49 protein-coding genes and 3 pseudogenes (1 of these 52 running past the window's edge) are annotated in these 57,671 nt (G+C 60.3%); 30 read left to right on the forward strand and 22 right to left on the reverse strand.

Annotated features, from left to right (window positions below; translation table 11 throughout):
• Nucleotides 1–1,824, reverse strand: a pseudogene (locus KDX37_RS21775) (hypothetical protein); the annotation flags it as partial.
• Nucleotides 1,825–2,450: 626 nt separating this feature from the next.
• Nucleotides 2,451–3,278: an HDOD domain-containing protein gene (locus tag KDX37_RS21780; RefSeq protein WP_231655095.1), complete on the reverse strand. Its 828-nt coding sequence runs from the start codon at nt 3,276–3,278 to the stop codon at nt 2,451–2,453.
• A 530-nt stretch (nt 3,279–3,808) separates the two neighbouring features.
• Here KDX37_RS21780 and KDX37_RS21785 point away from each other — a divergent pair.
• The 15 genes from KDX37_RS21785 (at nt 3,809) to KDX37_RS21855 (ending at nt 19,105) form a co-directional block, all read left to right on the forward strand.
• On the forward strand, nt 3,809–5,698 hold the full coding sequence (locus KDX37_RS21785; protein ID WP_319941712.1) for a methyl-accepting chemotaxis protein: 1,890 nt from the start codon (nt 3,809–3,811) through the stop codon (nt 5,696–5,698).
• A gap of 237 nt (nt 5,699–5,935) precedes the next feature.
• Nucleotides 5,936–6,769: a phosphonate ABC transporter ATP-binding protein gene (gene phnC / locus KDX37_RS21790; RefSeq protein ID WP_231655097.1), complete on the forward strand. Its 834-nt coding sequence runs from the start codon at nt 5,936–5,938 to the stop codon at nt 6,767–6,769.
• Nucleotides 6,770–6,852: 83 nt separating this feature from the next.
• Entirely contained in the window at nt 6,853–7,860 is a 1,008-nt protein-coding gene (phnD, locus tag KDX37_RS21795) for a phosphonate ABC transporter substrate-binding protein (RefSeq protein WP_231655098.1), read from the forward strand.
• 70 nt (nt 7,861–7,930) lie between these two features.
• Entirely contained in the window at nt 7,931–8,719 is a 789-nt protein-coding gene (gene phnE / locus KDX37_RS21800; RefSeq protein ID WP_231655099.1) for a phosphonate ABC transporter, permease protein PhnE, read from the forward strand.
• A gap of 37 nt (nt 8,720–8,756) precedes the next feature.
• The gene (gene phnF, locus KDX37_RS21805) at nt 8,757–9,461 is read left to right on the forward strand and encodes a phosphonate metabolism transcriptional regulator PhnF (protein ID WP_231655100.1); all 705 of its coding nucleotides are present in this window, start codon (nt 8,757–8,759) and stop codon (nt 9,459–9,461) included.
• A 14-nt stretch (nt 9,462–9,475) separates the two neighbouring features.
• Entirely contained in the window at nt 9,476–9,940 is a 465-nt protein-coding gene (gene phnG / locus KDX37_RS21810) for a phosphonate C-P lyase system protein PhnG (RefSeq protein WP_231655101.1), read from the forward strand.
• The gene (gene phnH / locus KDX37_RS21815; RefSeq protein WP_231655102.1) at nt 9,940–10,536 is read left to right on the forward strand and encodes a phosphonate C-P lyase system protein PhnH; all 597 of its coding nucleotides are present in this window, start codon (nt 9,940–9,942) and stop codon (nt 10,534–10,536) included. Before phnG ends, phnH begins: the two co-directional genes overlap by 1 nt.
• Nucleotides 10,536–11,615: a carbon-phosphorus lyase complex subunit PhnI gene (locus KDX37_RS21820; RefSeq protein ID WP_231655103.1), complete on the forward strand. Its 1,080-nt coding sequence runs from the start codon at nt 10,536–10,538 to the stop codon at nt 11,613–11,615. The genes phnH and KDX37_RS21820 overlap by 1 nt, the downstream gene beginning before the upstream one ends.
• A complete protein-coding gene (locus KDX37_RS21825) occupies nt 11,612–12,484 on the forward strand; it encodes an alpha-D-ribose 1-methylphosphonate 5-phosphate C-P-lyase PhnJ (protein ID WP_231655104.1) in 873 nt (290 codons plus the stop codon). The genes KDX37_RS21820 and KDX37_RS21825 overlap by 4 nt, the downstream gene beginning before the upstream one ends.
• A complete protein-coding gene (gene phnK / locus KDX37_RS21830; protein ID WP_264759343.1) occupies nt 12,481–13,302 on the forward strand; it encodes a phosphonate C-P lyase system protein PhnK in 822 nt (273 codons plus the stop codon). Before KDX37_RS21825 ends, phnK begins: the two co-directional genes overlap by 4 nt.
• 20 nt (nt 13,303–13,322) lie before the next feature.
• On the forward strand, nt 13,323–14,039 hold the full coding sequence (phnL, locus tag KDX37_RS21835) for a phosphonate C-P lyase system protein PhnL (RefSeq protein ID WP_231655150.1): 717 nt from the start codon (nt 13,323–13,325) through the stop codon (nt 14,037–14,039).
• Nucleotides 14,033–15,178: an alpha-D-ribose 1-methylphosphonate 5-triphosphate diphosphatase gene (locus KDX37_RS21840; protein ID WP_231655105.1), complete on the forward strand. Its 1,146-nt coding sequence runs from the start codon at nt 14,033–14,035 to the stop codon at nt 15,176–15,178. The genes phnL and KDX37_RS21840 overlap by 7 nt, the downstream gene beginning before the upstream one ends.
• Nucleotides 15,178–15,744 (forward strand): phosphonate metabolism protein/1,5-bisphosphokinase (PRPP-forming) PhnN, encoded by a 567-nt coding sequence (gene phnN / locus KDX37_RS21845; protein WP_231655106.1) that lies wholly within the window; start codon nt 15,178–15,180, stop codon nt 15,742–15,744. The genes KDX37_RS21840 and phnN overlap by 1 nt, the downstream gene beginning before the upstream one ends.
• Nucleotides 15,735–16,484, forward strand: a complete 750-nt coding sequence (phnP, locus tag KDX37_RS21850) for a phosphonate metabolism protein PhnP (protein WP_231655107.1) — start codon at nt 15,735–15,737, stop codon at nt 16,482–16,484. The genes phnN and phnP overlap by 10 nt, the downstream gene beginning before the upstream one ends.
• A 254-nt stretch (nt 16,485–16,738) precedes the next feature.
• The gene (locus KDX37_RS21855; protein WP_231655108.1) at nt 16,739–19,105 is read left to right on the forward strand and encodes a glucose/quinate/shikimate family membrane-bound PQQ-dependent dehydrogenase; all 2,367 of its coding nucleotides are present in this window, start codon (nt 16,739–16,741) and stop codon (nt 19,103–19,105) included.
• 103 nt (nt 19,106–19,208) lie between these two features.
• Here KDX37_RS21855 and KDX37_RS21860 read toward each other — a convergent pair whose 3' ends face one another.
• The 9 genes from KDX37_RS21860 to KDX37_RS21900 all read right to left on the reverse strand — a co-directional run bounded on the left by KDX37_RS21860 (nt 19,209) and on the right by KDX37_RS21900 (nt 29,904).
• Nucleotides 19,209–20,117 carry an AEC family transporter gene (locus tag KDX37_RS21860; protein WP_231655109.1) on the reverse strand — a complete coding sequence of 303 codons (909 nt, stop codon included), beginning with the start codon at nt 20,115–20,117 and terminating at the stop codon, nt 19,209–19,211.
• Between the two features lie 100 nt (nt 20,118–20,217).
• Nucleotides 20,218–21,741 (reverse strand): amidase, encoded by a 1,524-nt coding sequence (locus tag KDX37_RS21865; protein ID WP_231655110.1) that lies wholly within the window; start codon nt 21,739–21,741, stop codon nt 20,218–20,220.
• A gap of 93 nt (nt 21,742–21,834) precedes the next feature.
• Nucleotides 21,835–22,992: a M20 family metallopeptidase gene (locus tag KDX37_RS21870; protein ID WP_231655111.1), complete on the reverse strand. Its 1,158-nt coding sequence runs from the start codon at nt 22,990–22,992 to the stop codon at nt 21,835–21,837.
• The gene (locus KDX37_RS21875; protein WP_231655112.1) at nt 22,989–24,416 is read right to left on the reverse strand and encodes a M20 family metallopeptidase; all 1,428 of its coding nucleotides are present in this window, start codon (nt 24,414–24,416) and stop codon (nt 22,989–22,991) included. The genes KDX37_RS21870 and KDX37_RS21875 overlap by 4 nt, the downstream gene beginning before the upstream one ends.
• Nucleotides 24,413–25,426: an ABC transporter ATP-binding protein gene (locus KDX37_RS21880; RefSeq protein WP_231655113.1), complete on the reverse strand. Its 1,014-nt coding sequence runs from the start codon at nt 25,424–25,426 to the stop codon at nt 24,413–24,415. Before KDX37_RS21880 ends, KDX37_RS21875 begins: the two co-directional genes overlap by 4 nt.
• On the reverse strand, nt 25,423–26,436 hold the full coding sequence (locus tag KDX37_RS21885; RefSeq protein WP_231655114.1) for an ABC transporter ATP-binding protein: 1,014 nt from the start codon (nt 26,434–26,436) through the stop codon (nt 25,423–25,425). Before KDX37_RS21885 ends, KDX37_RS21880 begins: the two co-directional genes overlap by 4 nt.
• Nucleotides 26,437–26,452: 16 nt before the next feature.
• Nucleotides 26,453–27,361 carry an ABC transporter permease gene (locus tag KDX37_RS21890; protein WP_231655115.1) on the reverse strand — a complete coding sequence of 303 codons (909 nt, stop codon included), beginning with the start codon at nt 27,359–27,361 and terminating at the stop codon, nt 26,453–26,455.
• Nucleotides 27,362–27,369: 8 nt separating this feature from the next.
• Nucleotides 27,370–28,287, reverse strand: a complete 918-nt coding sequence (locus KDX37_RS21895) for an ABC transporter permease (RefSeq protein WP_231655116.1) — start codon at nt 28,285–28,287, stop codon at nt 27,370–27,372.
• Between the two features lie 96 nt (nt 28,288–28,383).
• Nucleotides 28,384–29,904, reverse strand: coding sequence for an ABC transporter substrate-binding protein (locus KDX37_RS21900; protein ID WP_231655117.1), 1,521 nt, complete (start codon nt 29,902–29,904; stop codon nt 28,384–28,386).
• A 194-nt stretch (nt 29,905–30,098) separates the two neighbouring features.
• Between KDX37_RS21900 and KDX37_RS21905 the strand changes: the two genes are divergently transcribed.
• The 4 genes from KDX37_RS21905 to KDX37_RS21920 all read left to right on the forward strand — a co-directional run bounded on the left by KDX37_RS21905 (nt 30,099) and on the right by KDX37_RS21920 (nt 33,837).
• Nucleotides 30,099–31,007 (forward strand): LysR substrate-binding domain-containing protein, encoded by a 909-nt coding sequence (locus tag KDX37_RS21905; RefSeq protein WP_231655118.1) that lies wholly within the window; start codon nt 30,099–30,101, stop codon nt 31,005–31,007.
• 156 nt (nt 31,008–31,163) lie between these two features.
• The gene (gene folE2, locus KDX37_RS21910) at nt 31,164–32,069 is read left to right on the forward strand and encodes a GTP cyclohydrolase FolE2 (RefSeq protein WP_231655119.1); all 906 of its coding nucleotides are present in this window, start codon (nt 31,164–31,166) and stop codon (nt 32,067–32,069) included.
• Nucleotides 32,070–32,079: 10 nt separating this feature from the next.
• The gene (locus KDX37_RS21915) at nt 32,080–32,640 is read left to right on the forward strand and encodes a gamma carbonic anhydrase family protein (protein ID WP_083184171.1); all 561 of its coding nucleotides are present in this window, start codon (nt 32,080–32,082) and stop codon (nt 32,638–32,640) included.
• Between the two features lie 30 nt (nt 32,641–32,670).
• Entirely contained in the window at nt 32,671–33,837 is a 1,167-nt protein-coding gene (locus KDX37_RS21920; protein ID WP_231655120.1) for a DUF1624 domain-containing protein, read from the forward strand.
• Nucleotides 33,838–33,926: 89 nt separating this feature from the next.
• Here KDX37_RS21920 and KDX37_RS21925 read toward each other — a convergent pair whose 3' ends face one another.
• The 4 genes from KDX37_RS21925 to KDX37_RS21940 all read right to left on the reverse strand — a co-directional run bounded on the left by KDX37_RS21925 (nt 33,927) and on the right by KDX37_RS21940 (nt 38,865).
• Nucleotides 33,927–34,655, reverse strand: coding sequence for a DUF4198 domain-containing protein (locus tag KDX37_RS21925; RefSeq protein ID WP_231655121.1), 729 nt, complete (start codon nt 34,653–34,655; stop codon nt 33,927–33,929).
• A gap of 45 nt (nt 34,656–34,700) precedes the next feature.
• Nucleotides 34,701–36,812, reverse strand: coding sequence for a TonB-dependent siderophore receptor (locus KDX37_RS21930; RefSeq protein ID WP_231655122.1), 2,112 nt, complete (start codon nt 36,810–36,812; stop codon nt 34,701–34,703).
• A 221-nt stretch (nt 36,813–37,033) separates the two neighbouring features.
• On the reverse strand, nt 37,034–37,453 hold the full coding sequence (locus tag KDX37_RS21935; RefSeq protein ID WP_231655123.1) for a hypothetical protein: 420 nt from the start codon (nt 37,451–37,453) through the stop codon (nt 37,034–37,036).
• 110 nt (nt 37,454–37,563) lie between these two features.
• Nucleotides 37,564–38,865 (reverse strand): Nramp family divalent metal transporter, encoded by a 1,302-nt coding sequence (locus KDX37_RS21940; RefSeq protein WP_231655124.1) that lies wholly within the window; start codon nt 38,863–38,865, stop codon nt 37,564–37,566.
• Between the two features lie 238 nt (nt 38,866–39,103).
• Between KDX37_RS21940 and KDX37_RS21945 the strand changes: the two genes are divergently transcribed.
• Complete coding sequence (locus tag KDX37_RS21945; RefSeq protein WP_231655125.1) at nt 39,104–39,874, forward strand: carbon-nitrogen hydrolase family protein; 771 nt, start codon at nt 39,104–39,106, stop codon at nt 39,872–39,874.
• A 6-nt stretch (nt 39,875–39,880) separates the two neighbouring features.
• Here KDX37_RS21945 and KDX37_RS21950 read toward each other — a convergent pair whose 3' ends face one another.
• The 3 genes from KDX37_RS21950 to KDX37_RS21960 form a co-directional block, all read right to left on the reverse strand.
• Nucleotides 39,881–41,131, reverse strand: a complete 1,251-nt coding sequence (locus KDX37_RS21950) for an MFS transporter (protein WP_231655126.1) — start codon at nt 41,129–41,131, stop codon at nt 39,881–39,883.
• Nucleotides 41,132–41,239: 108 nt separating this feature from the next.
• The gene (locus KDX37_RS21955) at nt 41,240–41,422 is read right to left on the reverse strand and encodes a DUF1289 domain-containing protein (RefSeq protein ID WP_004886489.1); all 183 of its coding nucleotides are present in this window, start codon (nt 41,420–41,422) and stop codon (nt 41,240–41,242) included.
• A gap of 3 nt (nt 41,423–41,425) precedes the next feature.
• Nucleotides 41,426–41,797 (reverse strand): hypothetical protein, encoded by a 372-nt coding sequence (locus KDX37_RS21960; RefSeq protein WP_231655127.1) that lies wholly within the window; start codon nt 41,795–41,797, stop codon nt 41,426–41,428.
• Nucleotides 41,798–41,990: 193 nt separating this feature from the next.
• Between KDX37_RS21960 and KDX37_RS21965 the strand changes: the two genes are divergently transcribed.
• The 10 genes and pseudogenes from KDX37_RS21965 to surE all read left to right on the forward strand — a co-directional run bounded on the left by KDX37_RS21965 (nt 41,991) and on the right by surE (nt 52,357).
• Nucleotides 41,991–43,082 carry an SMP-30/gluconolactonase/LRE family protein gene (locus tag KDX37_RS21965; protein ID WP_231655128.1) on the forward strand — a complete coding sequence of 364 codons (1,092 nt, stop codon included), beginning with the start codon at nt 41,991–41,993 and terminating at the stop codon, nt 43,080–43,082.
• Between the two features lie 112 nt (nt 43,083–43,194).
• Nucleotides 43,195–44,028, forward strand: coding sequence for a DUF1206 domain-containing protein (locus tag KDX37_RS21970; protein WP_231655129.1), 834 nt, complete (start codon nt 43,195–43,197; stop codon nt 44,026–44,028).
• Nucleotides 44,029–44,925: 897 nt separating this feature from the next.
• Nucleotides 44,926–45,348, forward strand: a pseudogene (locus KDX37_RS29835) (HAMP domain-containing protein); the annotation flags it as partial.
• Between the two features lie 99 nt (nt 45,349–45,447).
• Complete coding sequence (locus KDX37_RS29840) at nt 45,448–46,203, forward strand: methyl-accepting chemotaxis protein (RefSeq protein ID WP_406643085.1); 756 nt, start codon at nt 45,448–45,450, stop codon at nt 46,201–46,203.
• Nucleotides 46,204–46,220: 17 nt separating this feature from the next.
• Nucleotides 46,221–47,141, forward strand: coding sequence for a substrate-binding domain-containing protein (locus KDX37_RS21980; RefSeq protein ID WP_231655131.1), 921 nt, complete (start codon nt 46,221–46,223; stop codon nt 47,139–47,141).
• 185 nt (nt 47,142–47,326) lie between these two features.
• Nucleotides 47,327–48,082 (forward strand): annotated as a pseudogene (locus tag KDX37_RS29845) (HAMP domain-containing protein); the annotation flags it as partial.
• Nucleotides 48,083–48,214: 132 nt separating this feature from the next.
• Entirely contained in the window at nt 48,215–48,940 is a 726-nt protein-coding gene (locus tag KDX37_RS29850) for a methyl-accepting chemotaxis protein (protein ID WP_406643087.1), read from the forward strand.
• Between the two features lie 195 nt (nt 48,941–49,135).
• A complete protein-coding gene (locus KDX37_RS21990; protein ID WP_231655133.1) occupies nt 49,136–50,932 on the forward strand; it encodes a methyl-accepting chemotaxis protein in 1,797 nt (598 codons plus the stop codon).
• Nucleotides 50,933–51,066: 134 nt separating this feature from the next.
• Nucleotides 51,067–51,378 carry a DUF6482 family protein gene (locus tag KDX37_RS21995; protein WP_231655134.1) on the forward strand — a complete coding sequence of 104 codons (312 nt, stop codon included), beginning with the start codon at nt 51,067–51,069 and terminating at the stop codon, nt 51,376–51,378.
• A 196-nt stretch (nt 51,379–51,574) separates the two neighbouring features.
• On the forward strand, nt 51,575–52,357 hold the full coding sequence (gene surE, locus KDX37_RS22000) for a 5'/3'-nucleotidase SurE (protein ID WP_231655135.1): 783 nt from the start codon (nt 51,575–51,577) through the stop codon (nt 52,355–52,357).
• Between the two features lie 20 nt (nt 52,358–52,377).
• Here surE and KDX37_RS22005 read toward each other — a convergent pair whose 3' ends face one another.
• The 4 genes from KDX37_RS22005 to nirB all read right to left on the reverse strand — a co-directional run.
• Nucleotides 52,378–52,785 carry a RidA family protein gene (locus tag KDX37_RS22005; protein WP_231655136.1) on the reverse strand — a complete coding sequence of 136 codons (408 nt, stop codon included), beginning with the start codon at nt 52,783–52,785 and terminating at the stop codon, nt 52,378–52,380.
• 69 nt (nt 52,786–52,854) lie between these two features.
• On the reverse strand, nt 52,855–54,828 hold the full coding sequence (locus KDX37_RS22010) for a DNA topoisomerase III (RefSeq protein WP_231655137.1): 1,974 nt from the start codon (nt 54,826–54,828) through the stop codon (nt 52,855–52,857).
• Between the two features lie 163 nt (nt 54,829–54,991).
• Entirely contained in the window at nt 54,992–55,378 is a 387-nt protein-coding gene (nirD, locus tag KDX37_RS22015; protein WP_231655138.1) for a nitrite reductase small subunit NirD, read from the reverse strand.
• On the reverse strand, nt 55,378–57,671 hold the 3' portion of the coding sequence (gene nirB, locus KDX37_RS22020) for a nitrite reductase large subunit NirB (protein WP_231655139.1). 268 nt of this gene lie beyond the right edge of the window; only the last 2,294 of its 2,562 coding nucleotides appear in the window; the start codon falls outside the window, past its right edge — the gene reads right to left on this strand; the stop codon is at nt 55,378–55,380. The genes nirD and nirB overlap by 1 nt, the downstream gene beginning before the upstream one ends.

Here is a 57,671-nt window from a genome sequence, read left to right on the forward strand (position 1 = left end):
GTCGCCGAGATTCCTGTCTTGCGTGTCCGGCTGTTTGTAAGGCGCTTCTACCGCTGCCGGCTCGGTCGGGGGCCATAGCATGGCGTGCAGCGCTGACTGTGTATCATCGGCAATACGCGCCAGAAATTTCTGACCCTGGCTGACTGTCGATTCCCACTGGCTCACTTCGGTGACGGCGTCTACGATGTCGCCGCTGGCCGCGAGCGGGTCGACGCCGGATGGCTTGAGGACGATGGCGGCCAGCGTCCGGCTCAGGTCGAACATCGCGGCCACGTACTCAAAGCCTTCCAGGCTCAGATGATCAGCCAGAGTCTGGACCGTTCGGTTCTGTTCCAGCGTTTCAACCAAGGCGTTCTGTGCGCTGAGCATGTGCTGCCAGACCGTGATGCGTTCCACGGCGGCGGTGCAGCGGTTGATGGTTTGCCGGCCTTCCAGCTTGAGCTTTTCAGCAGCCTTGTGCAGTGGGTTCTCGCTGCCGCGAATGGCGCGAGGTATCACCAGTTGCTGGACGAGCAGCGCGCTGGCGTGGTGCGGGTGTTGAATCGCAAGACGGGCGCACAGGCCCAGCAGTTGCTGGTGGGTTTCGAGACGTTGACGCAGGTGACGGATGCGATAGCAGGCATCGTCCAGCAGGACGCCGTACACCTGCCGATGCCGGGCCTTGCTCAACACATCGACGACACTGGGCTGGGCGTTCCACAACGCGGTCGTATCGTTGGGGGGCTGCGGTTCCTGTTCGGTGTCTGACGGCAAGGTGGCGAGCAGCGCGTCGGACACGGCCGTCAGTTCAAGTGCCAGGGTGTTCGGCGGAGCCGTTCCTTCATCTGCCTGGGCAAGGAAGGCCTTCGCCTGTTCCAGTGCAGTGACTGGATACTGGCCCGACAGGTCGCACAGATAAAGCGCCGGATGATCCAGCAAGCGCTCGTAACCGGGTTGTCTGGTGCGCTGAGGGGCGGCCAGTGCGACGGGGAAGGCGTGCAGAACCAGGCTCAGTTTTACCGCGCTGACCGGTGCCAGCAGTATCTGCGCCACCGGGTCCTTGCCATCAAAGCGGGAAAACGCCTTGAGCATGGCGTCGCCTTCCGGCTTGCCTTTGTAGAGGTCGTTGAGGCGTTCGTTCGAGCAGATCAGGTCAGGATTCTGGCAGCGTTGGGCTCGCAAGGTAGCATCCTTTTCCAGGCGCTCAAGGCGCGGCGCGCTGAGCTGTATCTCGGAAAAGCACAACTGCAGGTCCTGCAGGCGGTTGTTGTCCCATCGTGCAGGCAGCCAGATGTCATCAAGTGCGACTCCGCGCGCAGGGCGCTCGTCGTTTGAAAAGCCGTCCTCACTGCGATGCGCGGCCACGTCAATGTCGTGGTAGGTGGTACCGGTCTCGGTGACTCTCACTTCAAGCTCGCGCCAGAGTGTCTGGCGATAAAACACATACACGTAACCGGCGCGGGCCAGCACGGGCGTGCCGAGGTCGTAGACGGTCTTTGAACCGGGCAGTGACACGAACGGCAGCACCGGCACCAGCTGATTGAACTGCGCGCCGATCTGGCGAGGCGTCACGCGCGTGTCGCTCAATAGGGGCAGCCTAAGCGTCGCGCCGTCGACCGTCGCAATGTCCAGATGCAGCTGCGCACCGGCCACGTGGTCCCAGACTTCCAGCAGACAACTGAACCGTTCGTGCTCCAGCGTCTCGGGTTCGGAACGGTAAACAGTTGAGCCATCCGGGCTGGTCAGGATGAGTTTCTGGCTGTCGTCATGATCCTTGCCGACGACCTGAACGATGAACTTGTCGATTTCGCAGCATGGCCCGGCGCTCAGGCTTCCGATTCTCATTGGGTGGACTCGGCGCGGCGATGGTGTCTGCGTGGCGTGAGGTAGCGATCTGTCAGTGATGAGTCGTTGACAAGGCTATGGCTCAGAATGAAATGAACATGATTGATGGCTGCGAACATCCCGATTCCCTTTCGTCTTGACGAGCAATCGCGCTCGTTGAAAGGGAGGGCATAACAAGAACGGTGCCATGTTGTTTTTAACCATTTGAATCAGGGGGTTGTGGTTTTTTAAAGCGTTGGAATGGGGGCTTTTCTAAAAGCGTCTGTCAGCATTGCGCAGCGTTTTGCGCAGTTCGACGAAAGCTTGCGCAGTGTGCTGAAAGTATCGTGGGGCCGCCTGGATGAGCTGCCGGTGGAATGCAGACGGGTAGGTAGGGTGCGCGTTTTCTGCGCACCCACGTACAGGTCTGGAAAGCTCTTTGCCAAGGTCAATCAGCGGCTGATATATCGAGGAGACTCATCGGCGTCTTCGTCAGCACGCTGACCCCAGAGGCTCTATGGAAGTCAGCTTGCTGACGAAAACTTCCGCGCAACCGCGAAATGCCTGGCGGATCTAGCAGCCCTTGCTAAAGCAACAGGAACGCCCCGACAGACTCCTGCATGGAGAGCCCGTCGGCAGGCCAGGACTCAACCCAGCAGTTCTGAAAACGCCTTGTCTGCTTCCAGCACCGCTGGCAGTCCGGCGAACAGCGTGTTCAGGTCGATCCCTTCCATCAGCGGGCCATCGGAAGCCTTCTGGGCTTCAGGGGTTGCGCCACCGTGGGCTTCCAGTGCATCGGAAATCACGATGGCCTGCGCAACAATGCGTGGCAAGGGTGGAGCGTCCGGAGCTTGCATAGGGTTGGCCTGGTAGGCAATCGCCTGCTGAATCACATTTGGCAGGTGCCAGCGGCGCGCCAGTTCGGCGCCGACTTCCGGGTAGCCGAAGCCGAGTTGCAGTGTTTCGCTGGCCACGCGCCCAGGGGTCCCGGCTTTCGCCGCACTGTTCAAGCGTTCGGCCACTTCGGGCGCGCCGGTCTGGATCAGCAATTCACCGATGTTGTGCATCACCCCGCAGGTAAACGCGATTTCCGGATCGGTGCCGGTCTGCTTGGCCAGCATTCTGCAAATGCCCGCGACCTGAAAACTCTTCAGCCAGAAGCCCTTGAGGTCGAAGCTCGGGCCAGCCTTGAAGGCGCCAGTTACCGCTGAGGCCATCACCAGTGTGCGCAGGGTGTTGAAACCCAGACGCATGGCAGCATCTTCGATACTCGATGAATCACGAGAGCCGCGAAACCGCGCCGAGTTGGCCAGACGCAGCACCTTGGCGGCGATTACCGGGTCCTTTTCGATATTTCGGGCAATGCCTTCAACGTTGGAGGAGGGGTTATCGAACTGCAGCATGAGATCCTGAGCGACTTTGGGGATGCTCGGAAGACTGTGCAAATCGTCAAACAGCTTTTCAATGCTCATCATGATGGGGACCATCCTCTACACGGCGGGATGAATTGACCATAGCCAGTTTTTTCCACTCTGCACGCCCGATGATCAATTGTGGGAGATGCCTCTCATCGGGACGAAAAAAAATAATAAAAGGCTGTCGGTTTCTGGCCGATATAGCGTTTTGAGGACATTCGAAAGTAACGGTGCCGGTTTAAAAAGGGCCTGAATAACCGTATCGGATTGGTGGATATTATGGATCCCATCGTTAAACAATACCGGGATTAAAAAGGACAAAGGGTATTCGTTGATTTACTTGTACGGTTCCCACAAGCGATTGATAAATACCGTTGATCATTCCTTTACGAACTTCGTGTACTCCTACTGGATGATAGCTTTATGATATCTGGTCTGTAAGGCTCGCCCTAGAGGGCTGCAGCGGCACGGAAGTGGGTGTTGTGTGCGTTTTATGTTCTGTTCCGTACAAAACGGTACAACCTTTTGAAGTGTGTCTGTCGGTCCTGGGATCGTCCCTGTGCGTTTTTACCGTGGAAGTATGATTGATGATGAAAAACCTGGGTTTCAGCAAAAAAATTCTTTTGGCCGCTGCCCTGATCGTAGTGGTCGCTTTCAGTGTGTTTATTGTCATAAACGACTATCGACAACGTCAGTCATTGAAATCCAGTGTGTTGTCCGAGTTGCAACAACTCGGTAGCCTGACCACGCAAAATATTCAGACCTGGCTCGAAAGCCGCATTCAGTTGCTGCAGTCCATGTCCCAGCAGGTTGCGCTGGATGGCAAGGAGCTGCCGCAGTTGCAGCGCGCCATCGGTCTGGCGACTTACGCCGATAACTTCCAGCTCAGCTATTTCGGTAGCACCGAAGGCGTGATGTTCTCGGTCCCTGCAGGTAACCGCGCGGCTGACTATGACCCTCGAGCGCGTGGCTGGTACAAGGCTGCGCAGAATGCGCCGGGCACCATCGTGACCGAACCCTACATCGCCGCATCTTCCGGCAAGCTGGTGATGACGCTGGCGACGCCGGTCAAGATCCAGAACCAGTTTGCCGGTGTCGCCGGTGCGGATATCTCGCTGGACAGCGTCACCAAAATCATCAACTCGCTGAATTTCGGTGGTCATGGCTACGCGTTTCTGGTGAGCGCCGAAGGCAAGATTCTGGTGCACCCGGACAGCAAGCTGGTGTTGAAGAACATTAGCGAAGCCTATCCGACCAATACGCCGAAAATCGCCACCGGGGTGACTGAAATCGATTCCGGCAACAAGCCGGAAATCATCTCGTTCACTCCCGTGCAGGGCGTATCGACCGCCAACTGGTACGTGGCACTGGTGCTTGAGCAGGACGCCGCGTATTCGATGCTCAGCGAGTTCCGCGCTTCGGCCATCACGGCGATGGTCGTTGTGGTCGTGGTGATCATTCTGCTGTTGGGCTTGTTGATCCGAGTGCTGATGCAGCCGCTGCACCAGATGGGCCGAGCCATGCGCGACATCGCAGACGGTGAAGGTGATCTGACCAAGCGTCTGGCGATTACCTCTCAGGACGAATTCGGCGCCTTGGCCGAGTCCTTCAACCATTTTGTCGAGCGGATTCACACCTCGATTCGCGAAGTAGCATCGACCGCTGCACAACTGGGTGAAGTGGCGACCCGTGTGGTCAAGGTGTCGAACGCGTCAATGAGCAACTCGGATCAGCAGGCCAACCGCACCGAAAGCGTGGCGGCGGCGATCAACGAATTGGGCGCTGCGGCGCAGGAAATCGCCCAGAACGCGGCGCGCACCTCGCAACAGTCCAGTGACGCCAGCGAGCTGGCCGGTGACGGTCAGAGCGTGGTGCAGCAGACCATCAAGGCGATGAACGAGCTGTCGGGCAAGATCAGTGAGTCGTGCGTGAACATCGAGAGCCTGAATGGCAAGACTGCCAACATCGGACAGATCCTTGAAGTGATCACCAGCATTTCTCAGCAGACCAACCTGCTGGCGCTCAACGCTGCGATTGAGGCTGCGCGTGCAGGTGAAGCAGGGCGCGGATTTGCAGTAGTAGCCGATGAAGTACGTAACCTGGCGCACCGGACTCAGGATTCGGCGCAGCAAGTGCAGACCATGATCGAAGAGCTGCAGGTCGGTGCTCGCGAGGCGGTGATCAACATGACCGAAAGCCAGCGCCAGAGTGAGGACAGCGTGGGCATTGCCAACCGTGCAGGCGAGCGTCTGGGCAGCGTGACGCGTCGTATCGACGAGATCAACGGCATGAACCAGTCTGTGGCAGCAGCTACCGAAGAGCAGACGTCGGTGGTGGAATCGATCAACGTCGACATCACCCACATCAACACCCTCAACCAGTTGGGTGTCGATAATCTGCGCCAGACCCTGGAAGCCTGCAATTCACTGGAAGAACAGGCTGCACGTTTGCAACAACTGGTGGGCAGCTTCCGTATCTGATGTAACGAGGCAGCACCACGGCCCCTGCCAGTCAACGCTGGCAGGGGCCGTTGCGTTTCTAAGATCCTGTTGTTTGCCCCTTGCGGTTTTCAGCTGCGTTGCGCCATTGCAACAGTCTCTGCGAAAAACTGTTATGGCTTCGTCATGACCGCTTCATGCGTCTGCAACAACACCGGTCCAGTCTGGCTGACAACCGAATACGACCTGCACCGGGTTGTGTAAAGACCGAGAACGTCCATGAACGCAGCGATTCATGTTGAGGGGTTGAACAAGACCTTTTCGCGCAAAAGCGCTTTGGTTGACCTCGCGTTGTCTATACAACCCGGCGAAATGGTCGCACTGATCGGCGCGTCAGGCTCTGGCAAGTCAACCCTGCTGCGGCATCTGGCCGGCTTGGCCTGTTGCGACCGCAGCAATGGCGGTCAAGTGCGAGTGCTGGGTCGTGAGGTTCAGGCATCGGGCCGTCTCAATGGTCAGGTTCGCCGATTGCGTGCTGACATTGGCTATATATTTCAGCAGTTCAATCTGGTCAATCGGCTGAGTGTTCTGGACAACGTGCTGTTGGGTTGCCTGGGGCGCATGCCGCGCTGGCGCGGCAATCTGGCGTTGTTCAATCGTGAAGAAAAGCAGCGCGCAATGGCCTCGCTGGATCGTGTTGGACTGGCCGATCTTGCCGCTCAGCGCGCGTCGACGCTCTCCGGTGGTCAGCAGCAACGGGTGGCGATTGCCAGGGCACTGACCCAGCGCGCCGAAGTGATTCTTGCGGACGAGCCCATTGCTTCGCTGGACCCGGAGTCCGCGCGCCGGGTGATGGAAATCCTCGCTGACATTCATCGCCGTGATGGCAAGACCGTGGTCGTGACCCTGCATCAGGTCGACTACGCGATGCGCTATTGCCCGCGTGCCGTGGCCCTCAAGGACGGACGGATTCACTTTGACGGGGCGGCGAAACACCTCACGCCTTCGTTCCTCAATGACCTGTATGGCGCGGATCAGGACATGGGGCTGGTCAGCGTCGACAAGGCGCTGCCTGTTGCGAAGGTCTCGCGACTGGTGCTGGCCAAGGCATGACGCCTGTTTTGTCAGCCCGCTGCTATTGATACCCAAAAAAACACACACAGCCATCGCATGAACCTCACCTCAGGAGTGCTTGCATGTTCAACCGTATCGGTCGCGTCCTCGCGTCTGCCGCTTTGCTGACCGCCTGTGCGCTGGGCTCTGTCCACGCAGAAGAGAAAGTCATCAATTTCGGCATCATGTCCACCGAGTCGTCGCAGAACCTCAAAAGCATCTGGCAGCCGTTTCTCGACGACATGAGCAAGAAAACCGGCCTCAAGGTCAACGCCACGTTTGCGTCCGACTACGCAGGCCTCATCCAGGGCATGCGCTTCAACAAGGTCGATGTGGCATGGCTGGGCAACAAGGCGGCCATGGAAGCGGTGGATCGCTCCAACGGCGAAATCTTCGCCCAGACCTCGGCTGCCAACGGCGCTGCCGGTTACTGGAGCCTGCTGATCGTGCGCAAGGACAGCCCGATCAATTCAGTCGAAGACATGCTCAAGAATGCCAAGAGCCTGACTTTCGGCAACGGCGACCCGAATTCGACATCCGGCTATCTGGTGCCGGGCTATTACGTTTTCGCCAAGAACAACGTCGATGCGTCCACTGCGTTCAAACGCACGCTGAACTCCAGTCATGAGGTCAATGCACTGAGCGTGGCCAAAGGACAACTGGACGTGGCGACCTTCAATACCGAAAGCTGGGACCGTCTGGCCGTGACTCAGCCGGACAAGGTCGAGCTGCTCAAGGTGATCTGGAAGTCGCCATTGATCCCGGCCGATCCCATGGTCTGGAGCAAAGCGCTGTCGGAGGAGAACAAAGCCAAAATCCGTGAATTCTTCGCTTCTTATGGCAATACCGATGAAGAAAAGACCGTGCTCAAGAACATGCAACTGGGCAAGTTCCTGACCTCCAGCGACGACCAACTGTTGCCGATTCGCCAGCTTGAACTGTTCAAGCAGCGCACCGAAGTGGTGGCCAGCACGACCCTGGATGCTCAGGAGAAAGCGGCGCGTCTGAAAACCATCGACGCCAGCCTCAGCAAGCTGCAGGACCGCATCACCGAGCTGAACCAGAAGACGGCTAGCAGTACCGCCGGCTGATACCTGAGCCCGATCGTCCCGGGCGCGATCAGTTCGGTCGCGCCCGCCCAGCCGCTATCAGGACACTGTCATGAACACTCACGTTGCATACGTCGACCCCATCGGCAAGCGCACCTGGCCTCAATACCTGGGCTGGGGGCTGTTTCTGGCGGCACTGGCCTGGGCCTGGCAGGGCGCCGAAATGAACCCGATGACGCTGTTCCGCGACTCGGCCAACATGGCGACCTTCGCGTCCGACTTCTTCCCGCCGGACTTCCGCGAATGGCGCAGCTACCTCAAGGAAATGCTGGTCACGATCCAGATCGCCCTGTGGGGCACGGTGCTGGCGATCGTCTGTTCGGTGCCGCTGGGCATCCTCTGCGCCGAAAACATCACGCCCTGGTGGATTCACTTGCCGCTGCGTCGCTGCATGGACGCCTTTCGCTCCATCAACGAAATGGTGTTCGCCATGCTGTTTGTGGTCGCGGTCGGTCTTGGGCCATTCGCCGGGGTGCTGGCGTTGTGGATCAGTACCACCGGGGTGCTGGCCAAACTCTTCGCCGAGGCTGTCGAGGCCATTGAACCGGGACCCGTCGAAGGCGTACGTGCCACCGGTGCCAGCGCCTTGCAGGAAGTGATCTACGGCGTGATTCCGCAGGTGATGCCGCTGTGGATCTCCTACGCTCTCTATCGGTTCGAGTCCAACGTGCGCTCGGCAACGGTGGTGGGGATGGTCGGTGCTGGGGGGATCGGCGTGATCCTCTGGGAAAACATCCGCGCTTTTGCCTTCGTCCAGACCAGCGCGGTGTTGCTGGTAATCATCGTCGTCGTCAGCGTGATCGACATTGTCTCGCAGCGCTTGCGCAAGCAATTCATCTGACCGGAGAGGGGTGTCCCGCAGGGCACTTTTTTTAGCCATGCAGTTGTCTAGACAAATCGAACCGATGTACCGCGAGCTGGCGCACACACTGCGCGCAGAGCTGGCGGCCTATCAACCGGGTGATTACCTGCCCGCCGAGTTTCAGCTTGCCGAGCGCTTCAGCGTCAACCGTCACACCTTGCGCCGCGCCGTGGACGAACTGGTCCGCGAAGGCAGTGTTTTACGCCGCCAGGGTAAGGGCACGCAGGTGCTGGAGCGTCCGCTGATCTATCCGATGCAGGCGGACAGCGCTTACAGCCAGTCGCTGTCGGCGCAGGGCATTGGCGTCGACGCCATCCTGTTGCTGCGTCGCGAAAGCCTGGCGGGCGCTGAGGACATCGAGCATCTCGGCCTGACCGAGCGTATGTCAGTGGTCGAGCTACAGACCTTGCGCAAGCTCGACGGCCAGCCGGTCAGCCTGATTCGCCATCGCTACAGCGACCATTACCGCGCGCTGTTGGCCGATTACCACGGCGGTTCGTTGCGCCAGTACCTCGCCGAGCGTGACCTGCCATTGACGCGCAAACAAAGCCTGATCGGTGCACGGCTGCCGAACCGGGAAGAGGCGGGGCTGTTGCTGATGCCCCGGCATATGCCCGCGCTGACCGTGCTGACGGTTTCGTGTGACCGGTCCGGGCACCCGGTGGAGCTTTCCTGGTCCACCAGCCGCAGCGACCGATTCCAGTACCAAGTGACCATCTGATGCAGAGGTTATCCATGCAAATAAATCCTGAAACACTGGCGCGACAGCGCTGGATGGGCGTGCTCGCCCGCGCTCATGTCGATGAGCCGAGCCGCGAGCGGTTGAGTCGTCACGAAGCCGCCCTGCGCGACATCGACTCGCAGATGATCCGCGCCCCGGAAATCGGCATGAGCCTGGTGCGCGGCCGCATGGGCGGTACCGGTGCTGCGTTCAACCTGGGTGAAATGACCGTGACGCGGTGCGTGGTGCGTCTGGCCGACGGGCGCACCGGTTACAGCTACCTGGCCGGGCGCGACAAACGACACGCCGAACTGGCAGCTCTTGCCGACGCCCATCTGCAAGGCACGCAGCAAGCCTGGTGGCTGGCCGAGCTGATCGAGCCGCTGGCCGAGGCTCAAGCGCTGCGCCAAGCGCGCAAGGACGCTGAAACCGCTGCCACCAAAGTTGAGTTCTTTACCCTGGTTCGAGGAGAAGACTGATGAATGCTGCCCTGTTACAACCTGCCTTCGCTGACCCTGTCCTAGATGCCCAGCGCAGTTTTCGGACGGCCCTGAAAGCACTGGCCGGGCCCGGCGTCGTCCAGGTGCTGCAGACCGCACACCAGCCGCCCGCGTTGGCGGGGCTGGACAGTGCGACCCATGCCCTGTGCCTGGCGTTGCTGGATCTGGACACGCCAGTCTGGCTGGCTCCTGCGTTCGATACGGCGGCGATCCGCGCCAACCTGTCGTTCCATTGCGGTTGCCCGATAGTCGGCGACCGACACAAGGCCCGCTTTGCGCTGCTTGATGCCTCGGTGGCGCAAGACCTGGACGGCTTCGACCTGGGCAATGACCGTTACCCGGATCAGTCGTGCACATTGTTGATTCAGCTGTCTGGGCTGGTGGGCGGCCCGGCGTTCACGTGGAGCGGGCCCGGCATTGAACATCAGCACCGGGTCGCCTTGCCGCTGGGTGCCGGTTTCTGGGCCGAGCGTGAGGCGCGCAACGATTTTCCGCGCGGTCTGGACGTGTTTTTCCTGGCCGGCAGCCAGCTACTGGGCCTGCCGCGCAGCACTCGCGTGCAGGAGTGTGCCTGATGTACGTCGCGGTCAAGGGTGGCGAACAGGCCATCGACAATGCACACCGCCTGCTGGCGCGCAAACGCCGTGGCGACACAGCGGTTGCCGAACTGGACGTTGAACAGATCCGCCAGCAGTTGCCGCTGGCCGTCGCACGGGTCATGACCGAGGGTTCGCTCTACGACGAACAACTCGCCGCGCTGGCGATCAAGCAGTCGGCCGGGGATTTGGTAGAGGCGATCTTTCTGCTGCGTGCCTACCGCACGACCCTCACGCGTTTCTGCGCCAGTCAGCCGATCGAGACGTCTGATATGCACCTCAGTCGCCGCCTGTCTGCCACATTCAAGGATGTTCCGGGCGGTCAGTTGCTGGGGCCAACGTTCGACTACACCCATCGCCTGCTGGACTTTGCCTTGCTGGCTGAAGGCGAGCATTCAGGACCGCCCGTGAACCCGGCCGCGACACTGGAGCCATGCCCGCGAGTGCTCGGCCTGCTGGCCAAGGAAGGGCTGATCAAGCCCGAAGTCGATGACGGCGAACCTGTCGCCGACATTACTCGTGAACCCCTGGAGTACCCGGCCAGCCGTGCTCAGCGCTTGCAGGCGCTGGCGCGCGGCGATGAGGGGTTTCTGCTGGCGCTGGGCTATTCGACCCAGCGCGGTTACGGCCGCAACCATCCGTTCGCTGGCGAGATTCGCATCGGCGACGTCGAGGTCTGGATCGAGCCAGAAGAACTGGGCTTCCCCATCTTGATCGGCGACATCGAAATCACCGAGTGCGAGATGATCAATCAGTTTGTCGGCTCGGCCACTGAGCCGCCGCAATTCACTCGCGGCTACGGTCTGGCGTTCGGCAACGCAGAACGCAAGGCCATGGGCATGGCGTTGGTTGACCGGTCGTTGCGCGCTGAAGAATTCAACGAGGAAATCCAGTCGCCTGCACAACAGGAAGAGTTCGTGCTGGCGCACTGCGACAACGTTGAAGCCGCCGGTTTTGTCTCGCACCTCAAGCTGCCGCACTACGTGGATTTCCAGTCCGAACTGGGACTGATCCGCACGCTGCGCAAGCCTTCAGCGCCCCCGGAGAATACGCAATGAACGCCCCAGAACAGCCGCTTGCGCGGGACACTGCCTACAACTTCGCTTACCTGGATGAACAGACCAAACGCATGATCCGCCGCGGCCTGCTCAAGGCTGTGGCAATCCCCGGTTATCAGGTGCCGTTCGGCGGGCGGGAAATGCCGCTGCCTTATGGCTGGGGCACTGGCGGCATGCAGCTGACCGCAGCGATTCTTGGCGCTGATGATGTGCTCAAGGTCATCGATCAGGGCGCTGATGACACCACCAATGCGGTCTCGATCCGACGCTTCTTTGCGCGCACGGCGGGCATCGCCACCACCGAACGCACGCCCGAGGCGACTGTGATCCAGACCCGCCACCGCATCCCGGAAACGCCGCTGCATGCGGATCAGATTCTTGTGTATCAAGTGCCGATTCCCGAGCCGCTGCGCTTCATCGAACCGTCGGAAACCGAAACCCGCACCATGCATGCGCTGGATGATTACGGCGTCATGCACGTCAAGCTTTACGAAGACATTGCCACCTTCGGCCATATCGCCACCAGTTATGCCTACCCAGTGATGGTCGACGAGCGCTACGTGATGGACCCGTCGCCGATCCCCAAATTCGACAACCCCAAACTGCACATGAGCCCTGCGTTGATGCTGTTCGGCGCGGGACGTGAAAAGCGCCTTTACGCGGTCCCGCCTTTCACCCGCGTGGTGAGCCTGGATTTTGAAGATCACCCATTCGAGGTACAACGCTGGGAGCATTGCTGCGCAATCTGTGGCAGCCATGACTCCTACCTCGATGAGCTGATCCTGGATGATCTCGGCACCCAACGTTTCGTTTGCTCCGACACCGATTACTGCGCCCAACGGGTCAACCAGCAGGAGAACGGCCAATGATCAGCGCGTTGTCAGTCAACCCCGTGCCCGATGCACATGCGCAGCGAGTCGAACCACTGCTCAAGGTTCAGGGCCTGACCCGGCTGTATGGCCCGGAAAAAGGCTGCCAGGACGTCAGCTTCGAGCTGTATCCCGGCGAGGTCCTGGGCATTGTCGGCGAGTCCGGCTCAGGCAAGTCTACGTTGCTTTCACTGCTCAGCGGCCGTTGCCCGCCCGATCGGGGCCGTATCGATTATCGCGGCAAGGACGGTGAATGGTTCGACCTGTACAGCGCCAGCGAAGCCCGGCGGCGTACCCTGTTGCGCACCGAGTGGGGCTTTGTCGAACAGAACCCGCGCGACGGGCTGCGCATGGGCGTGTCGGCAGGGGCCAATATCGGCGAGCGACTGATGGCTCAGGGTGTACGCAATTATCAGCAACTGCGCGGCGCGGCGCTGGACTGGCTGAGTCAGGTGGAGATCGACCCGCTGCGCATAGACGACCTGCCGCGCAGCTTTTCCGGCGGCATGCAACAACGCCTTCAGATTGCCCGCAATCTGGTGTCTGGTCCTCGGCTGGTGTTCATGGATGAGCCCACCGGTGGCCTCGACGTATCGGTGCAGGCGCGATTGCTCGACCTGTTGCGCGGGCTGGTGCGCGAACTTGATCTGGCGGTGGTCATCGTCACCCATGACCTTGCGGTAGCGCGGCTGCTGGCTGACCGCCTGATGGTCATGCGCCGCTCGCACGTGGTAGAGGCGGGCCTGACCGATCAGATTCTCGATGACCCGCAGCATCCATATTCCCAATTGCTGGTGTCCTCGGTATTGCAGCCATGAACCGACCAGAGATGAGCCCGATGACTCCCTTGATCGAGGTCCGTGACCTCTCTAAAACGTTTACGCTGCATCAGCACAGCGGCGTGGTCCTCAACGTGCTGCGCGGTCTGAATTTTTCGGTTCGCAGCGGCGAATGCCTGGTGCTGGCGGGCGCGTCGGGGGCTGGTAAAAGCACGCTGTTGCGCACGCTCTACGGTAATTACCTGCCGGCAGCGGGCAGCATCCGTGTGCAGCACGACGGCGAGTGGACCGAACTGGTTGGTGCCACACCGCGTCAGGTGCTTGAAGTGCGCCGCAGCACGCTGGGTTATGTCAGCCAGTTCCTGCGGGTCATTCCAAGGGTGTCGAGTCTGGACGTGGTGATGGAGCCGGCGCTGGCACGCGGCTGGCCTCGCGATCAGGCGCTGGCACGCGCGCAGTTGCTGCTGACCCGGCTGAACATCGCGCAACGCCTCTGGCCACTGGCGCCGAGTACCTTTTCCGGGGGCGAACAGCAACGCATCAATATCGCGCGGGCGTTCATGGTGCCCTGGCCGGTGTTGCTGTTGGACGAGCCGACCGCTTCGCTGGATGACGCCAACCGTCAGGTCGTGCTGGAACTGATCGACGAGGCCAAGCAGGCCGGTGCCGCCCTGATCGGCATTTTCCATGACCGTGATGCTCGCGAAGCAGTCGGCAGCCGCCAGTTGGACATGACCCCCTCAGACCTGACCGCCAAGGAGTTGCTGCAATGCTGACTGAACAGATATTCACCAACGCCCGCGTGGTCACTGCCGAACAGGTATTTGTGGGCACGGTGGTGGTGCGCGACGGGATGATCGTCGAGGTCAATGCCGGTCGCAGCCTGTTGAGTCAGGCTGAAGATTTGCAGGGCGATTACCTGCTACCGGGGCTGGTCGAACTGCACACCGATAATCTGGAAAAACATTTGTCGCCGCGGCCCGGCGTTGACTGGCCGTCGACGTCTGCGGTCATCAGCCATGATGCGCAGATCGTCGCGGCCGGTATCACCACCGTGTTCGATGCGCTGTCGATTGGCGATGTGAACCCCAAGGGCAAACGCATGCAGCAGTTGCCCGCCATGCTTGAGGCCATTGCCGTCGCCAACGCGGCGGGTCTGACGCGTGCCGAGCATTTACTGCACTTGCGCTGTGAAGTCAGCCACCCTGACACCCTGAGCGTATTTCGTGATCTGATCGAGCAGCCGCTGGTGCAACTGGTGTCGGTAATGGACCACGCGCCCGGCCAGCGGCAGTTCGCGCTGGAGTCCAAGTACCGCGAGTACTACATGGGCAAGTACCATATGAGCCACGCAGAAATGGACCGGTTCATTGTCGAGCAGGTGGCCAACTCAACGGAGTACGCCGACCGTTACCGCCGCGCCATTGTCGAACTGTGCCTGGCACGTGGGCTGTCGATCGCCAGTCACGATGACGCGACCCTGGCACATGTCGAGGAGTCAGCGGGTTATGGCATGAACATCGCCGAGTTTCCGACCACCCTCGAAGCGGCGTCGAGTTGTCGCCGATTGGGGATGAGTGTGTTGATGGGCGCACCAAACATTGTGCGCGGCGGCTCGCACTCCGGTAACGTGGCGGCAGCATCGCTGGCGAAAGAAGGCCTACTGGATATTCTCTCCAGCGACTACTATCCGGCGAGTCTGCTGCAGGCCGCGTTCATGCTGGCCGAGCAGGACAATGAATGTGAACTGCCACAGGCGATGAACATGATCAGCCGCACCCCGGCCCTGGCGGCCGGGCTGGCTGATCGTGGTGAAATCCGTGTCGGCTTGCGCGCTGATCTGATTCAGGCGCGCACTCATGGCAGCCTGCCGGTTATCGATAAAGTCTGGCGACAAGGCAAGAGGGTATTTTGATGGCAGGCAGGTTGATCTATCTCATCGGGCCGTCCGGTTCAGGCAAGGACAGCCTGATGGACGCGGCCCGCGAAACGCTGGCGCAGCGTAATTGTCGCGTGGTGCGGCGGGTTATTACGCGCTCCGCCGAAGCGGTGGGTGAAGCGGCGCAGGCGGTGGACGTCGAGCAGTTCGAGCACATGCGCGAGAACGGCGCCTTTGCCTTGAACTGGGCGGCCAACGGTTTGCATTATGGCATTCCGATTGTCATTGACCAATGGTTGCTTGAAGGCCATGACGTATTGATCAATGGCTCCCGAGCTCATCTGGAAAGGGCGCAACGACGTTATCCAAACCTGATGGCGGTGCTGCTGACTGTCGATCAGGACGTATTGCGTGAGCGGCTGCTGGCCCGAAATCGCGAAAGCCTGCCGGAGATCGAAGCACGACTGGAGCGCAATCAACAGTTTGCCGGCAACCTGCTGGCTACCCATCCCGGAGTCTTCGCACTGGACAACTCCGGGCCGCTGGAGCAGACGGTTGAAGCCCTGGTGCTGTATTTGAAGAAACACCCTGCGTGCGCTTGACCCTGCTGGGGACCGGGGATGCGCGACAGGTTCCGGTCTATGGTTGTCGGTGCCCGGCTTGCCAGGCTGCGTCGACCGATCATGCACTGAGGCGACTGCCATGCAGCGCCTTGATCGAATGCGATGACCAGCGTTGGCTGATCGACAGTGGCCTGATTGACCTTGCCGAGCGCTTCCCGCCACACAGCCTGAGCGGCATTCTGCAAACGCACTATCACGCCGATCACGCGCAGGGCCTGCTGCACTTGCGCTGGGGCCAGGGCCTGATAATACCGGTACATGGCCCTGCGGACCCGGAGGGCCTTGCCGACCTCTACAAGCATCCCGGCATTCTGGACTTCAGCCAGCCTTTTTCAGCCTTCGAAACCCGCAGCCTGGGCTCGCTGCAGGTCACCGCGTTGCCACTCCAGCATTCACGACCTACATTCGGCTATCTGCTGAGCAGCGCAGGGCGGCGCATCGCTTACCTGACCGACACGGTAGGACTGCCTGATGCAACCCGCGAGTTTTTGCAGGGTGATTCGCTGGACGTATTGGTTGTGGACTGCTCCATGCCGCCGCAACCCCAGGCGCCACGCAACCATAACGACCTGCCGCTGGCGCTGGAAACGATCGCACAGCTGCGCCCGTCGAGCGCTGTGCTGACCCACATTGGGCACACGCTGGACGCCTGGCTGTTGGAGCAACCGTGCACGTTGCCGCCAAACGTAGTGATCGGTCGGGAAAACATGGTGCTTTGAGCACCGCCAGTTACCCGCGTTTGCAATGTCTGCCCAGCTGCCTGCTCGGCAAGTTCGTACCTCCTGTTTGAAATTCTGTTCGCTGATCGCCCTGAAACTGCCGAGCCAGACGCTTCGCTGTCTGGACCGTTGGTGAAGTTGCGTTGAACGCTCCTCAAGGTCGCTGCTCCGAGCAGAAACACGGTGCGACAATTTGTCAGAATGAACTGTTTGGTACATTCTGCGCGGCTGAAAAAATCTGACGGGTTCCAGACATGACAAACAGACAATCGATAGGGGCGGGCAGCAGGGTGCTTCTGCTTGGGCTCGGGGTGCTGATCGCGCTGATCGGGCTCGGCCTGGCGGGCGGTGGCGGTTACCTGGTAACGCTGGGCGGCAGCTTTTTCTTCCTGCTGATGGGGCTGGCGATGTTGGTCAGCGGTGTGCTGATCGCTGCACGTAAACCCAAAGGTGCGCTGCTGTATGGCGCGGCATTGATCCTGACCGCGCTTTGGGCGGTGTGGGATGCAGGCCTGCATTACTGGCCATTGGTGTCACGCGTACTGACCTTCGCTGTGATCGGACTGGTCGTCGCGTTGATCTACCCGACGCTGGTCCGCGCTTCTGGCGCTCGGTCCGGGCGTGGCGCGTACGGTCTGGCCGGCTTTCTGGGCGTGGGCGTGGTGGCGACCATCGGCTACATGTTCGTGCCAACCCATGTAGTCAGTGCCAGCAATGTACCGACTATCGTACCGGTGGCGCCAGGCACCGAGCAGAAGGACTGGGCGCACTGGGGCAATACCCCGGCGGGCAACCGGTTTGCCGCGCTCGATCAGATCAACAAGGGCAACATTGACAAACTGCAGGTCGCCTGGACCTTCCACACCGGCGATATCCCGCAGAGCACTGGCGCGGGCGCTGAAGACCAGAACACGCCACTACAGATCGGTGACACGGTCTATACCTGCACCGCGTACGGCAAAGTATTCGCGCTGGACGCTGACACCGGTACCCAGCGCTGGAAGTTCGACCCGCAAGGTACGGCGCCGAACTGGCAGCGTTGCCGTGGCCTCGGCTACTTCGCCACGCCGACAAGCGACGCCGCCGCGCAGCCAGCACCGACTGCGTGTGCCAGGCGTATCTTCCTGCCGACCGGCGATGCGCGTCTGATCGCGCTGGATGCCGAGACCGGCCAGGCCTGCCAGGAGTTCGGCAATCAGGGTGTGGTTGACCTGAAGACCGACATGGGCGAAGTCAAGGAAGGCTACTACCAGCAAACCTCGACGCCACTGGTGGCGGGTAACGTTGTGGTGGTCGGAGGCCGTGTTGCGGACAACTATTCCACCGGTGAGCCACCGGGAGTGGTGCGTGCCTTTGATGTACACAGCGGCGAACTGGTTTGGGCCTGGGATCCGGGTAATCCGAACACCACCAAACGGCCGCCGGCAGGCGAAACCTACACGCGGGGTACGCCGAACGTCTGGTCAGCCATGTCCTACGACGAGAAGCTGGGCCTGATCTACCTGCCCACCGGTAACGCCACGCCAGACTTCTTTGGCGGTACGCGGACCGAGATGGATGACAAATGGTCGTCGTCTGTCGTTGCCGTCGATGTGAAGACGGGTCAGGTGCGCTGGAACTTCCAGATGACTCATCATGACCTGTGGGACTTCGACATTCCTGCACAGCCGCTGCTGTATGACATCCCGGACGGCAAGGGCGGCACCCAGCCTGCACTCGCGCAGGTCACCAAGCAGGGCGAGATCTTCCTGCTGAACCGTGAAACCGGCGTGCCGATCTCGCGCGTCGAAGAGCGCCCTGTGCCTCAGGGTAATGTGCCGGGTGAGCGTTATTCAGCCACACAACCGTTTTCGGTCGACATGCCGTCCATTGGCAATCAGACCCTCGAAGAGTCCGACATGTGGGGCGCCACGGCATTTGATCAGTTGATGTGCCGCATCGCGTTCAAGGGCATGCGTCATCAGGGCGTCTACACGCCACCGGGTCTGGACCCTGCGTTGCAATTCCCCGGTTCGCTGGGTGGCATGAACTGGGGCAGCGTGTCGGTCGATCCGACCAACAGCTACATGTTCGTCAACGACATGCGTCTGGGCCTGGCCAATTACATGATCCCGCGTGACAAGATCGGCGCCGGTGCCAGCGGCATCGAAATGGGTGTCGTGCCCCAGACCGGCACGCCGTTCGGCGCCATGCGCCAGCGTTTCCTGTCGGCGGTCGGTATCCCATGCCAGGCGCCGCCATTCGGCACCCTGTCGGCGATCGACCTGAAGACCAGAAAAGTGGTCTGGCAGGTGCCGGTGGGTACCGTGAAGGACACTGGCCCGATGGGCATCCGCATGGGCCTGCCGATTCCGATTGGCATGCCGACGCTGGGCGCTTCGTTGTCTACCCAGTCAGGGCTGTTGTTCTTCGCAGGCACTCAGGACTTTTACCTGCGCGCTTTCGACAGTGGCAATGGCAACGAGATCTGGAAGGCTCGCCTGCCAGTGGGCAGCCAGTCCGGACCGATGACTTACGTGTCGCCGAAAACCGGCCGTCAGTACATCCTGCTGACCGCAGGCGGGGCGCGTCAGTCGCCTGATCGGGGTGATTACGTGATTGCCTACGCGTTACCGAAGTAAACGCAAGGCTGCGTCAGTTCAGGGTTGTACCCGATGTGTGTCAGAGGGGCAGGTTCTCATCCGAGAGCCTGCCCCTCGTCCGTTCAGATGCACATTCAAGCGCTCAGGTGTTTTCCAGCAGGCTGACCAGCCACATCCACAATGGCAGGGTCGCGGCCGACAGTACGGTGGTCAGGCAGATGGCCGAGCTGGTCTTCTGCACGTGCGGCGTACTGCGCGCAAAGCCAAGGACATTGACGCCGGACGGGCCGGCGGCCATCAGCACCAGCACCGCACGTGGCATGCCCTCTATCCCCAGCACGATGCACGCCAGCAGCACCAGAAACGGCATCAGCAGCAGTTTGCCGAAGGTCATGCCCAATGCCTGCCCACTGGGTGTCAGCTTGAAACTGGAGAGGTTGGAACCCAGCACAATCAACGCGCACGGCAGGGCGGCCTGCGCCAGCCAGGTCGTCAGGTGATCGGCCCAGTCCGGCAGGTTCAGGCCAGAGAGGTTCACCGCCACGCCCAACAGCAGGCCGATAATCAGCGGGTTCGCCAGGCTGGCGATCAACGAGCGAACGTTGAACGGTGCGTTACCGGCCAGGCTGTCGTACAGGCTCTGAAAGCTGAACAGCAACAGGCTGTGAACCGCGATTACGGTAAACAGCAACACCAGCCCTGGATTGCCGAACAGTCCTGCAACCATGGGGATGCCGATCAGGACGTTATTGGAAAAGCTGGCGGTGAGGCCGAAGGGTGTCGGCCCCCCGCTGTACCTGTGCATGATCAGGTTGACCAGCAGGAACACCATGAGCGCCGGAACGAAATAGGCGGCCAGCACGCGCAGGTCCAGCCCGTCATGCAGCGGGGCATGCACCATGCCGGTAAACAGGACCATTGGCAGAGACAGTTTGAACGACAGGTTGCTCAGGGCTTTGGTGCTGTCGGCGCTGAGCGCCTTGCGTCGGCCCAGCACATACCCCAGAACGACCAACAAAAAGATGGGCAAAATGGCTTGCGAGACGGCCACGGGCTCTGGCTCCTTGAGGACATGGCCGCGCAGTATGAACCAGCGCAGCCACTTTACCTATCCAGACGCGACGCCTCGAGCTGCGTATTGTCTTGTCTTTTCACATGGCGCCGATGTCCGGCTTGGGGGTGTTCGAACCACCATAAATTGGCGGATGCGTGACGATGTGCGTCAGGTCGACCGCCGAGCTCAGCAGCGTTTGCAGGTCCGGGCGCGGGCGCGACAGGCGAGGGTCGGCACCGGTAGCCTGCTCCAGCGCGTGGGCACAGGCCAACAGTCTCGCGTCAGCCCGGAACCCGCCAATCATCTGCAGCCCGAACGGCATGCCGTTGTGGTCAGTGCCGCATGGCAGCGACAGCGCCGGGTTGGTGGTCAGGGTGATGGTGTAGCAGAGCGCCAGCCAGCGGTAGTAGTTGTCCAGCTGCACACCGTTGACCTCGCGCAGGTACAGCTCGCTCCACGGGAACGGTGAAACGGGTGTGGTGGGTGCGAGGATCAGGTCGTACTGTTCGAACTGCCGCTGAAAACTGCGGAAGATGCGGCTCTGCTCGCTGTGGGCCTTGACGCAATCCTGCAATGACATGGCAGCACCCATGTCGAAGTTGGCCCGGGTGTTGGGCCCCAGCGCATCCGGGTCACGGTCATGGGCGTCCTGCAAGCCGGCGACGAAGGCCTCAGCGCGCAGTACGTCGAAGGTGCGGTTGGCACTGCCCAGGTTCAGGTCGATGGGTTCGCAGGACTTGAACAGCGATTTCAAGCCGCTGATTTTTTCGCGGAACACCGCCCGGATCCGGTCATCCACTGCGCAGGCGCCGAAATCCTCGCTGTAGCCGACGCGCAACGTGCTGAGGTCGACCGTGCGCGGCGCGAACTCGTCGTTGGCCACGGCGTAGCTCAGCGGGTCGGATTGCCCCAATCCAGCGCTGGCTCGCAGTTGCAGCAGGGTGTCGGCCACGTTGCGGCCCATTGGCCCGACCACCGAGAGCGGTGTCCAGCCCAGTTTTTTGCGCTCACTTGGCACCAGCCCCGGCGAAGGGCGCAAACCGACGACGCCACACAGCGCTGCGGGTATGCGCAGCGAGCCACCGGTGTCCGAGCCACTGCACAATGGCACCATGTCAACCGCAAGCGCCGCAGCCGAACCGCCGGAGGAGCCCCCGGCATTGAGCGTTGGGTTGAACGGATTTCCCGTTGCGCCCCACACCACGTTGCGTGTGTTGGCGCCCGCGCCGAGTTCCGGCACGTTGGTCTTGCCGACCATGATGGCGCCGGCACCGCGCAAGCGCTCGACAAACAGGTTGTCCTGGCTCGGCACGTTGTCGCGAAACAGCTGCGAGCCATAGGTGGTCAGCACATCGGCGGTTTCTTCCAGGTCCTTGATGCCGATGGGGAGACCGTGCAAAAGGCCCAGCGGTTTGCCCTGCATCACGGCCTGCTCGGCCAGTACCGCCTCTTTGCGGGCTCGCTCGAAACAGGTCGCGGCAAAGGCGTTGATCTTCGGATTGAGTGCCTCGATGCGCGTGATGCACGCCTCCAGCAGCTCCACAGGGGAAAGCTGCCGGTTGCCGATCAGGGCGCGCAGTTCAGTGGCGGATTTGCCGGGCAGGTCGGACGATGTGGCCATGAAATGTTCCTCAATCAAGTGCATGAAGATGGCTTGCAGTTCGCGCGTTTTCGCTGCGCCAGTTGGGCTGCGAACCTGAGACGGACAGGGCGGTCAATCGTGCCGCTCGGCCAATGCCAGTATCGTCGCTACCAGTGCCTGCCCTCTGGGAACCAGAGTATCGAGTTCCAGGTATTCGCTGTCAGTGTGCACCTTGCCGCCGACAGGCCCCAGACCGCACAAGGTCGGAATGCCAAGGCTGGCGGTGAAGCCCGAGTCGGCGCAACCGCCGGTAAACTCGCCCTCGACCTTGAAGCCCAGTTCCGTCGCGATACCTTGATAGATGTTCAGCAAATCGGCGCTGTGCATCGCCTCCATCGGCAGAAAGGTGGTGGCTTCCAGCAGTTTTGCTGAAGTGCCGGGCAGTTCTTCTTCGGCGACGATGGTCTGGATAGCGCGCAGTATGGCGTCCCATTGTTTGAGCTCGACAAAGCGCACATCGAGTTTTGCCGTGGCGCTTTGGGCCACGGTATTGCTGGAGGTGCCACCCGACATCAGCCCGACGTTGGTGGTGATGCCCGCGGCGTAATCGGTCAAGGCGTGGAGCTTGATGACCTTGTGCGCCAGGGCCTGGACAGCGCTGGCGCCGTCGGCATGGTTGACCCCCGAATGCGCAGCGCGGCCGCTGACTTCGATGATCAGCGTGGCGCCGCCTTTGCGGGCGCTGACCACGTTGCCGCTGGCCCGGCCCGGCTCCGGGTTGAGCACAGCGCGAGCCGCCCGTGCATGGGTTTCGATATGGCTGCGGGCGCTGGCGGAACCGATTTCTTCGTCGCCGGTGTACAGAATCTGCACGGGAAACGGCAGCGGCCCGGCGCGTTTCAGCGCCTTTAGGGCGAAGCAATTGAGCACCAGCCCGCCTTTCATGTCTGCGACGCCGGGGCCATAGGCTCGTTCAGCGTCTCGGGTGTAGCCTCGCGTGGTAGTGGTGCCCTTGGGGAATACCGTGTCTCGATGACCCAGCAGCAACACCGGCTTGCCTGGGCCGCCGGGCAGTTCGGCGAGCAGCACGTCGCCGAAGCCTTCGACCGGCATGCGCTCGACGTGGATGCCGTCGGCACGCAGTTGCGCGGTCAACAGCTCCCCCACGGCATCGACACCGGCCTTGTCGTAACTGTTGGAGTCGGTATCGACCAACTGCTGCAGCAGAGATTCCATCGCCTCAAACTGGCCTGCGAGCCAGTGCGTGGCGTGTTGTTGTGCGTCATTCACTGCGTGCGCTCCTGTGCGTTGTGTTCGCGGGCCAGGCGGATGCCATCGCTGCCCAGGTCCCAGAATAGACCGGCCATGATCTGCAGGCTTTCTTTGACCACCGGGGCGAGCAGATGCTCGTTGGGCGCATGCTGCGAACACGCGGGGTAGGAGTGTGGCACCCAGACCGTGGGCAAACCGAGCACTTCGGCGAACACGTCGTTGGGCAGCGAACCGCCGAGGTTGGGCAGCAATGCAGGCTTCTTGCCGGTGGTCGCGGCCAGCGATTCCAGTGCCCAGCCGACCCACGGGCTGTTGGGCGAAAGGCGAGTGGCGTGCATCACGTCCATGCGCGTCTGCCTGACCTCGACCTGCGCAAAACCGTGTGCGTCCAGATGCGCACGTACGGCGGGAATGAAGGTCGTGTAATCGCTGTCGACCACAAACCGCATGTGGCACAGCGCATGGGCCTTGCCGGGGATCGCGTGAACCGGGGCGTCGGGGTTGCCGGTCTTGAACGCCAGAATATCCAGGGTGTTCCAGCCGAAGACTTTTTCACTGAGCGAAAGGCCTGGCTCGCCCCAGTGCGGATCAATGTCCGGGTCGCCGGGCCCGCCGCCCACTTCAATGTCGGCCAGCGCGCTGCGCACTGCGTCGGGAATGGCCGTGGGCATCAGCCCGGCAACCTTTACCCGACCGTGCTCATCGACCAGGCTGGCGATGGCATTGGCCAGAATGATTCCGGGGTTGGCAAGCAGCCCGCCCCAGTTGCCGGAATGGTGCGCGCCGTCGCGCAGATTGACCGTCAGCTCGAAGTTGAACACGCCGCGCGAGCCGAGAAACAGGGTCGGGCGCGCGGCAGCCAGACGCGGGCCGTCCGATGCGATAAAGATATCGGCTGCCAGCTCTTCGGCGTGGGCCTGGCAAAATGCACTCAGGCCGGGCGAGCCGTCTTCTTCACCCATTTCCAGCAGCAGCTTGACGTTGAACCCCAGCTTGCCGTCGCGGGCCTTGAGCGTCTGTTCAAGGGCGGTCAGGTTGATCAGGTGCTGGCCCTTGTTGTCCGCCGTGCCCCGGCCGTACCAGCGCTCACCGCGCTCTACCACCTGCCACGGCGACAGGCCCTCCTGCCACTGCGCGTCGTAGCCACGCACCACATCACCGTGGCCATAACTGAGCAGGGTCGGCAGGGCGGGGTCTTCAATGCGCGTGGCGATCAGCAGCGGGCCGCGTTCGGCGACCGGGTTGTCATAGACCTTGACGCTGAAACCCAGGCGCTCGACATGCGGGGTAATGAATTCATGCAGATAACGGTAAAGCTCCGGCAGGCTCTCGGCCTCCTGGCTCTGGGTCGGATACGCCACGCTCTCGCCAAGCAGGGCGAAGAACGCGCCGTTGTCGAACTGTTCAGCGGCGTTGTCGATGGCGTGAGAACGGCTACTCATGAGGGGATCAACTCCAGGGTCTGTGAGGTGTCGCGCAGATGGCAGCGGACGGTGCCGCCTTCGGTGCTGTCATTGGCCGGGTACTGGTCCTTGCACACCGCCATGCAGCTGGGGCAGCGCGGGTGAAAGGCGCAACCTGACGGCGGCGACATCGGGTTGGGAAAGGTGCCCTGCAGACCCAGGTCAGGAATACCCAGATGCGGGTCCGGGGTCAGTACCGAGTCGAGCAGTGCCTGGGTGTAAGGATGACCGGGCCGTGCGAACAGCGATTCGCGGCTGCGTTCTTCGACGATCCGACCCAGATACATCACCGCAACCCGGTCAGCGAGTTGTTCGATGACTGCCAGGTTGTGGCTGATCAGCAGATAAGTCAGGCCGAACTCCTGCTTGAGGTCTTGCAGCAGGTTGAGAATCTGCGCCTGCACCGAGACGTCCAGCGCCGAGGTGGGTTCGTCACAGATCAGCACGTCCGGACGCATCACCAGTGCGCGGGCAATCGCCACACGTTGACGCTGACCACCGGACAGCTGGCTGGGGTAGCTGTCGATGACCCGTTTGGGCAGACCGACCACGTCCATCATGTCTTCGGTGCGCTTGCGGCGTTCGGCATTGCTGCCGATGTCATGCACGATCAGCGGCAGGGTGACGATTTCCCGCAGGGTCTTGCGGGGGTTGAGTGACGAATACGGGTCCTGGAAAATCGGCTGGATGCGTCGCGCCATTTCCTTGCGGTCGGTTCCGGCCAAGTGCTTGCCATTGACCAGCACATCGCCGCTGCTGGGCGCCAGCAAGCCCAGCAACATTTTTGCCAGGGTGCTTTTGCCGCAGCCGGACTCGCCGACCAGCCCGAGTGTTTCGCCGCGCATCAGACGCAGTGATACGCCATCGACCGCCTTGAGCGTGGCGGCCGGTTTGAAGAAGCCCCGGCTGATGGTGAACTCGCGGCGTATGTCGCACAGCTCAAGCGCGATGTCCTTTTTGGTTGACTGGGCTTTCAGTGCTTCACTCATGACAGTGCTCCTCCGTGGCGCAGCGCCGTGTGGGCTGCGGGACCGGAAGTCGGCGTCGCGAACAGGCAGCGGGTCATGTGGTCGGTACTTTCCACGGGCGGAACATCCTGCGCACACGCAGCAATGGCCTGCGGGCAGCGGTTGCGAAAGGCGCACCCGTGTTGCTCGCCCACCAGGCTGGGCACCAGCCCCGGAATCGACCCCAGTGGCTGGCCCGGTTGGGTGCGTCCCGGGATCGGAATACTCGCCAGCAGACCACGCGTGTAAGGGTGTTGCGGGTTTTCGAACAGCTCGACCGCCGGCGCGGTTTCGACGATTTGCCCGGCGTACATCACGGCGACCCGGTCGGCGATACGCGCCACCAGACCCAAATCGTGAGTGATGAAGATCACGGCGAGGCCGAACTCCTTCTGGATGTCGCGGATCAGGCGCAGGATCTGCGCCTGAATGGTCACGTCCAGCGCGGTGGTTGGCTCGTCGGCAATGATCACGTCCGGCTCGCACATCAACGCCATGGCAATGATCACCCGCTGACGCAGGCCGCCGGACAACTGATGCGGGTACTGACGCAGGCGCTCGGTAGCGTTGCTGATGCCGACTTTTTCGAGCATCTGCGCGGCCCGCAGCATGGCGTCCTTGCGGGACACCTTGCGGTGTCGGGTGAGCACTTCGCAGAGCTGATCGCCAATGCTGTAGGCCGGGTTCAGCGAGGTCATGGGTTCCTGGAAAATCATTGCCAGCCGGTTGCCGCGCAGGTCACACATCTGCCGTTCGCTCTGGGTGAGCATGTCGATGCCGTCCAGGCTCAGCCGCGTCGCGGTGCGTCGGGCCTTGCGCGGCAGCAGGTCCATCAGCGCCAGCGAGGTCAGGGATTTGCCACAGCCGGACTCGCCGACGATGCACAGCATCTCGCCACGCTCGACCGCAAAGTCCAGGCCTCGTACCGCGTGCAGCGTGTCCTGACCCAGCGGGATCTCGACACGCAGGTTTTCAACATGCAATAGCGCCATGTGCGGATCTCCTCTGTCAGTTGCGCCCGTCGGGCAGGATCAGGTCACGCAGGCCGTCACCGACCAGATTGATGCCGAGCACCAGTACCATCAGTGCGACGCCGGGAATGGCGATGACCCAAGGGGAAAAGAACATGTAGGGCTTGCCCTCGGCGATCATCAGCCCCCACGAAGGAATGGGTGGCTGCACCCCGACGCCCAGAAACGACAGCGCCGACTCCAGCAGGATGGCGTGGGCCATTTCCAGGGTGGCGACCACAATCAGCGCGCCCACCAGATTGGGCAGGATTTCGCTGGCCAGAATGCGCAGGGTCGAACAGCCCAGTGCTTGCGCCGACGCCACGTATTCCGCGTCACGAATCTGCTGCACCGCAGCCCGGACCACCACGGCAAAGCGGTCCCACAGCAGGCAGCCGAGCAAGATGATCACCACTTTCAGCGAACCGCCGATCAACGAGGCCGATGCCAGCGCAATCATCACCACGGGCATCGCCAGACGTGTCGTGATCAGGTAGCTGATCACCGCGTCCACCTTGCCGCCAAAATAGCCTGCCAGCAGGCCCATGATGGTGCCGATGATGCCGGAGATCAGCGCTGCCGAAAAACCGATGAACAACGAAATCCGTGCACCGTAGAGCAGTCGCGAGAGGTAATCGCGGCCCAGTTTGTCGGTGCCCAGCATGTATTCCCACGTGCCGTTGGCCATCCACACGGGAGGTTTCATGCGCAGCATCACATCCTGGGTGTAAGGGTCGTAGGGCGCAAGCCAGGGGGCGAACAGCGCGGCGAACAGGATGACCATCAGCAGCACGGCGCCTATGGCAAAACCGCGGTGGCCGAAGCTGGCGCGCAGCGTGCGCCAGACGCTTTTGGCCGGTGGCTGGTAATCGTTGATGACCAGCGAGGATGAGGTAGTTGTGCTCATGGGGCCTCCTATTTCACGCGGATGCGCGGGTCGAGCAGTGCGTTGAGGACGTCTGCCAGCAGCGTGAGGACGATGTAGATCACCGCAATCAGCAGCACCACCGCCTGCACCACGGGAAAGTCATCACGGGCAATCGCGTCCCAGGCCAACTGACCGATGCCTTGCAGCGAAAACACCGTTTCGATGACCACCGAGCCGCCCAGCATGAAGCCGAACTCCACTGCCGCCAGCGCTACCACGGGAATCAGGGCATTACGCAGCGCGTGTTTGAACAGCACCGTGTGCGGTCGCAGGCCCTTGGCACGTGCGGTGCGGATATAGTCGGAATTGAGCACGTCGAGCATGCCGGCGCGGGTCAGGCGCATGATTGCCGGGGTGGCGTAGTAACCCAGCGCAATCGCGGGCATGACAAAATGCGCCCAGGTCGAATTGCCCGATACCGGCAGCCATTTCAGGGTGACCGAGAACACCACGATCAGCATCAGCGCAAACCAGAAACTCGGCATGGCCTGGCCCAGCACGGCGATACTCAGCGCCAGCCGATCAATCCATGTGTCGCGCTTGACCGCTGCCAGCACGCCCAGCGGGATGGCAATCAGCAGCGCGATGCCCAAGGCCATGGCACCGAGTCCGAGGGTAATCGACAGGCGCGAAGCGATCAGGTTGTAGACCGATTCCTGAAAGAAGAACGAGTCGCCCAGATCGAGGCGCACCACATCGCCCAGCCACTCGAAGTATTGCGTGACCAATGGCTTGTTGAGGCCGTACTGGACCCGAATCTGTTCGATCTGTTCGCTGGTGGCTTCCGGTCCGCCGATGGCGGTTGCAAGGTCACCCGACAGGTGGAGAAGGGAGAAGCTGATCACCGATACGGTAATCGCCACGCAAAGAGCGATGGCCAGACGGCGCAAGAGAAATCCAGACATGGCAAGTCACCTTGTGTCCATGGAGTGGCTGGAGGATCCCGGTGCCAGACGCTATGCGCGCCCGGCAGTCGGTCTCACCGGGTGATGCACACAGCTCTACTTCCAGCTCGACAGCACGAAGCGCGGCAACTCGTCGGGGTAGGGCTTGAAGTTCAGGTCCGACACGTAGGCGTAGTTCATCGAGTAGTTGAACAGCGGCGCCCAGTAGGCCTGTTCGCTGATGCGCTGCAATGCCTTGCGGTAGTTGTCCTTGCGCACTTGCGGGTCCAGTGCGTTGTCGGCGGTCTGCAGCCAGCCCTGGACTTGCGGGTCCTTGATGTTGTCGTCAGGGTTGCCCTTGAACCAGGTCCCGGCAGAGGCCGAGGTGTCGAGGATCGAGAATGAACCCCAGGCCTGGAACGACATCGGCACCTTGCCGCCACGTTGCTGGTCACGCAAGGCGGCGTACTTCAGGTAGCGCAATTTGGCGTTGATGCCTACAGCGCGCAGGTTGCCGATGATGGCTTCCACGTAGTCACGGTCGCGGTACGCGAATATCTCGGTTTCGAAACCGTTCGGGTAACCCGCTTCAGCCAGCAGCGCCTTGGCTTTTGCCGGGTCGTAGTTGTAAACCGTGGCAGCCGTGGTATCGCAGCCGAACTGGCCGGGGTAACAGGCCACTTGCAGCGGCTTGCTCTCGCCACCGACCAGTTGCGAGGCCAGACCTTCACGGTTGATCGCATGGTTGATTGCCTGACGCACCTTCAAGTGCTTCATCGGCGAGTCAGCGGTGGAGGTGCCGCGTGCATCGAGGATCAGAAAGCCGATGCGCATGGTGGCGCCGCTGGTGACCACCAGATTTGGCATGGCCTTGAGGTTTTCAGCCTGATCTGGGGCGACACGCCAGGTCCAGTCGATACCACCCGTCATCAACTCGGCCAGGCGTGTTTCCGCATCGGCGATGACCCGAAAGTTGATGTGCCCAATCTTCGGTTGGCCTTGTGGGCTGCCCTGAAAGTAATCGGCGTTCTTGTCCAGCTTCACGCCTTCGCCCGCCGCGATGGCCGTCACTTTGTAAGGGCCGGTGCCAATAGGCTTGCGGCTGAAGCCCGCCAGGCCGACTTGCTCGAAATACTTTTTCGGGAACATCGGCACCGCGTTGGACAGGTACTCCAGCGCAGGTGGGAAGGGCTTCTTCAAGTGCAGGCGGACGCTGTAGTCGCCGAGTTTTTCGGCGCTCTTGATCCAGTCGACGTTTTGTACCGTGACCACCTTGGACTCAGGCGACACCACATAATTGAGCGTGAACACCACGTCGTCGGCGGTGAACGCGTCGCCGTTGTGGAACTTCACGCCTTCACGCAGCTGGAAATCGATGGTCGTGTCATCGACCTGCTTCCAGCTGGTTGCCAGCATCGGTTCGTACTGACCGCTGTCGGGGTTGCGGTAGACCAGGTTGTCCCAGATCAGGCGACCCAGAATCACGCCTTCTCGCAGGTCATTGTGATAAGGACTGATGTTTTCCGGCTCGCTGTCGGAGGCGTAAACCAGTGTGTCGTCGGCTTTGCCGGCGAAGGCGGAACAGCTGCTGAACAGGCCCAACAGCGCGATGCTGCGAGCGAAACCCTTGATGCCCATGCCGTTGTCTCCAAGGCGAAGTGGTTGTATCAAAGGGCAGTGGGTCGCAAATGCGAGAAGAGGAGGTGTTACGCAGGGCCGTTTTTCTGTTGATCGAATGTTTGGCCTCGACACGACTCTAGGCAAAGCGTATCAATGCCGCAAGCACAATATTTCGAACCTTTCATTGCCTAAAAGGCAACGCAGGAGCGGCAATGCAACTTTACGGCGTGCAATCCACGGCCTTGCGCTACTTCCTTGAAGTGGCGCGATGCGGCTCCATCAGCGAGGCATCAATCCGGCTCAATGTCGCGTCGTCAGCGGTCAGCCGGCAGATCGGCAAGCTTGAGCGCGAGCTGGACGCGGTGCTGTTCGAACGCCAGGCCCGCGGCATGATGCTGAGCGAAGCGGGCATACGTCTGGCCGCGTACGCGCGCAAGTCGCAACTGGAGGCCGAGCAGGTGGTGCTGGAGATCACCGAACTGCAAGGGCTGCAACGCGGCCACGTACGGCTGGCGTGTTCAGAGGGTTTTGCCCTGGATTTTCTGCCGCAATGCATCGCCCGGTTTCGGCGGATCTATCAGGGCATTCATTTCTCGCTGGAAGTCTGCGCGCCCGCACACGCTACCGAACGGGTGCGTTCCGGTGATGCAGACCTTGGCATGACGTTCAGCCTCACGCCGCAAAACGAAATCAAGGTCGAACACATTCACAGCGGCGCGATCTGCGCGGTGGTAAGCCCCGACCATCCATTGGCAGCGCGCGATGAGGTATCGCTTGCAGAGCTGCAACCCTACGCCATTGCCCTGACCAACACCGATACGACGCTGCGCCAGCTGTTCGACATCTGTTGCGGTGTTCAGGGGCTGATGTTCGATCCGGTGCTGACCAGCAATTACATTGGCGCGCTGCTGCGATTTGTCAGTGAGGAGGGCGGCATCACGCTGTCCAGCGAAATGACCCTGACCACGCGTGTTCAAGAGCAACAGCTTATATCCCTGCCTATCAGTGACGAAGGCATGAAGGCGCGGCGCATCGAGCTGCAAAGCATGGCCGGGCGCAACTTGCCAGCAGCGGTCGCGGCGTTCCGCGACTTCGTGATTGAGGCGTTGTCCAGAACCTGATGCACGCCTGGCTTCAGGCAACGCATCCAGATTGATCCTCAGATGAATTATAATGTTATAGTGTAACAAATTTGCAGTGGCGTTCACGGGCGCTGTAAACCGCTTACATCAGCTTCGCCTCTGCGGCGAAGTTCGCTATCGAGACGACCGACGAACATGAACAGCCCCCTCCCTGATGTTGCTCTGACGGAAGTTTCCTCGGCCCTGATCGCGCTCGACTGGGTCGGTATGCAAGGCGTTGAAGTGCCGATAATGCTTGGCGAGCCGGATAGCAAGGCACCGGTACATGCTTACGTGGATCTGCAGGTCGATCTGGCTGATCCGAGCGTCAAGGGCATCCATATGTCACGCCTGTACCGCTTGCTCGACGGTTTCGCCGAGCATCAGGTGCTCAGCCCCGATACCTTGTCCGCATTACTTGAAGCCATGGTTGAAAGCCATGCGGATTGTCGCTCGGCGCAGGCCCGAATCAAGATGGCGTTCAATCTGTTGTGCCGTCGTCCGGCCCTTGTAACCGAAGGGCTCAGCGGATGGAAGTCCTACCCGGTCACGCTCAATGCCACGTGGCAGGCAGGCCGCCTGTGCCTCGATGTTTCGGTGGGTATCACCTACTCGTCGACCTGCCCATGCTCTGCAGCGCTGTCGCGGCAATTGCTGGAGGAGGCGTTCGCTGCACGATTCGGCCGGCAGACATTCGTCGACCCGATGCAGGTCGCGATCTGGTTGCGGGAAAACGGCTCCTTCGCCACTCCTCACAGCCAGCGCAGCCTGGCGACGGTCCAGGTGCGTGTACCGGAGCAGGCGGGCGAACTGGGGCTGATGGTGTTGATCGATGCCGTTGAAGAGGCGCTGGGCACACCGGTGCAGACCGCCGTCAAACGCGCCGATGAGCAAGCATTCGCCCGGCTCAATGGCCAGAACCTCATGTACGTCGAAGACGCGGCCCGCAAGATCCAGCAAATGCTGAAAGGTCGCTATGCAGCATCCAGCGTGAGCGTGCGCCACTTTGAAAGCCTGCATCCTCACGATGCGGCCGCACAGACTTCCAACTACCTGTCCTGAGGTTAATACCGTGATCCGTAAAAATCCGTCTGGCCACCTGCCGGTGATTGCCGAATCTGCCTATATCGATAAAACCGCGATCATCTGCGGCAAGGTCATCATCAAGGACAATGTGTTTGTCGGGCCCTACGCGGTGATTCGCGCTGACGAAGTCGATGCGAGCGGCGACATGGAGCCGATTGTCATCGGTGCCAATTCCAATATCCAGGACGGCGTGGTCATCCATTCCAAGTCCGGCGCGGCGGTGACGATTGGCGAGTTCACCTCCATCGCGCACCGTTCCATCGTGCATGGTCCATGTCAGGTCGGCGACCGGGTGTTCATCGGCTTCAACAGCGTGCTGTTCAACTGTCAGGTAGGTAACGGCAGCGTCGTGCGCCACAACTCGGTAGTCGACGGCCGCGACCTGCCGGAAAACTTTTACGTGCCGTCCACTACCCGGATCGGGCCTAATACCGACCTTTCGCAATTCCCGCCAGTGAGCATCTCTGCGTCGGAGTTTTCCGAAGACGTGGCCCATACCAACATTGACCTGGTGCGCGGCTACAAGGCGCTTCAGAACGAGTTTTAACCCTCGATAACGCTACGGACCCTGACTTCCATGACAACAGCTGTTCATCAACCCCGCGCGCCGGCTTCCCGGCTGCGCTCGATCGATGCTCTTCGCGGCCTGATCATTCTTTTCATGCTGCTGGACCACGTGCGGGAAACCTTCTTCCTGCACCGTCAGGTTCTGGACCCGATGGACGTTGCCACCACCGCGCCAGAGCTGTTTTTCAGCCGCCTGCTGGCGCATGTCTGTGCACCGCTGTTCGTGCTGCTGACCGGACTTTCGGCTTATCTGTATGGTGAAAAATACAGCGGCAAGCGCGACGTTTCGGCGTTTCTGCTCAAGCGTGGCCTGTTTCTGATTGCGCTCGAGTTCACCCTGGTGAGCTTTGCCTGGACCTTCCAGTTTCCGCCGACGGTCATTTACCTGCAGGTGATCTGGGCCATCGGCCTGAGCATGGTGGCGCTGTCGTTGATGGTGTTCCTGCCACGCTGGGCGCTGGTCGTGATTGGCGTGGTGATCATCGCCGGTCACAACCTGCTCGACTCGCTGCATTTTGGTGTGGAGTCGGCCATGCACATCCCATGGGCGATCCTGCATGATCGCGGCTGGATCGAAGTCTCAGACACATTGCGTTTGCGTACCTCGTACCCGCTGTTGCCGTGGATCGGCATCATTGCTCTGGGTTATGCCGCAGGCCCATGGTTCGCCGCCGGTTTCGACGCCGCGACGCGCCGTACCCGATTGTGGATGTGTGGCGCGGGCGCGTTGGTGGGTTTCGTGGTGCTGCGCTTGATCAACGGTTACGGCGAAAAGCCGTGGAGCGTCGGCGAGACGGGCCTGAAGACAGCGATGAGCTTTCTCAATATCACCAAATACCCGCCGTCTTTGCTGTTCATCAGCCTGACGCTGGGCCTTGGTCTGCTGACATTGATCTGGTTCGAGCGCAGCCAGGAAAAGTCCTGGTTGCGGCCGCTGGTAGTACTGGGCTCGGCGCCGATGTTTTTCTACCTGCTGCACCTCTACGTGCTGAAGATTCTGTACCTCATCGCCGTCGCGATCTGGGGCAAGAATCAGGGCAGCTACTTCGGTTTCGATTACATGTGGGGTGTCTGGCTGACCGCAGCGGTGCTCGCCGTGGTGTTGTTTCCGGCCGTACGCTGGTTCGCGGCGCTCAAGGCGCGTCGCCGTGATATCACCTGGCTCAAGTATCTCTGAGCCTGGAAACACGCTGCACAATGAAAATCGCCTGCATCAGCAGGCGATTTTTTTGTGCTCAGATAAACCTTGAATCTCATCGCCGCCCATCAATCGTGGTGTTCTTCACCCACGAACGTCAGCGAGGTAAACAGGCCTCGTTCGGCAATGTCAGCGTTGTCCTTCACCGGCAGCGTCACTTCGGCGGCAATGATATTCAACCCTTCGTTGCGCACGACCACGTTGGCCAGGCCCTGGGCATCCGTTTCGGCACTGACCACGTCGGGCGCGCTGCGGTAGTCGCCGATCAGCTTGATGCCCGCAGCCGGTTTACCGTCGAGCAGCACCCGCACCGCCAGCGTTTTGCCAACGCCTACCTTCAACGGATCAGCTTGCGGCACGATGACGAAGTTGAGCTTCTCGAACGAAGGCAGCTCTGCGCCTTCCTGGTAGATCGCGACACTGTATTTGAAGGTGTGAATAGAATCGGTGCCGTTAGGCACCTTGCTGCGGCCTTCATTGATCCACTTCTTGTCGGCATTGCGCGTCCACATACCGTTGTCCAGCGCAACGGACATGACGGCGGGCGGCTTCAGCGGAACCAGACGCGCATGGTCGTCGAGGCGCTGTACGGTCACTGGAATCATCTTGCCGTGAGCGTCATAAGCCCAGGCACCGCTGATTTTCTGAGCCTTGAAGGCGTTGTCTTCGGCGCCGTGGCCGTAAACCACTTCGATGTTGCCACGGCGTTGCTCGGTCCACAGGCCATGCGCGCTGACCTGGGCTGCGAACAGTGCGCCAAGCAGACTAAGGGCCAGAACAGGTTTTGATGAAAGCATGATGCATCCTTGTTGTTGTGATCAGTGTTCGGGTGAAGGTGAAGATCAGAGATTCAGTGTCAGGCTGACCGTGAGATTACGCGGTTCGCCCGGCGCTACCCAGAAATTGCTGAACGAGCGCTCGTAGTATTTTTCGTCGAAAATGTTGTTGAGGTTCAGGCCCACCGTGACGTTATCGCTGGCCTTGTAATGCGCCAGCAGGTCTACGGTCTGATAGGCCGGCAGCTCGAAATCCGTGCCCGATTGGCCAGAGCGATCACCCACATAGGTGTAGGCCGCGCCAACGTCTGAGCCGCGCAGCACGCCTTCCTGGAATTCGTACACGCCCAGCAAGCTGCCGCTGTGTTTGGCCACGCCCAGAATCCGGCTACCGGCCGGGATGGTGCGGTCGCCCTTGGTCACTTCGGCATCGATATAGGCAAAGGCGCCGATGACTCGAACGGCATCGGTGAGCTGCCCAGTGAATTGCAGGTCCAGACCCTGGCTACGGGCCTTGCCCACGGCACGATTGGTGTCGGTGGCCGTGTCCAGCGCCAATACATTTTCCTTCTCGATATGGAAAGCGGCGAGGGTAGTGCTCAAACGGTCATCGAACAGTTCGCTTTTGATCCCGGCTTCATAGCCGACGCCTTCTTCCGGGTCGAATGTCTTGCCCGCCGCATCCAGGCCGTTATTGGGCTTGAATGATGTCGAGGCGTTGGCGAACAGACCGACTTGCGGCGTGAGTTGATAGAGCAGGCCTGCGCGCTGAGTGAACGCATCATGACGCTGGCCAGAGGTAGCGTTGGTGGTGAAGTCGTCGATCTGCTGGTCGAAATGCTCGTAGCGGGCGCCAATCATGCCGCGCAACTTGTCGGTAAACACAATCTGGTCCTGCAGGTTCAACGCGCGGCTTTCGACGTGCTCATAAAAATCAGTACCTGAGCGGGCGCCGTTTGGTTTGGGCTGACCATATACCGGGTTGTAGATATCGATGGCGTAAGGCGTACCCGCAATGGTGGTGACCCGCTCGTTTTTGCGGTAGTTCTCGTACTCGGTGCCGATCAGCACTTCATGCTCGAGGCCCACCGCATCGAAACGGCCACGCAGTTCCAGCTGAGTGATGCTGTCGTGCCAGTTGTTGTCTCGTTCGCGATAGCGGCGATTGACGGTGTGTCCGTCGGCGTTCAACGCGCGCGATTCACTGGCAAAACCGGACAGTTCGCCCTGCTTGTAATGGCTGGCCAGACGCAGCGACCAGACATCGTTGAGCTGATGGTCCAGCGCGAACTGGATCATGTTGTTGTCGTTGTCGATAGTGTCGTCCGGCTCGCCCAGAAACGTCGAGCGCGATACGCCGCTCCACTTGTTGTTGGGCGCAACGATGCCGCGGTCGAAGGTCGACTTCTGGCGCACAAACTCGGTTTCCACCAGCAGGCTGGTGTCCGGGTTCAGTTGCCAACTGATGGAGGGCGCGACGAATACGCGTTTGCTTTCAACGTGGTCGCGAAAGCTGTTGTTGTCCTCGACCGCAAGATTGACCCGCGACAGCAACGTGCCGGCTTCATCCAGTGGCGTGTTGACGTCCAGTGCAGTGCGGTAGCGGTCCCAACTGCCAGCGCTGGTTTGCAAGGTGGTAAAGGCTTCACGCTGAGGCTTTTTGGTCACGATATTGACGGTGCCGCCGGGGTCGCCACGGCCGTACAGGCTGGCGGCAGGGCCTTTGAGTACTTCGATACGTTCGATGTTGGACGCGTCCGGTGTAGCAGGGTAGCCGCGGTTGGCGCTGAAGCCGTCCTTGTAGAATTCCGAGGTGGTGAAGCCGCGAATGCTGTACTCGAACAGCGTCAGCCCGCCGAAGTTGTTCTGCTTCGACACACCCCCGGCATAGTCGAATGCGCGCTCGACATTGTTGCTGCCCAGGTCCTTGAGGACCGAGGCAGGGACCACGCTGATCGATTGCGGGATGTCCTTGATGGCCGTGTCAGTCTTGGTCGCCGTCGCAGAACGCGTGGCCCGATAACCCTGAACCGGGCTGGTGGCGGTTTCATACGAATAATCCGAGGTGACGTTGACACTTTCCAGCTCAATGGCTTTGGGTTGTTCTTCTGCAAAGCCGGTGTTGCTCAAAACCCCGATTGCGAAACCTGCCACGGACACGATTCTACGAGACGACATGTGAGACTTCCTGATAGTTGTAGTTACAATATAACATCACTGATGAGAATTGTTTCTATATGGATACGTAGAAATTCAGGCATTTCCGGGTATCAGGCTGCGTGAGCTGTTGGCGCGTCATGAGGGAGGCAGGTGCCAGTCGGTTTTAGCGCGGATGAGCGGCAAGCTGCGAGAGCGCGAACGGACAGAACGCCGTTCGCGTTGTTGGGGATGGGAGGGCGTTACTTGACTCGGCTGTTGAGGCTGTTGACCGTGCTTTTCAACCAGTTCACGTCGTTTTTCGTGTCGCTGATATCACGTTTGATATCAGACAGGTCGCTGCTGTTGGCGGTAGAACCCGAGCTTCGCTTGAGTTCATCGATCAGGCGGGCCTGGGCATTGACGGTTTCTTTCAGGCTGGCCAGCTCTGCGGCGTTGCGTTTTGAGTCGTTCAGCAACTGCTGCAGATCCGCCAGTGACACGTTTGAACTGCGCACCGAATACACGTTATTGGTTTCGTAATGAGTCGTGGCAAGCTTGTCCTGACCATCTGCGGCGTACGTGCTGACTTCCGCCGCCTGCGCCTGTGACAAGGTCATGGCGCCGGCCAGCAACGCGGCAAGCTGGAAACTGAACTGCAATGAAGAAGACGGACCGGCCATCATCATGATTCCTGTGAAGTGCCGGAATGGCACATTGATCAGACTTCAATGTGCCATTCCGGTTCGTAACACAGCTGCAAGTTTTCCGGCGTTGGCCAGCACCTGCACAGTCATGCCAGCAGTTCGGTACCCAGCTGGAAAGCCACCCACAATGCCAGCCCTGTTGCGAAGGTCAGCGCGATGTTTTCGAACAGGTTGTTGCGGTATTCCTTGGCCAGCAGCGATTTCTGGTTGGACATGATCAACAGGCCCAGCGAGATGATCGGCAGCCCCACGATGTTCAGCGCGTTGACGCCCAGGGTCAGGGTCACGAAGTCCGGCATGCCGGGCAGCGACCAGATCAGCGGCGTCACCAGGATGAACAGCATGAACCATTTGTGCATCGGGTCGCGGTGGAACTCCTTGCCATAACGGGCGCGGCGTTTCGGGCGGATGTGCTGGAAAGCGTCGGTGATCAGCATCGGGAAAGCCGTGGTCTTGCCCGAGATGCTGGCGAACAGAGTGGCAAACACCCCGATGAAGAAGATGTACCAGCCCAGTGGCCCGAAGAACAGTTCCAGTGCTTTGCCCAGGTCACCCAGCGTGTTCACCTGAATACCGTTGGGGCGCAAAATTTCAACACCGACCACCCAGATTGCCAGGTTGATGATGATGCCGACGATCACTGCAAACAGCAGGTCGTTGCGCTGGATGCGCTTGTGCTCCGGGCCAGTCCAGCCTTTTTCGCGCATTACATACGGGTGGACGAAGTTGGCGATGGAACCGGCTACCGCGCCGATCACCGATACCGCCACCAGCAGCGCGCCATGGACGCCTTCATCCGGCGGAATACTGAAGCCAATGGTGCCCTTGATGATGCCGGAAACGTCCGGCCCGGACATGATTGCCAGGGTCAGGAAGGCCAGGGTCATGATCGCCAGCAGCACTTTCATCACACCTTCGATCATCGTGTAGATATTGCGTCCTACCAACAACCACACAGCGATCACCACCGCGACCGAGCAGAGCAATGGCTGATTGATGTTCAGCAACATCGCCAGCGATTCACCGGCACCCTTGATCATGTAGGCGTTGATCAGGTGACCCATCAGCAGCGCGTAGGCGAGCATGAACCAGGCGAAGAACGGATGCAGTTGCGCGTAGCCCTGCAGGATCGTCATGCCCTGGTTGTTGCACAGCTGAAAGCGGGCAATGATGTTGACGATCAGGAATCTGAGCAGTAGAGAAATCGCCAGCACCCACATCATCGCGTAGCCGTAACTGGCGCCAGCGACCGACGAAGTGATCAGGTCTCCCGCGCCAAGCCAGGACAAGACAGCGATGATGCCGGGGCCGAGCAGCTTGGCCAGTTTTTTGAGGCGGGGCTCGTTTGCAGACGTCACTTTTTCTTCGGCTGAGGGAGTGCTGGGCATGTGTTGATCTCCATTGTTATTGTATTGAGACATGACTCACTAATTGACAAGATAGGACGTCGTACAACGTTAGTCTTCGATACATATGTAACTATGTATGACGCATTAGTGGCTGATTAATGGCCCGTTAGTACGTGGCGAATGTGTTTCAGATGCGTCGGCGGCACAGCCGAAGTTGCTGCGTTTGACAGGTTCTGCAGGTAAAGTCTGCCCGCGCTTTCACTCTATGGACGACCTCATGGCCCCTGTCACACTTGCCGCTGCGCAGTTTTGCTCTGCCCCCGGAATGATTGAACACAACCTCGCCGGGCACCTGCGTTTCATGCAGCATGCGGCCGACGCCGGGGCGAACTACGTGATGTTTCCCGAGCTGTCGTTGACCGGTTACGAGCCGGATATCGCCGGTGAGTGTGCGATGACTGCGGATGATGAGCGCCTCGAACCGGTACGCGCGCTGGCCAACCACCTGGGCCTGGTCACGACCGTGGGCATGCCGCTGAAGGGTGCCGGGGGCAGGGTTTACATCGGTGCGCTGACGTTCACGGCGCAAGGTGAAATCATCGCCTATGCCAAACAGTATCTGCATCCAGGCGAGGACAAGGTGTTCACGGCTGGTAGTGGCGATTGTCTCGTGCCACTAGGCAATCGACAGCTGGGCATGTGTGTATGCGCCGACTTCAGCCATCCCGAGCATGTACAGCGGATGGCAGAGGCGGGCGTCTGGGTGTACGCCGCCAGTGTGCTGATTTCGCCGGGGGGTTACGAAAACGACGCGGCCTTGCTTGAGCGTCATGCCCGGCGCCATGGGCTGCCGGTGCTGATGGCCAACCATGGCGGACCGACTGGCGGCTGGGACAGTGCCGGGCGCAGCGGGTTGTGGGACGCATCAGGCCGCTGGGTGGGCGGCATGCAAGGGCCGGGCGACGGCCTGGTGATCGCGACCTGCCACGCAGAGGGGTGGCAGGTGCGGGTCATTACGCTCGCTCAGGTCGAAACAGCGCTGCGGTGATCCGGTTCAGGTTGTCAGCGCCGGTCCGGTTTTGTCTATCTCGCGCTGATCGGCCACCAGGGTCTCCGGCACTGCCAACCACAACAGACAAAATGCTGCCGCCGCCACGCCCGCGAGGGTCATGAATGCTGCGCTGTAGCCTGCAGCCTGTACCACGAAGCCAGCCAGGCTGTTGCTGAGTGCGGCACCCAGACCGAACATGGTCGACAGCGCGCCGAGGCTCACATTGAAGCGCCCGGTACCTTGAGTCAGGTCCTTGACCATCAGCGGGAACAGCGCGCCGAACAGGCCGGCACCGATGCCGTCGAGCATTTGTACGGCAACCAGCCAATACGGGTCATCAGACAACGTATACAGCACGCCGCGTATCGGCAGAATCAGAAAGCCCGCCAGCAACAGCGGTTTGCGTCCCCAGACATCGGCTTTCATGCCGACCAGAAGCGCGGCGGGGACCATGACCAGTTGCGCCGCCACGATGCAGGCCGACGTCAAGGGCGTCGCCATCTGCATATTGATCTGCGAGAGCTTCTGGCTGACCAGCGGCAGCATCGCAGCGTTGGCCAGATGGAACAGCGCGCAACAGATGCCAAACAGCAGAAGCGGTTTGTTGCTCAGCAGGGCCGCGAAGCCGGACGGATGATTGTCATCATGCACATGGTTGGCGTCAAAACCCCTGGCGACGTCGTGGTCGATTGCGCTGGCGGATACAAAGCTGATTGCGACGATGCTCGCCAGGGCCATGGCGGCCATCAGGTAAAACACCGCCACCGGGCCAAACAAGTACGCGAACCCACCCGCCAGCAGCGCCGCACATGCGTTACCCGCGTGGTTGAAGGTTTCGTTGCGGCCTGTACGTCGGGTAAAGGCTTTAGGACCAGTGATGCCCAGCGAGATCGCCGCGATGGCGGGTGCGAACACCGAGGCTGCGACGCTGCTCAGTGCCTGGGTCAGAGCCACCAGCGTGAACGAAGAGGTGAAAGGCAACACCAGACAGCTCAGCGTCACCAGCAGGGCGGCTGCGCCGATCATGCCGCGTTTATAAAGTGTGCGGTCGATCAGGGCGCCCGCTGGCGTTTGGGTCAGCAGGCCGGCAATGCCAGCAATCGTCATCACCACGCCAATGCTGGCAGGGTCCCACTTGTGGACGGCCAGCAGATAGATAGCAAGGTAGGGACCGAGCCCATCGCGAACGTCCGCGAGGAAGAAGTTCAAGCTGTCCAGAGACAGTGTATTGCGGCGATCTGCATGACTGGCCAAGGAGACTATTCCCGTAATACGTCAGACTCCAACCCCGCGAGCCACGGAAAATACTGACACGACTATGTTTCAGGAAGTTTCACCCTCAGCCATCTATATATTTACGTCTCAGACGGTCTTTTTCTGCAGGCTTTTCATCCGTTGCGTTGCGCGCTGTACCGCCGCCATCTTTTCGGGACGTTTCATTCGTTTCCATTTGCGGATGTCGTCCTTGGTGCGGCCGCAACTCACGCACAGATCGCCGCTGAGTTGGCACACTGAAATGCAGGGGTTTTCGATGTCTTTTGCCATGCCTCAGCCTCGCTTGACGTAGGTGCGCAGGATGCGCTTTTGCCAGTTGCCGTCATGGTCACGCTGGCACTGCTCTTCACTGTCGAAATACACGCAGCCGGCGATCTGCGCCACCTCCAGGCCTGCATCTTCCAGCGCTTGGGCGGTCAGTTGGACCATGCGTTGATCCTGTCCGCCGGCCATTGCCTGATCCTTGCTGGCCTGTGTGTCGAACACCCAGATGATCTGCAGACTGTCGGCGAACCTGGCGTAATCGACCTCGTGGGTCAGCCAGCAGAAGCCAACTATTTCGGACTTGGCTGTTTCGCACGCCCGGGTCAGCGCTGCGATCAGACGCCTTTCGATTCGAGCCTGTTCGCGCTTGCCTGAAGGCATGGATGAGTCCTTGGATAGACTGTTGCAGGGAGCCGCGCACGATACCGCAAACTCGTCCCGAGCCCCAGCCTGAGTGGCGGATTGTCATGTGCCGGCCGCACTCAAGCCGGGTTGGTGCTGTCTGAAAACCCGGGACAGCGGTGGGACGCTTGCCCCGACAATCTCTTCCAACAACAAGCAATGGAGATGCACCATGGATTTTTCGCAGTCAGACACATTGAGTGATCAGGGGCGCAGAGGGTTTCTGAAAAAGTCCTTCGCGGTGTCCGCGACGGTTGCAGCCATTGGCGCGCTGCCACGTTTTTCTTTCGCCGAACCGCTTACTCAGCGTTACCCCGACCCTCTGATCAGTGTGCTGGATGACAGCTTCAAGGACCTGCGCATCTTTAACGCCAGTGTGGAGAAGCTCGCCACGGGCCTGCGCTGGGCAGAAGGGCCGGTCTGGATCGGTGACGGCCGTTATCTGCTGGTCAGCGACATTCCCAACAACCGCATCATGCGCTGGGACGAGGTGACCGGCAGACTGTCGGTCTACCGCGAGCATTCGAATTTTTCCAATGGCATGTGCCGTGATCGACAGGGTCGGTTACTGGTGTGCGAAGGCTCGAGCACGACAACTGAAGGCCGCCGCGTCACCCGCACGGAATACAACGGGCGCATCACGGTGCTGGCGGACAGCTTCGACGGCAAGCCTTTCAATTCGCCCAACGACATTGTCTGCAAGCGCGATGGCTCGATCTGGTTCACCGACCCGATGTTCCAGGCCAACAGCGATTACGAAGGGCACAAAGTCCCTCAGTCCCAACCGTTCGGCGTGTATCGGATCGATCCCGCGGACGGTAAGGTCGGTCGGGTCATCGACGACCTGAACGGTCCTAATGGCCTGTGCTTTTCACCGGACGAGAAAACCCTGTACGTGGTCGAAGGACGAGCCAAACCGCACGGGATCATCTGGGCCATCACGGTCAACGACGATGGGACTCTGGGTGCGCGTCGCAACCATATCGAAGGTCTGGAGTACGCCGCTATCGACGGCATCAAATGCGATGAAGGTGGCAACCTGTGGTGTGGCTGGGGTGGCAACGGTGACGCGAAAGCCGATCTGGAGAAGCTCGACGGCGTGCGTATCTTCAATCTTCAAGGCAAAGCCATCGGCCATATCACATTGCCGGAACGCTGCGCCAACATCTGTTTCGGCGGACGAGAAGGCAACCGCTTGTTCATGGCGAGCAGCCATTCGCTGTATTCAGTGTTCGTGAATGCCCGAGGCGCTACCTTCGCCTGACATCTCCGTTTGCGGTACGCAGGCACACGCTTCGCTGCGTACCGTCAATCCGGTCGAACCCCCAGGGATATGGCGGGTCTGCTCATGCACTACTTTCAAGGAATACCTTTTTATGTCGGCACAACGCGGCCTTGTTTTGTTGGCACGAGGTGGTTATGCCGCCCGTGGAGTTGTTTATCTCATCATCGGTCTGTTCGCCGTATTGGCGGCGCAGGGCTCTTCGCAGCCCACCGACAGCCACAGCAGCCTTGAGGCATTGTTGAGTCAGCCCTTCGGCAGCGTGCTGGTGGGGCTGGTGGTGGTCGGGCTGCTGGCGTTTGCCGCCTGGCGTGTGCTGCAGGCAACCCGTGATGTCGACCATCACGGCAGCACGCCCAAGGGTTTGATTATCCGCGGCGGTCTGCTGGTGGGTGGCTTCACCTATGGCGCACTGGCCTTCTTCGCGCTGGGCCTGCTGGTCAGCGGCCTCAAGACCTCGGGCGGTTCAGGTGGCGGTCAGACGCAAGACCTGCTGTCGCGCATCCTCTCCTGGGATCACTCCAATCTGCTGGTGTATGTCGTCGCACTGGTGCCGCTGGCGCTGGGTATCGTGCACATCATCAAAGGCTACAAGGCGTCGTTCGAAAAGTACTTTGAAGCCGACGAGGATGTCATGCGCTACGTGCGTCCTGTCTCGCGCTTCGGGTTGATCGCCCGCGGCGTAGCGTTCATCGAGATCTCGGTGCTGTTGGCGGTCAGCGGCTCAAGCTATCAGGCCATGCATCCGCCGGGGATGAAAGACGCACTCAATGGGTTGCAGAGTCTTCCCGCTGGCGGCCTGGTGCTGTTGATTGTCGCCCTGGGCCTGATCGCGTTTTCGGTGTACAGCTTTGCCCAGGCGGCCTGGCGCCGGATCAACATGGATGTGCCCAGCGCACCGGATGCCGTCGCCCGTCATTTCCGCTAAGCCATTGCTGCAAAAAGGAATTGCCTGACACGGTTTCAGGCAATCACCGATTACCTCGAAATAATGCCTGTTTCGCCTCAAGTCGCGCCTGTGCACGCCGACATTCTCTCTTGAGCTCCGACCGATTCCGCGCTGCCTTCTCCGCAGCTGCGGACCAGGCAGCGCACAATAAAAACAAAGAGGACAGCCATGACCATTCTTCAGCGAGTGATCGGCGGGTTTGCCGTATTGGTGGTGGTGTTGCTCGTCATGGTAGGCATCAGCTACCAGAGTACCCACTCGATCAGCGACCGCCTTAGCATTATCACCGGCCAGTCTGCGCCGTTGAGTCGGGCCGCAAGTGAGCTTTATGTGCATGTTCTGCGCGCCAACCAGGCGTTGCTGGGTGTTCTCGTGAGCACTGAACCCAAGCAGATTGACGACGGCAAGCAGCCGTTCAATGACAGCATGGCGCGTTTCAATCAACTGCTCGACAGCATTCCCGCCTACATCGGAGATCGCGCCGAGCTGCGTGACAACCTGGCTCAGGACCGGCAACTCAGTGCTGCCTATGCCGAACAGGCGCAGACGTTGATCGCCAGCCATCGACAGCATGTGCTGCAGATCCTTCAAGCCCGTATTTTGCAGGGCTACAGCAACAGCCAGGGTGTGCAACTGAGCAGCTACCTGCGTGATTACATTGCCCGCGAACGCAATGCCGGTGCCGCCGAGAACGTCGCCGCAGCCGAAAAGCTGCTGCTGGAAATCGGTAAATCCTATGAGGGACTGGCCGCGCATGCCGCCACGCCCGACATTCAGACATTGCAGCGCGTGCTCAATCTGCAAGACGAGGTGATCAACACACGTGCCCGTGAATTGACAGCAGTTGACCCGCGCGCTGGCCGTATTGCCGGCGTGATGGTCAACCGGCTGCTCAATGATCTGACAGGCAGTGACGGGGTCTATCAGGCTTATCGCCAGGAGGCGGCACTCGCCGACCAGGTCAGCAAACAGCGTCAGGCCGTGGAAGCCCGCCTTCAGGCGACCCTGGACAAGATCGGCGAGTTTGGCAATCAGTCCCTTGCAGTGGCCAATGAAGCCAAGGCCGACGCCGATTCAACCATCGCCACCAGTCTCAGCCTGTTGTTGATCGCCTGTGTGCTTGCGGTCCTGGCTGCAGTGGTGATCGGTACCTGGGTTGCGTTCAGTCTGCGTCGTCCGCTGGCGGCGTTCCGCGAGGTGCTCAAGACGCTGACCACCGGCGACATGCGTGTGCGTTTCGATGTCAGCCGCAAGGATGAATTCGGTGAGCTGGGTGGCCATCTGAATGAATTCACCCAGTCGTTGCAGCAAACGTTCCGCGAGTTGATCGGCTCGGCCGACACGCTGGCGGAGACCGCCAGCCAGAACGCCCGGATCAGCGAACAGACCACTCGGGTGGTGGACGAGCAGAAAGACCGCCTGCACTCGGCGGCCTCGGCGATGAACGAGATGGAGAGCACCGTGGAGGAGGTTGCTCGTCGGGCTCAGGACACGCGCAGCGCGGTGGATAACACCAGCGAACTGACGGACAAGGTGCAGAAGCGTGTGGCTGAAACCATCGTCAATATTCGTCAGCAGGCAGAGCAGGTCAACAAGGCCTCGGCCGTGACCGACGAGTTGCAGAAATACGGACAGAACATCGACGGCATCGTCGATGCGATTCGCACCATCGCCGAACAGACCAACCTGCTGGCGCTCAATGCCGCGATCGAGGCTGCGCGTGCCGGCGAGCAGGGGCGGGGCTTTGCCGTCGTGGCCGACGAGGTCCGTTCGCTGGCCAGCCGTACCCAGACATCGACCAGCGAGATCCAGGAAATGATCGGCCAGATGCAGAGCAAGATTCATTCGGCGGTGCAGGTCATGAATGAAAGCCAGGTCCAGTCCAACCACTGTGTAACGCTGGCCTCGGGCGCTGACGAGTTGTTGCTGGAAATGGGTGAGGCGGTCGGCACCATCCGCGACATGAACATCCAGATTGCGGCCGCCACTGAGCAACAAAGTGCGACGGTGCAGGAAACCAGCCGTATGGTCACGCACATCAACGATTCTGCCCAGCAAGCGGCCGATGGTGCCGAGCAGACTGCCAGCAGCAGTCAGGGGCTGTCGAAAATGGCCCGAGATCAGCGCGAGCTGCTCCATCATTTCAGCGTTTAACGCCCGGGAGTCAGAACATGAAGCAATGGTTATCGATTTCCCTGAGCGCCAGCCTGCTGGTTGCCAGCATCGCCCAGGCCGCTACGCCGCTGGTTGGCGTGGGCATGGCCAAGTTCAACGACAACTTCCAGACCATTCTGCGCCACGGTGTCGAGAAGCAGGTTGCGCTGCTGGACGCCGATATTTTCATGGAAAACGGCCAGGATAATGTGGAGCTGCAAATGCGCCAGTTTCGCAATCTGGTCAGTTCCAGAGTGGACGCGATAGTGGTGGCCATGGTCAACGGCAAGAGCGCTCCGGAAATGATCCGGCTGGCCAACGAAGCAAAAATCCCGCTGGTGTTCGTCAACCGTAATCCTGAACCTGCCAAGTGGCCTGCGCAGACCGCATTCGTCGGCTCCGACGAGCTTGAGTCCGGCACCCTGCAAATGGAAGAGCTCGCCCGTCGCGCCAATTACAAGGGCAACGTGGTCATTCTGGTGGGAGACCCAAGCAACAAGTCATCGGTGATGCGCACCGAAGACGTGGAAAAAGTGGTGGCCAAGTACCCGGACATGAAAGTGGTGCAGAAGAAGATCGGCAACTGGGAGCGCAGCCAGGCTGCCACCATCGTGATCGACTGGGTCAAGCAGGGCGTGGACTTTTCCATTATTGCCGCGAACAACGATGAAATGGCCATTGGCGCAATCATGGGGCTCGAAAAGGCTGGCAAGAACGCCCAGAGCTATCTTGTGGGCGGCATCGACGGCACGCCGGACGGCTTGAAACTGATGGCCGACGGCAAGATGGCTGTCAGCGTGTTTCAGGACGCGATTGGCCAGGCCAACGGCGCCGTGGACGCGGCGTTGCAGATGGCGCGTGGTGAAACGCTGGCGTCTCCTGTGATTTGGGTGCCGTTCAAACTGATCACTCCGGAAAATCGCCAGCAGTTCGAGTGACGTGGCCGGAGCGGGGCATCGGGCTTGTGCGGCCGGAAGTCCTGCGGTCCGCGGATCTTTACTTCGGTTCGCGTGCCAGTCAGGCATTGCTCTTGAATTCAAATAACTGACGAAGGGCGTCGATACGCTTGGTACCACAGTAATCCGCAGCTCGCGTTATTCCATTGACCGCAGGGGGCTTCAGGATGTCGATAAAGCTACGTTTGTTGTTGCTGATCTGTACCAGTGTCCTCGCCGCCGTGATCATCAGCGCGGTCAACTACCTGGGTAACGCCCGGATGGAAGCCGCCATGCAGGACAATGAAGTCAGCATGGCTGCGCTGAGCAACCATCTTGAGGCGGACATGATGCACGATGCGCTTCGCGCGGATGTGCTGTCAGCCATGCTGGTGGGGCTGGGCAAAAGCGACACCTCACGCGAAGAGGTGCTGGCCTCGCTGAAAGAGCATGCGGAGCATTTTCGCAAGGTCCTTGGCGACAATCTCAGTCTTCCCGTCAACGACGCCCTCAAGGCTGAGCTGAACCGGATCAAGCCCAGTCTCGACACGTACATCAGCACTGGCGAACGTATCGTTGGCCTGGCAGTGGACAACCCGGACCGTGCTCAGCAGGAACTGGGTACATTCTCGACCGCCTTCACCAAGCTGGAAGACCAGATGTCCAGCCTGAGCGAGCTGATCGAAGGCAATGCCAAGGCCGGCGGTGAGGGGACCCGCGAGGCAATTCGCAGTGCCAATGTCACACTTGGCGTGGTGCTGGTGATCGCGTTGTTGATGGTGATCAGTCAGGGTCATTGGGTGACGCGAAGCATCATGAAACCTTTGCAGACCGCCAGCCGTATTGCCGACAGCATTGCTCATGGCAACCTCGGTGAGCGTATCGAAGAGCCTGTCGGGCGTGATGAGGCCAGCCAGTTGATTCGCAGTCTGGCGACCATGCAGCGCGATCTTCGCGGGATGATCGAGGTCGTGCGCGGTAATGCTCATGGGGTCAGTGGCATGAGCCAGCAATTGAGCAGCGGTTGTCATGACATTGCCAGCAGCAGTCAGCAGCAAAGTACCGCAGCAGGCACGATGTCGGCCGCCGCGAGCGAAATGACTGCGAGCATCGAAGAAATCACTCGTCACGCCGAACAGGCGCTGGAGATGGCCAACCAGGCCGAGAAGCTTGCCCAGAACGGCGGTCGCGTTATCCATCAGGTAGTAAGTGACATGGACGGCATTGCCCGCTCTGCGCAGCAGTCCGCGCAGGTAATCCGCACACTGGACAAAGAGTCTGAAGGGATCTTCAACATCATTCAGGTAATCAAGGGGATTGCTGACCAGACCAACCTGCTGGCGCTCAACGCGGCCATTGAGGCCGCGCGTGCGGGCGAACAGGGCCGAGGTTTTGCTGTGGTGGCCGATGAGGTTCGCAGCCTGGCAGGTCGCACCAGCGCTTCCACGCAGGAAATTGCCAGCATGGTTGCCCGAATTCAGAACAGCACCCGCGAAGCGGTGACCAGCATGGAGGCTGGCGTTGCTCAGGTGGACAAGGGCATGGCTGTCACGGCAGAGGTCGAGCGCGCCATACGCGAGATTCTCGATGCAACCTTGAGTACCACGCAACTGGTCAACGACATCACGCGCACCATTGGCGAGCAAAGCCTGGCCAGTAACGAGATTGCCCATCAGGTGGAGATGATCGCGAACATGTCCGAAGGTAACAGCCGAGTCATCGGTCAGACCGCCACCACTACAGATGAATTGTCGGCATTGGCAGGGCAGCTCTCGCAGTCAGTCGATCGCTTTACTCTTTGATATCAAAAGGCCTTGACCTCTAGTATTCTTGCGCGCCAAAGCTTGACGTCAATTTAAGGTCGCTGCGCGGCTCCCCCTTCGAAGGACCTACAGGTGTTCGAAGAGAGAGCCGCGCAGTTTTTGCATCGCTGATTAAAGCTTTTGCACTAATCGACGTTAACCAAGTGAACAACTTTCACGCCCAGGAGCAGCGGCATGCAGACGTTAAAGGACTTGTACGAGTCGGTCGAAAAGCAATTTTTTGACACCCTGACCAAAAAGCTCTCAAGCCTTTTTCTACTGGTGGTCGTCAGTGGTCTGCTGTATTGGTTCGCCCTGAGCATTCGCGCCGACATTCTGTTGCAACTGCGCGGCGCACAGCTTGAAAGCGTCGCGCTGGCCGCTGTCCAGAGCAAGCTGGACGTGCTGAGCAACGCCATTCTGATCAGCACGCTGTTCACCCTGTGCATGATCAGCTTCATGGTCTGGTACTTCCGCCACCTGATCGTACGACCAGTAATGTTCATGACCCGGGCGCTTGAAGAGATCGCCAACGGCGAAGGCGATCTGTCGAAGGACCTGCCGCTGCTGACCCACGACGAAATTCGCGTGTTGGCCAGCACCTGTAACCGCTTTCTGGCCAAGCAGCGCGAAGTCATCAGCAGTATTCAGGCGTTGACCGTGCAAATCGCAGTCGAGTCGGCACGTTCGTTGAAGAACATCAGTGACTCCAGCGACAGCGCCACCGATCAGGCGCGTTTTTCCAAGGAAGTCATGGACCAAAGCAACATGGCCGTGGGCAGTATCGAAGACGTATCCCAGCAGACCCAGGGTATTTCCATTACCACCGCGCACAACCTGAGCATGGCGCGTGACTCTTACGCAGAGCTGCTGGAAGTGACCGGCAATATCAGCCAGATATCCAGCAGTCTCAACGAGTTCGGTGCGCTGGTAGCAGGCTTGAATGAACGTTCATCGAGCATCAAGGCTATCGTCGGGTTGATTCAGCAGATCTCTTCGCAAACCAACCTGCTGGCGCTCAACGCGGCCATTGAAGCAGCGCGCGCCGGGGAAAGTGGTCGCGGCTTTGCCGTGGTGGCCGACGAGGTACGTACGCTGGCGCAGAACGTCAGCCGCGCCACCGACGATATCTCCCAAAACATCGATGCGATGCTGCAAGAAGTCAGCTCGACGCACCAACAGACGACCCAGATCAGCCAGAGCGCGCGGGAAACCCAGATGGTGGTCGAACGCGCTTCCGGCCATTTCGAAACCATGATCGGTGACTTCGAGTCCACCAACGGCAAGCTGGCCGACATTGCCTCGCACATCCAGCAATTTGCGAACACCAACACCGGCATCAATGATCGCGTCACGCGGATTTATGCCGACAGCCAGGCGATTGACCAGCGCATGCAACATTCCGCCACTGCCACTCGCGACCTTTCAGGCGTGGCAGAGCGTGTGCAGGCGTTATTGGGGCGCTTTGTACTTGGGCATGGCGAGCTGGACGCCGCAATCACTCGGGCCAGCAATTGCCGTGACATTTTGCAGGAGCGTCTTGGCGCACTGCACAAAAGTGGCGTCAACCTGTTTGATCAGAGCTACAAACTGATTCCGGGTACCGACCCCAAACAGTACACGACCACTTACACCGAGCGCTTTGCCCAGATCTGTCAGGAGGAGTGCGACAAGCTGACCAAAGGCACACGCGGTGGCAAGGTGTCGTTCATCGTCGACAGCAAAGGCTATTGCCCAGTCAACAACAGCTGGGTATCCAGGCCTCCCACGGGCGACCGCGCAGTCGATCTGCCGGTGTGCCGGAACAAACGGATGTTTGCCGACCCTGTCGGCCTGCGTGCAGCGGGTAACAAACAGCGTTTCCTGTTGCAGACCTATCTGCGCGACACCGGCGAAATCATGACCGAGATTGATGTTCCATTCTTCTTCGAGGGGCGCCACTGGGGCAATCTGCGGATGGGCTTCGACGCTGCGCAGCTGTTGGCCAAGTGATCTGTCGAGTGGCAGGTCATTGCCGAACGTTTGTGCATGCAAAGCAGGCCCGCTGCGATAAACACAACGGAACGTTCGCCGTCCCGGACGCTCAACTTCTGTAAGGCACTGATTCCCAGACTGCCCACGGAGGTGTGACTTTGAACATTCAAGATTTGGCCAGTCGTGTGAAAGCTGGCGAGATTCGCGAACTCAATCTGGTCTCGATGGAAGGCGGTTCCTACGTCCTGCACGCGCAATTTGACGGCAAGTCTTTGCCCGTGCATGACTCACATGGTGAGCCTCTTCATGTGGCATCCGTTGAAGAGGCACGCAAAGTGCTCTCATCGGTACCCGACGTGAAGTTGTTCCTGACCCAGAGCGTTGTCTACGACGAAATGGTCGGGCTGGACGATACGCAGACCGAATCCTCGCGGCATGAAATTCCATTGCGTTCCAGCCTGTAACCTCGACCAGACCGTTCAACTCTGCTTCTTGCCCACGTAAACACATGACGTGCAAGCACAGGTCATGATTTGAAAAGGGTGCGAACACCGCTCCGTATGCCGGAGCGGTAATACATTCCGACGCCAGTTCCTTGAGTGGATTGCCTGTGCAGCTTACGTTTCTCTTTCCCCTGCGGTTCAAATGTCAGGAGCCCCCATGTCCTTTCAAAAACTTCCCCGAATTCTGATCACCAATGATGACGGCATCGACGCGCCGGGGCTTCTGGCGCTTGAAGACGTCGCTCGTGAATTGGCCGATGAGGTGTGGATCGTCGCGCCTGATCATGATCAGAGCGGCATCTCGCATGCGTTGAGCATTCACCATCCGTTGCGCGTCACGGCGCGTGGCGAACGCAAGTATTCGGTTTCCGGCACACCTGCTGATTGTGTTGCGATGGCCCTCAAGCAGTTGATGAAGCAGCCGCCGCAACTGATCCTGTCTGGCATCAACAAGGGTGCCAACCTGGGGGTTGAAACGGTATTTTCCGGTACAGTCGGCGCGGCCATGGCAGGGCTGCTATTGGGCGTGCCATCGATTGCGTTGAGTCAGGCTCTCACGCGCCGGGACTCGGTGCGCTGGGATACCGCGCGTCAACTGGCGCCAGATGTGATCCGCAAGGTGTGGGGCACGGGCTGGGAGCAAGGCAGTTGTCTGAACATCAACTTTCCGGACGTTGCTGCGGCAGAAGCAGGGCCAATGCAGTTCACCACACAAGGAGCGGGTCGGATCGACGCTCTGGAGGTGACGTCACGTACCGACATGCGCGAGCGTGACTATTTCTGGCTGAGCATACATCGCCATGACCTGGCGGATGCTCCCGGCAGCGAAACCCATGTCGTCATGAATGGCGGTGTTTCAGTCACGCCGCTGCGTTTTGAACGCACCGATACCGCCATGCTGGAGCAGTTGAAGACCCGTTTTGGTGGACAGCTGAAATGAGCAGGCTGCTCAAGGCCGGTTCAACGCGCTTCAGCCGGACGTTTCACGGCGATGCATTTTATCTCCAGCAGTAAGCCTGGATGCGCGAGTTCGGCGACCCCGATGCAGGTCCAGGCGCATTGGCCACGCGGGAACAGCCGATTCTTGACGTCGCGAAACACAGGCATGTGTTCGCTCATCGAGACGTGATAGGTGGTCATGTCGACGATGTCGTCAAACGTGCAGCCACCCTCGGCCAGCACGGTCCGCAGATTCTCCCAGCAGGCGATGAACTGCGCCTTAGGGTTTAGGATGACTTCCATGTCGCGTGTACGGCCAACCTGGCCGGAGCAATAAAGCGTGTCGCCCACGCTGACCGCAGGTGCGTAGCCTGCGCGGTCCATGATGGGCGCCATAGTGGGCGGGACGATGATTTCGCGGTCTGACATGCTGGTACACCTGAATGTGCAATTGCTGATCTGATTCTGCCGTTATGAAAGCGCGTCGCACGATGGGCGCTATCTCTTGGCGGCAGGCCTTGCGGCACGGCGCGGTTTTTTCGCGTCAGCGCCTGCCGCTTCGCCGGACGCCGCACTGCGTCTGGTTGTCTTGCGCTTTTTCTTCCAGGGCGGCTTGACGCCTGCCGGGCCGGCCGGGCCGGTGATACTCATGCGCATGCCGACACAGCGACTGACCTGTTTGCTCATCCACGCAGCCTGTTTGGCGACGAACTCTTCAAGGCTCATCTCGCCACTCTGCACCATGTCCAGCGCCTGCTCCCAGATTGCGGTTGTGCCTGGGTCGGCAATGGCGCGTGGTACAGCGTCGATCAGGCTGAATGCCGCAGCGCTGGCGCACAGCGCCTTGCCTTGCTTGGTCAGATAACCCCGGTCCAACAGGCCCTGGATGATGCCGGCGCGGGTGGCTTCGGTGCCAATCCCGGTGGTGTCCTTGAGCTTTTGCTTGAGCAGCGGGTCTTCCACCAGTTTTGCGACGTTCTTCATGGCCTTGATCAGGTCGCCCTCGGTGAATGGCTTGGGCGGCTGGGTCCACAGGTCCTTGAAGACTACCTCGGCAGCTGCGCACTCGCAGCCCTGATGCAAGGCTGGCAGCGGCTGAGGCGCAGGCGCTTCACGGCCCTTTGCCGGCGCCAGCGCCTCGGGCATGGCGCGTTTCCAGCCCGGCTCGACGATTTGCTTGCCCACTGCACGCAATGCCTGGCCCGCACAGTCAAAATCGGCCTGGGTGCGATCATATTCATGGTTGGGTAGAAACTGCGCCAGATAGCGCGCTCTGATCAGGGTATACACCGCTTTGTATTTGCCGGTCAGGCGCTCGATATTGCGCGCCGCTGCAGTGGGGATGATGCCGTGGTGCGCGCTGACTTTTGCGTCATTCCAGGCCCGTGAACGGCGTTGTGCATCGAGGTATGGCAGCAAGTCGCCCAACCCGGGATCAGCCTTGCCCAGTGCTGCGATGATGCTTGCCGCTTCGGCATGCTGGCTGTTGGGCAGGTAGCCGCAATCGCTGCGCGGGTAGGTGATGACCTTGTGGGTTTCATACAGCGCCTGGGCGATGTCGAGGGTCTCCTGCGCGCCAAGGCCGAGTTTCTTCGAGCAGATTTCCTGCAGGGTTCCCAGGTCAAAGGGCAGCGGAGCTGCTTCACGGATGCGTTCGGTGCGCAGCTTGATCAGCCGGGCACTGCCCGCATTGCGCATCGCCTCGGCTGCCTGCTGCGCAAGCGACTGGTTGAGACAGCGGTCCTGGTCGTCACAGGCATCAGACGGTGCCCGCCATTGAGTGATGAATGTCTGATTGTCATGCAGCAACCGGACGTCGATGGCCCAGTAAGGGACAGGGATGAAGTTGGCAATGCTGCGATCACGGTCCACCACCAGGCGCAGGGTTGGCGTTTGCACACGGCCTACCGGCAATACGCCCTGATAACCGGATTGACGCCCGAGCAAGGTGAACAGGCGGCTCATGTTCATGCCGATCAGCCAGTCCGCGCGCGATCTTCCCAACGCCGAATGGTACAGGCTGAACGTTTCGGCTCCGGGCTTGAGCGCTGCCAGCGCCTTGCGAATGGAGGCGTCATCCAGCGCCGACAGCCACAGACGTTGAATCGGACCGCGATAACGGCAATGCTCGACCAGCTCGCGGGCAATCATTTCGCCTTCACGGTCGGCGTCGGTGGCGATGACCAGCTCCCTGGCTTCGCCCAGCAGGCGTTTGACCGCCTTGAACTGGCTGGCGGTTCTGGGCTTGACCAGCATCTTCCACTTTTCCGGCACGATGGGCAGGTCTTCCAGTACCCAACGCTTGTAGCGCGCGTCGTAGGCGTCGGGCGGTGCGGTTTCCAGCAGATGACCGATGCACCAGGTCACGGTGGCATTTGCGCCCACCCAGCAGCCATCGCCACGTCGGGTAGCGCCGAGCGCAGCCGCAATGTCTTTCGCCTGGGAAGGTTTTTCGCAAAGAAACAGCCGCATGACTACCGTCTTCAATAACCGGTGTGAGGGCTGAAAGGATGGACTTTGATGGGATTGATGGCAAGTTTTATCTGTATGGATATACAGATAAAACCGCCTGTGAACCGGCTGTACGGGAAAACGCCCTCGCGGTCAGGTTCCGCGAAGGCGTTGTGGTGCGTGCTTAAACAGCGATTTCCACGCTTGGGCCATTGAAGCGTACTGGCCACACATCGAGCTGCTGCTCTGGATATTCGATGCAGCTGCCGTCCTGCAGGCGGAAGTGCTGTTTGTACAGCGGCGAGGCAATCACCCATTCGCCGCCGATCTGGCCGATCAGCCCACGGCCGATCACGTTGGCACCCGACTTGGGGTCCCGGTTGTTGATGGCATAGAGCTTTTCACCGTCAGTTGAATCCGGCAGGTAGAACAGCGCCACTTGCGTGCCGTCGAGCCAGGCCACGACGCCGGAATTGGCGACCAGGTCCTGACGCCCACACAAGGCCTGCCAGTGCAGGTCAAGCGCAACCTGGTTGTTGTCAGTCGCAACTGCTGAGTCGGACGAATTCATCAGACCACCTCCTTGAACAATGGGATAAGCGTGAGTTCTTCAGGTTTGGCAGGGCGACGCTGGGCACGCTCCTTGACGAAGTGCACGTCCGGATCGCCACGACCGTCGTTGACGAAGGTACGGAAGCGCTTGAGTTTTTCCGGGTCCTTGAGGGCGTTGGCCCATTCGCATTCGTAGCGATCCACGACCAGCTGCATCTGCGCTTCCAGCTCGGCGGCGAGACCCAGGCTGTCATCGAGGATGACGGCTTTGAGGTAATCGAGACCGCCTTCCAGCGTTTCGCGCCAGACAGAGGTGCGCTGCAGCTTGTCAGCGGTGCGGATGTAGAGCATCAGGAAACGGTCGATGTAGCGGATCAGCGTTTCATCATCGAGGTCGGTGGCAAACAGCTCTGCGTGGCGTGGGCGCATCCCGCCGTTGCCGCACAGGTACAGGTTCCAGCCATTCTCGGTAGCGATCACACCCACGTCCTTGCTCTGGGCTTCGGCGCATTCACGGGTGCAGCCGGACACGGCAAATTTGAGTTTGTGCGGGGAGCGCAGGCCCTTGTAACGGTCTTCGATTCGCAACGCCATGGCGACGCTGTCCTGCACGCCGTAACGGCACCAGGTGCTGCCGACGCAGGATTTTACCGTCCGGGTCGATTTGCCGTAGGCATGGCCGGTTTCGAAGCCTGCCTCGATCAACTCGCTCCAGATGTCCGGCAACTCGTGCAGTTGAGCGCCGAACAGGTCGATTCGCTGGCCGCCGGTTATCTTGGTGTAGAGGTCATACTTCTTGGCCACTGCGCCAATCGCAATCAGGCCGTCCGGGGTGATTTCGCCACCTGGGATGCGCGGTACCACCGAGTAGGTGCCGTTCTTCTGCATGTTGGCCATGAACGTGTCGTTGGTGTCCTGCAACGGCACCAGCGAAGGCTCAGTGATCTGACGGTTCCAGCACGACGCCAGAATCGATCCCACCGCCGGTTTGCAGATGTCGCAACCGTGGACGCCTTTACCGTGACGATCCAGCAGCTCTTCGAAGGTTTCGATACCTTCGACGCGTACCATCGAATACAGCTCCTGGCGAGTGTAGGCGAAGTGTTCGCACAGGCTCTTGTCGACGGCGACGCCACGAGCGATCAATTCGTGCTCGAAGACTTGCTTGAGCAATGCCGTGCAACCGCCGCAGCCGGTGGCGGCCTTGGTGCAGGCCTTGATGCCCGCAAGGTCAGTGCAACCGTTGTCGATGGCCGAGCAGATGGAACCCTTGCTGACGTTGTGGCATGAACAGATGGTCGCGGTGGCGGGCAGCGCGTCCGGGCCCAACGTTGGCGCGCCTTCACCGCGAGGCAGGATCAGGCTCGCAGGATCAGCGGGCAGAGTAATGCCATTTTGAGCGTATTGCAGCAGCGTGTCGTAATAGCTGTTGTCACCGACCAGTACCGCGCCCAGCACCTGTTTACCGTCGGCGGATACCACCAGGCGGCGGTAGCTGGCAGTGGCCTCGTCGATGTACCGGTAGCTGACGGCACCCGCCAGCGCGCCGTGGGCGTCGCCAATCGAACCGACGTCCACGCCCAGCAGTTTGAGCTTGGTGGACATGTCGGCGCCGAAGAATGACTCGGTGTCTATGTCACACAGTTGCGCAGCAACGCCTCGGGCCATTTGGTAGCCAGGCGCGACCAGACCGAACACGCTGCCGTTCCAGGCTGCGCATTCACCGATGGCGTAAATGTCGGCATCACTGGTGCGGCAGTGTTCGTCAATCGCAATGCCGCCTCGTGGACCCAGTTCCAGCTCGCACTGGCGGGCCAGCGCGTCTTGCGGGCGAATACCGGCAGAGAAGACGATCAGGTCGGTTTCAAGGAATTCGTCGTTGGCGAAGTTCATGCGATAACGGTATTGCTTGCCATCGCTGATCGACTGCGTGGCGCGGGACAAATGCACGCCGACGCCCAGCGCTTCGATGCGGGCCTTCAAGGCCGCGCCTCCCAGCTCGTCGAGCTGCACTGGCATCAGGCGTGACGCAAATTCGACCACGTGCGCTTCCAGTCCGAGGGACTTCAGTGCGTTGGCCGCTTCCAGCCCCAGCAGACCGCCGCCAACCACCACTCCGCGACGGGCCTTGGAGGCTGCGAAACGAATGTTGTCGAGGTCTTCCAGTGTGCGGTAGACCAGGCGGGAATTGCCCTGTGCGCCTTCGATGGGCGGTACGAAAGGGAATGAACCAGTGGCCAGAATCAATTTGTCGTAGCTGAAGCAGCCGTCTGCGGTGATGATCTCGCGACGGTCGCGGTCGATCTCCAGTA

Source organism: Pseudomonas californiensis, from assembly GCF_021147775.1.
Classification (GTDB): domain Bacteria; phylum Pseudomonadota; class Gammaproteobacteria; order Pseudomonadales; family Pseudomonadaceae; genus Aquipseudomonas; species Aquipseudomonas californiensis.

Excerpts from the sequence above, each read along its gene's own strand:
- KDX37_RS21920 (WP_231655120.1), top strand. The coding sequence starts at position 32,671 with ATGACAACAGCTGTTCATCAACCCCGCGCGCCGGCTTCCCGGCTGCGC.
- KDX37_RS21970 (WP_231655129.1), top strand. The coding sequence starts at position 43,195 with ATGTCGGCACAACGCGGCCTTGTTTTGTTGGCACGAGGTGGTTATGCC.
- KDX37_RS21820 (WP_231655103.1), top strand. The coding sequence starts at position 10,536 with ATGTACGTCGCGGTCAAGGGTGGCGAACAGGCCATCGACAATGCACAC.
- KDX37_RS21925 (WP_231655121.1), bottom strand. The coding sequence starts at position 34,655 with ATGCTTTCATCAAAACCTGTTCTGGCCCTTAGTCTGCTTGGCGCACTG.
- KDX37_RS21940 (WP_231655124.1), bottom strand. The coding sequence starts at position 38,865 with ATGCCCAGCACTCCCTCAGCCGAAGAAAAAGTGACGTCTGCAAACGAG.
- KDX37_RS21935 (WP_231655123.1), bottom strand. The coding sequence starts at position 37,453 with ATGGCCGGTCCGTCTTCTTCATTGCAGTTCAGTTTCCAGCTTGCCGCG.
- KDX37_RS21960 (WP_231655127.1), bottom strand. The coding sequence starts at position 41,797 with ATGCCTTCAGGCAAGCGCGAACAGGCTCGAATCGAAAGGCGTCTGATC.
- KDX37_RS21880 (WP_231655113.1), bottom strand. The coding sequence starts at position 25,426 with ATGAGTGAAGCACTGAAAGCCCAGTCAACCAAAAAGGACATCGCGCTT.
- nirD (WP_231655138.1), bottom strand. The coding sequence starts at position 55,378 with ATGAATTCGTCCGACTCAGCAGTTGCGACTGACAACAACCAGGTTGCG.
- KDX37_RS21875 (WP_231655112.1), bottom strand. The coding sequence starts at position 24,416 with ATGAGTAGCCGTTCTCACGCCATCGACAACGCCGCTGAACAGTTCGAC.
- phnD (WP_231655098.1), top strand. The coding sequence starts at position 6,853 with ATGTTCAACCGTATCGGTCGCGTCCTCGCGTCTGCCGCTTTGCTGACC.
- KDX37_RS21990 (WP_231655133.1), top strand. The coding sequence starts at position 49,136 with ATGCAGACGTTAAAGGACTTGTACGAGTCGGTCGAAAAGCAATTTTTT.
- surE (WP_231655135.1), top strand. The coding sequence starts at position 51,575 with ATGTCCTTTCAAAAACTTCCCCGAATTCTGATCACCAATGATGACGGC.
- KDX37_RS21955 (WP_004886489.1), bottom strand. The coding sequence starts at position 41,422 with ATGGCAAAAGACATCGAAAACCCCTGCATTTCAGTGTGCCAACTCAGC.
- KDX37_RS21855 (WP_231655108.1), top strand. The coding sequence starts at position 16,739 with ATGACAAACAGACAATCGATAGGGGCGGGCAGCAGGGTGCTTCTGCTT.
- KDX37_RS21840 (WP_231655105.1), top strand. The coding sequence starts at position 14,033 with ATGCTGACTGAACAGATATTCACCAACGCCCGCGTGGTCACTGCCGAA.
- phnG (WP_231655101.1), top strand. The coding sequence starts at position 9,476 with ATGCAAATAAATCCTGAAACACTGGCGCGACAGCGCTGGATGGGCGTG.
- KDX37_RS21965 (WP_231655128.1), top strand. The coding sequence starts at position 41,991 with ATGGATTTTTCGCAGTCAGACACATTGAGTGATCAGGGGCGCAGAGGG.
- KDX37_RS22010 (WP_231655137.1), bottom strand. The coding sequence starts at position 54,828 with ATGCGGCTGTTTCTTTGCGAAAAACCTTCCCAGGCGAAAGACATTGCG.
- phnF (WP_231655100.1), top strand. The coding sequence starts at position 8,757 with ATGCAGTTGTCTAGACAAATCGAACCGATGTACCGCGAGCTGGCGCAC.
- phnK (WP_264759343.1), top strand. The coding sequence starts at position 12,481 with ATGATCAGCGCGTTGTCAGTCAACCCCGTGCCCGATGCACATGCGCAG.
- KDX37_RS21900 (WP_231655117.1), bottom strand. The coding sequence starts at position 29,904 with ATGGGCATCAAGGGTTTCGCTCGCAGCATCGCGCTGTTGGGCCTGTTC.
- KDX37_RS21825 (WP_231655104.1), top strand. The coding sequence starts at position 11,612 with ATGAACGCCCCAGAACAGCCGCTTGCGCGGGACACTGCCTACAACTTC.
- KDX37_RS21980 (WP_231655131.1), top strand. The coding sequence starts at position 46,221 with ATGAAGCAATGGTTATCGATTTCCCTGAGCGCCAGCCTGCTGGTTGCC.
- KDX37_RS21780 (WP_231655095.1), bottom strand. The coding sequence starts at position 3,278 with ATGATGAGCATTGAAAAGCTGTTTGACGATTTGCACAGTCTTCCGAGC.
- KDX37_RS21895 (WP_231655116.1), bottom strand. The coding sequence starts at position 28,287 with ATGTCTGGATTTCTCTTGCGCCGTCTGGCCATCGCTCTTTGCGTGGCG.
- KDX37_RS21785 (WP_319941712.1), top strand. The coding sequence starts at position 3,809 with ATGAAAAACCTGGGTTTCAGCAAAAAAATTCTTTTGGCCGCTGCCCTG.
- KDX37_RS22005 (WP_231655136.1), bottom strand. The coding sequence starts at position 52,785 with ATGTCAGACCGCGAAATCATCGTCCCGCCCACTATGGCGCCCATCATG.
- KDX37_RS21905 (WP_231655118.1), top strand. The coding sequence starts at position 30,099 with ATGCAACTTTACGGCGTGCAATCCACGGCCTTGCGCTACTTCCTTGAA.
- KDX37_RS29850 (WP_406643087.1), top strand. The coding sequence starts at position 48,215 with ATGTCGGCCGCCGCGAGCGAAATGACTGCGAGCATCGAAGAAATCACT.
- KDX37_RS21890 (WP_231655115.1), bottom strand. The coding sequence starts at position 27,361 with ATGAGCACAACTACCTCATCCTCGCTGGTCATCAACGATTACCAGCCA.
- folE2 (WP_231655119.1), top strand. The coding sequence starts at position 31,164 with ATGAACAGCCCCCTCCCTGATGTTGCTCTGACGGAAGTTTCCTCGGCC.
- KDX37_RS21885 (WP_231655114.1), bottom strand. The coding sequence starts at position 26,436 with ATGGCGCTATTGCATGTTGAAAACCTGCGTGTCGAGATCCCGCTGGGT.
- phnC (WP_231655097.1), top strand. The coding sequence starts at position 5,936 with ATGAACGCAGCGATTCATGTTGAGGGGTTGAACAAGACCTTTTCGCGC.
- KDX37_RS21865 (WP_231655110.1), bottom strand. The coding sequence starts at position 21,741 with ATGGCCACATCGTCCGACCTGCCCGGCAAATCCGCCACTGAACTGCGC.
- KDX37_RS21930 (WP_231655122.1), bottom strand. The coding sequence starts at position 36,812 with ATGTCGTCTCGTAGAATCGTGTCCGTGGCAGGTTTCGCAATCGGGGTT.
- phnH (WP_231655102.1), top strand. The coding sequence starts at position 9,940 with ATGAATGCTGCCCTGTTACAACCTGCCTTCGCTGACCCTGTCCTAGAT.
- phnE (WP_231655099.1), top strand. The coding sequence starts at position 7,931 with ATGAACACTCACGTTGCATACGTCGACCCCATCGGCAAGCGCACCTGG.
- phnN (WP_231655106.1), top strand. The coding sequence starts at position 15,178 with ATGGCAGGCAGGTTGATCTATCTCATCGGGCCGTCCGGTTCAGGCAAG.
- phnL (WP_231655150.1), top strand. The coding sequence starts at position 13,323 with ATGACTCCCTTGATCGAGGTCCGTGACCTCTCTAAAACGTTTACGCTG.
- KDX37_RS21945 (WP_231655125.1), top strand. The coding sequence starts at position 39,104 with ATGGCCCCTGTCACACTTGCCGCTGCGCAGTTTTGCTCTGCCCCCGGA.